This is a genomic window from Paractinoplanes deccanensis (assembly GCF_016862115.1).
GTDB classification, from domain to species: Bacteria; Actinomycetota; Actinomycetes; order Mycobacteriales; family Micromonosporaceae; genus Actinoplanes; species Actinoplanes deccanensis.
This window is the reverse complement of the sequence record NZ_BOMI01000015.1, coordinates 1-41,083: the sequence shown is the minus strand read 5'-3', so window position 1 is coordinate 41,083 and position 41,083 is coordinate 1. Positions and strand designations below refer to the sequence as shown.

At 70.6% G+C, this 41,083-nt stretch carries 35 protein-coding genes; 16 read left to right on the top strand and 19 right to left on the bottom strand.

All coding sequences use genetic code 11. The annotated features are described in order from the left end of the window. Window positions 1–129: 129 nt before the first annotated feature. Window positions 130–1,872, bottom strand: a complete 1,743-nt coding sequence (locus Ade02nite_RS05510) for a right-handed parallel beta-helix repeat-containing protein (protein ID WP_239168545.1) — start codon at window positions 1,870–1,872, stop codon at window positions 130–132. A gap of 1,291 nt (window positions 1,873–3,163) precedes the next feature. On the opposite strand from Ade02nite_RS05510, the gene Ade02nite_RS05505 reads away from it, so the two are divergent. Next, on the top strand, window positions 3,164–3,967 hold the full coding sequence (locus tag Ade02nite_RS05505; protein ID WP_239168544.1) for a hypothetical protein: 804 nt from the start codon (window positions 3,164–3,166) through the stop codon (window positions 3,965–3,967). 113 nt (window positions 3,968–4,080) lie between these two features. Next, window positions 4,081–6,117: an ATP-dependent zinc metalloprotease FtsH gene (gene ftsH / locus Ade02nite_RS05500; RefSeq protein WP_203760411.1), complete on the top strand. Its 2,037-nt coding sequence runs from the start codon at window positions 4,081–4,083 to the stop codon at window positions 6,115–6,117. Window positions 6,118–6,399: 282 nt separating this feature from the next. Here ftsH and Ade02nite_RS05495 read toward each other — a convergent pair whose 3' ends face one another. After that, window positions 6,400–7,257 (bottom strand): NAD-dependent epimerase/dehydratase family protein, encoded by an 858-nt coding sequence (locus Ade02nite_RS05495; RefSeq protein ID WP_203760410.1) that lies wholly within the window; start codon window positions 7,255–7,257, stop codon window positions 6,400–6,402. 116 nt (window positions 7,258–7,373) lie between these two features. Between Ade02nite_RS05495 and Ade02nite_RS05490 the strand changes: the two genes are divergently transcribed. Beyond that, window positions 7,374–8,270: a LysR family transcriptional regulator gene (locus Ade02nite_RS05490; RefSeq protein WP_203760409.1), complete on the top strand. Its 897-nt coding sequence runs from the start codon at window positions 7,374–7,376 to the stop codon at window positions 8,268–8,270. 33 nt (window positions 8,271–8,303) lie between these two features. Here Ade02nite_RS05490 and Ade02nite_RS05485 read toward each other — a convergent pair whose 3' ends face one another. Next, the gene (locus tag Ade02nite_RS05485) at window positions 8,304–9,545 is read right to left on the bottom strand and encodes an FAD-binding protein (protein ID WP_203760408.1); all 1,242 of its coding nucleotides are present in this window, start codon (window positions 9,543–9,545) and stop codon (window positions 8,304–8,306) included. A 100-nt stretch (window positions 9,546–9,645) separates the two neighbouring features. Here Ade02nite_RS05485 and Ade02nite_RS05480 point away from each other — a divergent pair, with 100 nt between their 5' ends. Continuing rightward, on the top strand, window positions 9,646–10,182 hold the full coding sequence (locus Ade02nite_RS05480; protein WP_203760407.1) for an STAS domain-containing protein: 537 nt from the start codon (window positions 9,646–9,648) through the stop codon (window positions 10,180–10,182). On the opposite strand, the gene Ade02nite_RS05475 is transcribed toward Ade02nite_RS05480, so the two are convergent. Next, window positions 10,096–11,052, bottom strand: coding sequence for a sigma-70 family RNA polymerase sigma factor (locus tag Ade02nite_RS05475; RefSeq protein WP_239168543.1), 957 nt, complete (start codon window positions 11,050–11,052; stop codon window positions 10,096–10,098). The genes Ade02nite_RS05480 and Ade02nite_RS05475 overlap by 87 nt on opposite strands. 99 nt (window positions 11,053–11,151) lie before the next feature. Between Ade02nite_RS05475 and Ade02nite_RS05470 the strand changes: the two genes are divergently transcribed. After that, the gene (locus tag Ade02nite_RS05470; RefSeq protein WP_203760405.1) at window positions 11,152–11,940 is read left to right on the top strand and encodes an alpha/beta fold hydrolase; all 789 of its coding nucleotides are present in this window, start codon (window positions 11,152–11,154) and stop codon (window positions 11,938–11,940) included. On the opposite strand, the gene Ade02nite_RS05465 is transcribed toward Ade02nite_RS05470, so the two are convergent. Genes Ade02nite_RS05465 through Ade02nite_RS05445 form a run of 5 tightly spaced genes read right to left on the bottom strand, consistent with a single transcriptional unit; the run spans window position 11,874 to window position 16,741 of the window. Further along, the gene (locus Ade02nite_RS05465) at window positions 11,874–12,464 is read right to left on the bottom strand and encodes a hypothetical protein (protein WP_203760404.1); all 591 of its coding nucleotides are present in this window, start codon (window positions 12,462–12,464) and stop codon (window positions 11,874–11,876) included. The genes Ade02nite_RS05470 and Ade02nite_RS05465 overlap by 67 nt on opposite strands. Beyond that, window positions 12,461–13,354 carry a carbohydrate ABC transporter permease gene (locus Ade02nite_RS05460; RefSeq protein ID WP_379035421.1) on the bottom strand — a complete coding sequence of 298 codons (894 nt, stop codon included), beginning with the start codon at window positions 13,352–13,354 and terminating at the stop codon, window positions 12,461–12,463. Before Ade02nite_RS05460 ends, Ade02nite_RS05465 begins: the two co-directional genes overlap by 4 nt. Next, entirely contained in the window at window positions 13,354–14,319 is a 966-nt protein-coding gene (locus tag Ade02nite_RS05455; RefSeq protein WP_239168542.1) for a carbohydrate ABC transporter permease, read from the bottom strand. Before Ade02nite_RS05455 ends, Ade02nite_RS05460 begins: the two co-directional genes overlap by 1 nt. A gap of 34 nt (window positions 14,320–14,353) precedes the next feature. Then, complete coding sequence (locus tag Ade02nite_RS05450; protein ID WP_203760402.1) at window positions 14,354–15,691, bottom strand: ABC transporter substrate-binding protein; 1,338 nt, start codon at window positions 15,689–15,691, stop codon at window positions 14,354–14,356. Window positions 15,692–15,706: 15 nt separating this feature from the next. After that, window positions 15,707–16,741 carry a LacI family DNA-binding transcriptional regulator gene (locus Ade02nite_RS05445; RefSeq protein ID WP_203760401.1) on the bottom strand — a complete coding sequence of 345 codons (1,035 nt, stop codon included), beginning with the start codon at window positions 16,739–16,741 and terminating at the stop codon, window positions 15,707–15,709. Between the two features lie 343 nt (window positions 16,742–17,084). Between Ade02nite_RS05445 and Ade02nite_RS05440 the strand changes: the two genes are divergently transcribed. Genes Ade02nite_RS05440 through Ade02nite_RS05420 form a run of 5 tightly spaced genes read left to right on the top strand, consistent with a single transcriptional unit; the run spans window position 17,085 to window position 23,599 of the window. Beyond that, complete coding sequence (locus Ade02nite_RS05440; protein ID WP_203760400.1) at window positions 17,085–18,383, top strand: Gfo/Idh/MocA family protein; 1,299 nt, start codon at window positions 17,085–17,087, stop codon at window positions 18,381–18,383. Further along, a complete protein-coding gene (gene uxaC, locus Ade02nite_RS05435) occupies window positions 18,380–19,795 on the top strand; it encodes a glucuronate isomerase (RefSeq protein ID WP_203760399.1) in 1,416 nt (471 codons plus the stop codon). The genes Ade02nite_RS05440 and uxaC overlap by 4 nt, the downstream gene beginning before the upstream one ends. After that, window positions 19,792–21,057 (top strand): enolase C-terminal domain-like protein, encoded by a 1,266-nt coding sequence (locus tag Ade02nite_RS05430; protein ID WP_203760398.1) that lies wholly within the window; start codon window positions 19,792–19,794, stop codon window positions 21,055–21,057. Before uxaC ends, Ade02nite_RS05430 begins: the two co-directional genes overlap by 4 nt. After that, window positions 21,048–22,490 (top strand): mannitol dehydrogenase family protein, encoded by a 1,443-nt coding sequence (locus Ade02nite_RS05425; RefSeq protein ID WP_203760397.1) that lies wholly within the window; start codon window positions 21,048–21,050, stop codon window positions 22,488–22,490. Before Ade02nite_RS05430 ends, Ade02nite_RS05425 begins: the two co-directional genes overlap by 10 nt. Then, complete coding sequence (locus Ade02nite_RS05420) at window positions 22,487–23,599, top strand: Gfo/Idh/MocA family protein (protein WP_203760396.1); 1,113 nt, start codon at window positions 22,487–22,489, stop codon at window positions 23,597–23,599. The genes Ade02nite_RS05425 and Ade02nite_RS05420 overlap by 4 nt, the downstream gene beginning before the upstream one ends. A 7-nt stretch (window positions 23,600–23,606) precedes the next feature. On the opposite strand, the gene Ade02nite_RS05415 is transcribed toward Ade02nite_RS05420, so the two are convergent. Beyond that, complete coding sequence (locus tag Ade02nite_RS05415) at window positions 23,607–25,499, bottom strand: S41 family peptidase (RefSeq protein WP_203760395.1); 1,893 nt, start codon at window positions 25,497–25,499, stop codon at window positions 23,607–23,609. 265 nt (window positions 25,500–25,764) lie between these two features. Here Ade02nite_RS05415 and Ade02nite_RS05410 point away from each other — a divergent pair, with 265 nt between their 5' ends. Together Ade02nite_RS05410 and Ade02nite_RS05405 are read left to right on the top strand one after the other, a co-directional pair. After that, window positions 25,765–26,364, top strand: coding sequence for a hypothetical protein (locus tag Ade02nite_RS05410; RefSeq protein WP_203760394.1), 600 nt, complete (start codon window positions 25,765–25,767; stop codon window positions 26,362–26,364). 16 nt (window positions 26,365–26,380) lie between these two features. Beyond that, window positions 26,381–27,367 (top strand): thymidylate synthase, encoded by a 987-nt coding sequence (locus Ade02nite_RS05405; RefSeq protein ID WP_203760393.1) that lies wholly within the window; start codon window positions 26,381–26,383, stop codon window positions 27,365–27,367. Here the strand turns inward: Ade02nite_RS05405 and Ade02nite_RS05400 are convergent. The 5 genes from Ade02nite_RS05400 to Ade02nite_RS05380 are packed head-to-tail and all read right to left on the bottom strand — an operon-like array spanning window position 27,362 to window position 31,399. Then, window positions 27,362–27,682, bottom strand: coding sequence for a hypothetical protein (locus Ade02nite_RS05400; RefSeq protein WP_203760392.1), 321 nt, complete (start codon window positions 27,680–27,682; stop codon window positions 27,362–27,364). The two genes, Ade02nite_RS05405 and Ade02nite_RS05400, sit on opposite strands and share 6 nt — an antisense overlap. A gap of 31 nt (window positions 27,683–27,713) precedes the next feature. Next, complete coding sequence (locus Ade02nite_RS05395; protein ID WP_203760391.1) at window positions 27,714–29,105, bottom strand: SIR2 family protein; 1,392 nt, start codon at window positions 29,103–29,105, stop codon at window positions 27,714–27,716. Continuing rightward, window positions 29,102–29,812: a deoxynucleoside kinase gene (locus Ade02nite_RS05390; RefSeq protein ID WP_203760390.1), complete on the bottom strand. Its 711-nt coding sequence runs from the start codon at window positions 29,810–29,812 to the stop codon at window positions 29,102–29,104. The genes Ade02nite_RS05395 and Ade02nite_RS05390 overlap by 4 nt, the downstream gene beginning before the upstream one ends. Before the next feature lie 23 nt (window positions 29,813–29,835). Next, on the bottom strand, window positions 29,836–30,363 hold the full coding sequence (locus Ade02nite_RS05385; protein ID WP_203760389.1) for a DUF84 family protein: 528 nt from the start codon (window positions 30,361–30,363) through the stop codon (window positions 29,836–29,838). Between the two features lie 46 nt (window positions 30,364–30,409). Further along, window positions 30,410–31,399: a nucleoside-diphosphate kinase gene (locus tag Ade02nite_RS05380; RefSeq protein ID WP_203760388.1), complete on the bottom strand. Its 990-nt coding sequence runs from the start codon at window positions 31,397–31,399 to the stop codon at window positions 30,410–30,412. A gap of 172 nt (window positions 31,400–31,571) precedes the next feature. Here Ade02nite_RS05380 and Ade02nite_RS05375 point away from each other — a divergent pair, with 172 nt between their 5' ends. Further along, entirely contained in the window at window positions 31,572–32,477 is a 906-nt protein-coding gene (locus Ade02nite_RS05375; RefSeq protein WP_239168541.1) for an endonuclease/exonuclease/phosphatase family protein, read from the top strand. Between the two features lie 80 nt (window positions 32,478–32,557). Here Ade02nite_RS05375 and Ade02nite_RS05370 read toward each other — a convergent pair whose 3' ends face one another. The 4 genes from Ade02nite_RS05370 to Ade02nite_RS05355 are packed head-to-tail and all read right to left on the bottom strand — an operon-like array spanning window position 32,558 to window position 36,298. Further along, window positions 32,558–33,256 carry a DUF6807 family protein gene (locus Ade02nite_RS05370; RefSeq protein ID WP_203760387.1) on the bottom strand — a complete coding sequence of 233 codons (699 nt, stop codon included), beginning with the start codon at window positions 33,254–33,256 and terminating at the stop codon, window positions 32,558–32,560. Continuing rightward, a complete protein-coding gene (locus Ade02nite_RS05365) occupies window positions 33,253–34,056 on the bottom strand; it encodes a sugar phosphate isomerase/epimerase family protein (protein WP_203760386.1) in 804 nt (267 codons plus the stop codon). Before Ade02nite_RS05365 ends, Ade02nite_RS05370 begins: the two co-directional genes overlap by 4 nt. Then, complete coding sequence (locus Ade02nite_RS05360) at window positions 34,053–35,150, bottom strand: dihydrodipicolinate synthase family protein (RefSeq protein WP_203760385.1); 1,098 nt, start codon at window positions 35,148–35,150, stop codon at window positions 34,053–34,055. The genes Ade02nite_RS05365 and Ade02nite_RS05360 overlap by 4 nt, the downstream gene beginning before the upstream one ends. Continuing rightward, on the bottom strand, window positions 35,147–36,298 hold the full coding sequence (locus tag Ade02nite_RS05355) for a Gfo/Idh/MocA family protein (protein WP_203760384.1): 1,152 nt from the start codon (window positions 36,296–36,298) through the stop codon (window positions 35,147–35,149). Before Ade02nite_RS05355 ends, Ade02nite_RS05360 begins: the two co-directional genes overlap by 4 nt. Window positions 36,299–36,478: 180 nt before the next feature. Here Ade02nite_RS05355 and Ade02nite_RS05350 point away from each other — a divergent pair, with 180 nt between their 5' ends. The 3 genes from Ade02nite_RS05350 to Ade02nite_RS05340 all read left to right on the top strand — a co-directional run. Then, window positions 36,479–37,486: a LacI family DNA-binding transcriptional regulator gene (locus Ade02nite_RS05350; protein ID WP_203760383.1), complete on the top strand. Its 1,008-nt coding sequence runs from the start codon at window positions 36,479–36,481 to the stop codon at window positions 37,484–37,486. Window positions 37,487–38,048: 562 nt separating this feature from the next. Beyond that, window positions 38,049–39,317: a pectinesterase family protein gene (locus tag Ade02nite_RS05345; protein WP_239168540.1), complete on the top strand. Its 1,269-nt coding sequence runs from the start codon at window positions 38,049–38,051 to the stop codon at window positions 39,315–39,317. A 109-nt stretch (window positions 39,318–39,426) separates the two neighbouring features. Further along, window positions 39,427–41,083, top strand: a 1,657-nt coding sequence (locus Ade02nite_RS05340; protein ID WP_203760382.1) for a pectate lyase family protein, incomplete at its 3' end; no start/stop codon positions are given.

Genomic DNA, 41,083 nt, shown 5'->3' with positions numbered 1-41,083 from the left:
CCACGTCGACCCGCCCTTCGCCGCCGGCCACGCCGCGTCGACGCCGTACCCACCTGGGGCCGCGTCCCGTGATGCGGGCCGCCGTCACCGCTGCGGGTGATCGGCGGCCCGACATCAGCGAGCGCATCGCTACGGCGTGACGACTCGGCCGCCGAGGGTCACGACCAGCTTGCCGTCGGAGGCGTACGACCAGGCCAGCGCGCCGGACAGCGCCGCGCACCGGGAGCCGTTGGTACCGCTCCAGAACTGGTTCGAGCTGTCGCTGTCACCGACGATCTTGTCGTTGGAGCCGCTGCCGGAGCGGCACGACGTGTTGCCGCGGAACACCGAGGTGCCACCGTCGAACGAGAAGTTGCGCTCCGCGTTGTCGATGCTCACGTTGTTCGCGATCGTCATCGTGCCGAGGTTCCGGTTGTACGTGAAGCCGTGTTTGCCGTTGCGGTAGGCGATGTTGCGCCGGATCACGTGGTTGACGCCGATGTCCTCGCCGCCCAGCTTGTAGCCGTTGCGGTCGCCGTTGCCGGCCTGGCTGCCGTCGGTGAGCGTCCCGTTGTCGTACGACAGCGAGTCCTCGATGGTCACCGGACCGATCGGTCCGGTGTCGGTCTTCGTGTACAGGTCCCATCCGTCGTCAATATTGTTGTGCGACACCGCATATCGGAACACGTTCCCGCCGCCGACCGTCAGCTTCGCCGCGAAGCCGTCCGCGTCCTCGCCGTCGGAGTCCGCGTTGTCGTGCGATTCGGCGCTCACCACGAGATTGTTGGCCGGCCACTGCGAGGCGGGCGTGTCCGAGGCGATCCGCGACAGTTGCAGCCCGCTGTCCCGGTTGAATCGGGTGATCGTACGCTCGAAAATGTTGTTGCTGCCCCCGACGAAAATGCCGTTGTCGCCGGCTCGCTCCACCACGATTCCGCGCACGTGCCAATAGTTGCCGTTCACGGCGAGCCCGCGGTTCGCCGGATCCTCGGCCTGCGCCGAGAAGTTCAAAATCGGCACTTCTCCGGGGTACGAGGTGAGCACCTTACGCGCCGAAGCAGTGCCGTTGTTGCCGGGCGCGATCGTGACGGTCTGCGCGAACGCGTAGGTCCCGCCGCGCAGGTAGATCGTCCCGCCGGCCCCGATCCGCGTGATGGCGCCGGCGAGCGTGGTCGGATCCGCCTGCGTGCCCGAGGCCGAGGCGCTGCCGTTCGGCGCCACGTAGAGAGCCCCGCCGGCGGGCGGCGTCGTGGGCGGCGTCGTGGGCGGTGTCGTGGTGGGTGGCGTCGTCGTGGGTGGTGTAGTTGGGGGCGGAGTCGTGGTGGGTGGCGACGATGTCGGTGTCGTGCCTCCCGCGGAGTCGACCACGACGTCGTCGAACCGGCCCGCCGCCGACTCGGTGAGCAGCCCGATGCGCCCGGCGGCGATCGACGTGTCGGTGGCGGATCCGACGCTCGCGCCGTTGACGGTCCCGCTGATCGTGCTGCCGGAGACCGCCAGCCGCAGCGTGTACCAGCTGCTCGGGGAGATCGTCTGGTTCAGCCCGGCCAGCACCTTGACCGTGCTGCCGTTCATCGCCTCCAACTGGACCCGGTTGCTCCCGGTCAGCGACAGGCGGTACATCTTCGTGGCCCCGGCGGCGCGTGCCGTCAACGCCACCACGCCGGCGCTGGACCCGAACGCTGTCGCCTTGACCCGGGCCTGCACGGAGTAGTTGGTCCAGGCGCTGTCCCCGGCGAACTCCCGCGCCCGCTCGCTGCCGGCGTCGGACTGCTGCAACACCTGCGACCCGTCGGCGACCACCGACCACGTTCCGCCGGACTTCGACCATCCGCTGGTCCCACCGGACTCGAAGTCGGCCGAGAACAGCGTGGCCGCCTGAGCGTCGGCCACCGTAACCGCTATTCCGGCCACCGTCACCGCGGCAGCCAGTCCAGCGCCGGCAAGCCGGCGCACACGAGGGGAGGTTGACATGAGCTTTTCTCCTTGGAGCGATGGACGAATCCGCGACAGCCCCAACGCGGAAATTCCCGGATGATCCCTGCAACAATTGCCCGCGTATTTGCAGCCTCCCACAACCGCAACACCCGAAATATGGCACCGCTCATCCATGCCAGTCAATGGCTTCCTTTTGCAGGTTTGTTGCAGCCCTTCCACGATTAAGCCCTCACACCGAACGTCACCCTGCTCACCGAAGACCGCCACCCGAGACGGACCCGCCCGAGTCACGCGGCACCACCTCGTCCCCGCAAAGCACCAGCGCTGTGGAACAACTCGCGCAAAACGGGCTGTGGACGACCCATGCGCGGCCCGCTGTGGACAGCGGGGGCAGGACGGCCGCTGTGGAATAATCCGCACAAAACGGGCTGTGGACACGTGTAAAGCACGACCGGCTGCGGACACGGGTAGGCACGACCCGCGGTGGACACGCCCGGGAACGACCGACTGTGGACAAGCCCGGGGACGACCGACTGTGGACACGCGTGGGGACGACCCGCGGTGGACACACGTGGGTACAACCCGCGGTGGACACACGTGGGTACAACCCGCGGTGGACACACGTGGGTACAACCCGCGGTGGACACACGTGGGGGACGACCCGCCGCGGACATGCATGGGCACAGCCACCGTGAACACGCCTTGGCACAACGCGCATGGACAGCGTCTGGCGAAACTCGCTGTGGACGCGCGGGCACGACCCACCCATCCGACAGCGGCTGCACGCTGTGGATGACGCAGCACGACATCTCCCGGACAGCGGCAACCCGGGCGATGCAGATGGCGCCGGCGTCTGATGGGCGGGCGGTCGTGACGCGCGCCGGGCCGGCAGCGGAGTGTGGCCTTGAGTGGCAGCCGACCGCGGCGGGAGGCGTGGGCCGGGCCGGGCCGGGCCGGGCTGGGCCGGGCTGGGCCGGGCTGGGCCGGGATCGGCCGGGCCGGGCCGGGATCGGCCGGGCCGGGCCGGGATCGGCCGGGCCGGGCCGGGCCGGGCTGGGATCGGCTGGGCTTCTGCTGGTGGAGAAGCCGCTGCCGCGTACCGGAAAGGGATTGTCTTAAGAAATCTTTAAGGGCTGATCCGCCCGTGGGAGCGCTCCCGTATGGACGGGGGAAGCACGTCGGTTCTCCCATGGCGGAAGGCGCAGTCCCAATGTACAGATCCCGGTTCAACAAGTCCCGTGCGAACGTGCGTCGCTGGCAGATCGGCGCGGGTGTCGTGGGGGTCGCTGTGGTCATCACGGGCGTCGGGCTCGGGGTGGCTTCGGCGGCGGAGACAGTGCCTACGGTGAACTGTCCTCAGGTGAACAATCTTCCGGCTGTTCCGGCGCAGGCCCAGGCCGAGGTGCAGCGCAATCTGGAACTGCTGAACACGCAGATCCAGGAAGCCAACAACCGCATCGCCTCGACCGTGGGACAGGGTGGGCCCAACTTCATCCAGAACGCCATTCTCGGGCCGCTGAAGGACAAGCGGTTCGCCACCATCAACCGCATCGAGACGGCCATCGGGCGCAACGCGGCCAAGCCCAACCTGAACGCCGAGGGATTGTCGGGCTGCACCCTGAACGAGGACGGCGGGACGTCGGCGCAGCAACCAGTCGAGGTGCCCGGCGCCGGCGGCGGCAACACGGGTGGCGGCGACACAGGCGGTGACACGGGTGGCGGCAACACAGGCGGTGACACGGGTGGGAACGCGGCTCTGCCGACGGTCAACTGCCCGCAGCTGACGAACCTGCCGGCCGTTCCGGCGCAGGCTCAGGCGGAAGTGCAGCGCAATCTGGAACTGCTGAACACGCAGATCCAGGAAGCCAACAACCGCATCGCCTCGACCGTGGGACAGGGCGGAGCCAACTTCATCCAGAACGCCATTCTCGGGCCCCTGGAGGACAAGCGCTTCGCCACCATCAACCGCATCGAGACCGCCATCGGGCGCAACGCGGCCAAGCCCAACCTGAACGCCGAGGGTCTGGCGCCCTGCACGCTGAACAACTGACGTGACGGCGGGCGCCCCTCGCCGGGGCGCCCCTCGCCGGGGCGCCCGCCGCCGGAAGTCACGCTCGTCACGTGAACGCATTCCCGTCATACGCCGGGGGTAGCTTCGCGAACATGCCCGCCGAAACGCCGCAGCAGAACCAGCCGCACCGCCCCCACCCGTGGAAGGTGGAGGGCGCGCCGCCCGCACCGCCGCCCGGGCCGCAGAAGCCTCAGCGGTCGTCGTGGGTGCGGTTCGGCGTCACGCTGGTCATCCTGCTGGCGCTCAACTGGATCATCTCGTCGGTGCTGCTGGCGCCACCGGAGCGCACGGCCGTGTCGTACACGTACTTCCTGTCGCAGGTGCAGGCCGACAACGTCGCCGAGATCACCTCGACGGGCGAGACGATCGAGGGCCAGTTCAAGAAGGAAGCGGCCTACACGCCGAGCGGCGAGACGAAGTCGGAGCAGGTCGAGCGGTTCACGACCGAGCGGCCGTCGTTCGCCGACGACAACCTCTTCTCGCAGCTCCAGGCCAAGAACGTCCCGGTGAACGCCAATCCGCCCGACGCACCGGCGCCGCTGTGGCAGCAGCTGCTCGTCGGGTTCGGGCCCACGCTGCTGCTGGTCGGCATCTTCGTCTGGATCGCGCGGCGGTCGGCGGGCGCGCTCTCGGGCGGCGGGCTCGGCGGGTTCGGGCGGTCCAAGGCCAAGCTCTACCAGCCCGAGTCGGGACCGCGGACGACCTTCGCCGACGTGGCCGGCATCGAGGAGGTCGAGCAGGAGGTCACCGAGATCGTCGACTTCCTCCGCGAGCCGCAGAAATACCGCAAGCTCGGCGCGCAGATCCCGCACGGCGTGCTGCTCTCCGGGCCGCCCGGCACGGGTAAGACGCTGCTGGCGCGGGCGGTGGCCGGCGAGGCGCGGGTGCCGTTCTTCTCGATCTCGGCGTCCGAGTTCATCGAGGCGATCGTCGGCATCGGCGCGAGCCGGGTCCGCGACCTTTTCGACCAGGCCAAAAAGGTGGCCCCGTCGATCATCTTCATCGACGAGCTCGACGCGATCGGCCGGGCCCGCGGCGGCTCCCAGTCGCTCGGCGGCAACGACGAGCGCGAGCAGACGCTCAACCAGATCCTCACCGAGATGGACGGCTTCACCGGCGCCGAGGGCGTGGTGGTGCTGGCGGCCACCAACCGGCCGGAGATCCTCGACCCCGCGCTGCTGCGCCCGGGCCGCTTCGACCGGCGGGTCACCGTGAGCCCGCCCGACCTGGCCGGCCGCCGCAAGATCCTCGAGGTGCACACCCGCGGCGTGCCGCTGGCGCCCGGCGTCGACCTTCAGGGGCTGGCGTCCTCCACGCCCGGCTTCGTGGGCGCCGACCTCAAGAACCTCGTGAACGAGGCGGCCCTGCTCGCCGCCCGCCGCAAGCACGACCAGGTGGCGAACGCCGACTTCACCGACGCCCTCGAAAAGATCACCCTGGGCACGGTGCGCGGCCTCATGCTGACCCCCGAGGAGAAGACCCGCACGGCCTTCCACGAGTCGGGCCACGCGCTGCTCGGCATGCTCACCCCGGGCGCCGACCCGGTCCGCAAGATCTCGATCATCCCGCGCGGCCAGGCCCTCGGGGTCACCTTCCAGAGCCCCAACACCGATCGGTACGGATATTCGGCCGAATATCTGAAGGGCCGCATCATCGGTGCCCTGGGCGGCCGCGCGGCCGAGGAGGTCGTCTTCGGCGACATGACCACCGGGGCCGAGAGTGACCTCGACCAGGTCAGCAACATCGCCCGGCAGATGGTCGGCCGGTGGGGCATGTCGGACGCCATCGGCCCGGTCACCGTCCTGCCGCCGCCCGGCCAAGAGTCGCCCTTCGGCCTCGACGGCATCGCGCCGGCCACCAAGGAGCTGATCGACGCCGAGGTCCGCCGGATCGTCGAGGAGTGCCACGCCGAGGCGCTGACGGTCCTGCGGGCACACCGCGACCAGCTCGACCGCCTGGCCCACCGCCTCCTCGAGACCGAGACCCTGGACGAGGCCGACGCCTACGCGGCCGCCGGCGTCGACCGTGACACCGCGCCCGGCGCCGTGGCCCGGGGCGAGGCTCCCGGCACCACGCCGGCTCCCGGCCTGCCGGTCACGGTGTCGGCCGACACGGCCTCCACCGACTGACTCCCCCGACTGCCCACCCGGCTGAAGCGGCCGGCGCCTGGTGGGGGCGCCGGCCGCTTCGCTCTGTTCAGCGGTAAAGAGAAGCCGGGCCGGCGAAGGGGTGAAGAGAAGCCAGGCCGGCGAAGGGGTGAAGAGAAGCCAGGCCGGCGAAGGGGTGAAGGCAAGCCGGGCCGGCGAAGGGGTGAAGGCAAGCCGGGCCGGTGGAGAGGTGAAGGCAAGCCGGGCCGGTGGAGGGATGAACGGAGCGCGCCCGGCTCGGGGCCGGGCGCGGAGGTGGGGCTGTCAGCCGTCGTACGAGCCGGCGGCGATGTCGTCGAGGATGGTGGGCCGCGACGGCTTCCACGAGAGGGCGCCGCGGGCCTTGTCACCCGTTGCCTGCTGGTCGAGGAGCAGGGCCTCGCCGAAGGCGCCGAGGCGTTCCACGACGGCCTCCGGCCTCTCGGGTGCCGGCGTCCCGATGCCGAGGCGGCGGGCCGCGGCCTCGCCGATCTCGGCGACCGTCGGGTTGTGGCCGTTCACGCCGAGGAACGTGGAGCCGGGCTCGGCGTGGTCGAGCGCGGCCACGTACAGCTCGGCCAGGTCGTCGACGTGGATCGTCGCCCAGTGTTGCGTGCCGGGCCCCACGAAGGTGCCCTCGCGGGCCGCCGCCACCGCCACGTTCGGGATGCCGCCGCCGTGGCCGTAGACGACGGCCGGCTCGATCAGGATCGCCCGGATGCCGGGCGCCCGGAGCACGCGGGTGTCGACCGCCTCGCGCCACGACACGAGGGCCGGCGCGTCCCGAGGGGTGTCCTCGTCGACGAGGCCCGAGCCGTGGACCCAGATGCCGCCCGTACGGATGAAGGTCTTGCCCGAACGCAGGCCGGCGAGGACCGCCTCGGCGAAAGCCGTCTCCGTGTCCCTGCTGTCCGCGCCGCCCGGGGAGGCCACAGTGATGACGGCGTCGGCCTCCGCGGCGAGCCGGCTCACCAGGGCCCGGTCCGCGATGTCACCCACGACGGTGGTGGCGCCTTTCGCCCGTACGGCGGAAGCCTTGTCCTCGGTGCGCACCAGAGCCGTGACCGAGTGGCCCGCCGAGATCAGGGCGGGAAGGAGCGCCGAGCCGATGTAGCCGGTCGCGCCGGCCAGGAAGACGTTCATGAGCTGCTGACTCCTCGTACGTGATGTTGTCTGCACAAAGATCTACCCGCGCCGGGTATCAGCCGCCAACGAATACTTCTGATCCCACTCATCGCCCTCGGCGATAAGCTGGGTCGGTGGAACAGCGCCAGCTCCAGTTCTTCGTCGCGGTCGCGGAGGAGCTCAGCTTCACCAAGGCCGCCCGCCGCACCCACGCCGTGCAGTCGACCGTGTCGGCGAGCGTCCGCGCCCTCGAACGCGACCTGGGCGCTCCCCTCTTCGAGCGCAGCACCACCAAGGTGACGCTCACCGAGGCCGGCCGGGCCCTGCTGCCCGAGGCCCGGCGCGCGCTCGACTCGCTCGATCAGGCGCGCGCGGCCGTCGAAGGGGTGCGCGACAGCGTCACCGGCAGCCTGCGCGTCGGCACCCTCAGCGGCCTCACCGTGGTCGACCTGCGGTCCCTGGTGCGCGACTTCCGCGAGCGCTACCCGCGGGTGCAGCTCAGCCTCGGCGTCGACGCGGCCGGCACGGACGGGCTGCTGGAGAGCCTGCGCACCGGCGCGCTGGACGTCGCCTTCGTGGGCGTGCAGAGCCCGATCCCCGGCATCCGGATCGAGCCGATCACCACGTTCCAGCCGCGGCTGCTCGTGCCGGCCCACCATCCGCTCGCCGGCCGCGAGCGGGTCACCCGCGCCGAGGTGGCCGGTGAGCCCTTCATCGACCTGCCCACCGGTTTCTGCAACCGCACGCGTACGGACAACGACTTCCGCGGCGCCGGCATCGCCCGCCAGATCGCCGTCGAGGTCAGCGACCTGAGCACCGTCCCCGGCTACGTCGAGTCGGGCATCGGCGTCGCGCTCGTGCCGCCGCTGGTCACCGAGGTTGACGCCGGCGTCGTGCCGGTCGAGCTCAACCCGCCGGCCGCCACGTGGACGCTCGCGGTGGCCACGGCCGTGTCACTCGCGCCGACCAGGGCGACGAGGGCCTTCCTCGACCTGGTCGGCGCCCACGTGGTGCAGCGCGAGCGCTATTAGGCGCCGAGCAGCGCGGCCGGCCCGGCAGCGTGGTCAGGCGCCGAGCAGCGCGTCCACCCACGAGTTGCGGAAGGTGCCGTTCGGGTCGAGGCGCCGCGCCAGGCGCTCGAAGTCGGCGAAGCGCGGGTACTGAGCGCGGATGACCGCCGGGTCGGTGGTGAAGACCTTGCCCCAGTGGGTGCGGGGATCCAGCGGGGCCAGCGCCGCCTCGAGCGCGGACACCACGGGCAGGACCGCTTCGGTGTCGGCGATCCAGGTGAAGTGCAGGGCCACGCTGTCGCGCTCGTAGTTGGGGCTCAGCCACAGGTCGTCGGCGGCGATCGTGCGCACCTCGCAGACCTGGAGCACGGGCGCCACCTGCTCGCGGATCGCGGCGACCGCGTCCAGCGCGGCGAGGCCGTCGGCCCGGGCCACGTGGTACTCGGACTGGAGCTCCGAGCCGTTGCTGGGCGTGAACTCCGGCTTGAAGTGCGGCAGCCGGGTGTACCAGGGGCCGGGCACGCCGCCCTGCTCGGTGCTGTTCGTGGCGGGCATGCCGGGCACCGGGTGGCGCTTCTCGGGGGCCGGCGTGGCGCCGAACCAGGCGCCCTCCATCGGGTCGAGCCGCTTGAGCCAGACGTGGTTGACGTCGGCGCTGGTCCAGTCGGTGAACAGGCTGACGCTGTAGCCGTTGCCCATGACCTCGTCGAAGTGCCGGCCGAGCTCGGCGCGCGTCAGGTTGTCGTAGACGTACTGCCGCAGCTCGAACGAGGGCACGACGTCGAGCGTGAGCGCGGTGACGACGCCGAGCGCGCCGAGGCCGACGACCGCGCCCTGGAAGTCGGCGTCGCCGCGGCGGAAGGTGGCCGGCTTGCCGGAGCCGTCGATCAGCTCGACCGACGAGATCGCGGCGGCCAGGTTCTTGTTGCGCTCGCCGGAGCCGTGGGTGGCGGTCATGATCGCGCCGGCCACGGAGATGTGCGGCAGCGACGCCATGTTGCCGAGGGCGAGGCCGTTGTCGTACAGGAAGGCGGCGAGCTCGCCGTAGCGGACGCCGCCGTCGACGCGCACGGACCGGCGGTCGGGGCTGATCTCGAGGACGCGGGGCAGACCGGCGAGCGAGACCAGGGTGCCGTCGGTGTCGGCCATCCGGTTGAAGGAGTGGCCGCTGCCGAGGACCCGGATCGGGCCGCCGGCCGCGACGATCTCGGCCACCTCGTCGACGGACGTGGGCCGCAGCACCCGCCGCGCGCCGAAGACGATGTTGCCGGCCCAGTTGGTTACACGCTCGCTCATCAGCCAAGCGTAAAAGCTCGGCCGTCGAGTTTAAAGATCATCTTTTCGGATCCGTACGCGCTGACGATGAGTTTCGGGCGCATGACCGGTCGTACCTGGTATGACGACCATCGCTCTGCCGAACGGCCCTACAAAGGCGGATATTTCGTTTTTGTCCGCGCTCGTGGGTGCCGGGGAGGGCGATGTGGTCCTCGACCTGAGCGCCGTCACCCAGCCGACCATGATCGCGATCGAGGCGCTGGCCCGGCTCGCCCTCGCCGCCCGGCACCACGGCCGCCGCCTGACGATCCACGGCGCGCGCCCCGAGCTGCGGGAGCTCGCGACCCTGGTCGGCCTGGAGACCTTCCTCGAGCCGAGCACCCCCGCGGCCGGCGATACCGATCAGACAGCCCTCGCAGAGGCGCCGCTCCAGGCGACCCGGAAGGCCGGAGAAGGGACAGTCAACGCAAGGCCGGGCCGAACGACCGAACGACGGGCAGGCACCGGAGCGACGGACCGCAAGGCCGAAGAAGCGACGTCGCTCAAGCCGCGCCGGGCGGGTGGAGCGGGGTCACTCCAGGTGGGGCGGGAGCCCGAAGAACGGGAACAGCCGCTGCGTGTCGAGGAAGTTGGTCATCCGGGCGATGCGGCCGTCTGAGATCTCCAGGACGGTGATCGCCCACGGGTCGTGGCCCGGTCCGGTCAGCGACGGCCGGTATTGGCCGAACGCCGGCATGCCGTTGGCCACCAGCGGGACGAGGCGCGAGCCCTCGCACCCCGAGCCCGTGCCGCGCATCCACGCCGTGATGTCGTCGGCGCCCCGCAGCCACAGCGGCAGCGGCGGCATGTTCAGCGTCGCGTCCTCGTGCAGCAGCGACGTGAGCGCCGTCAGGTCGTACGCCTCGAAGGCCCGCACGTAGCGCGCCAGCAACGACTTCTGGTCCTCGTCGAGCGGCTGGTAGACGTCGAAGCTCTCCTGCGCCGCCATCGTGGCCCGGGCCCGCTGGAGCGCGCTGTTGACGCTCGCGACCGAGGTGTCGAGCAGGTCGGCCACCTCCTGCGCCGACCAGGCGAGCACCTCGCGCAGGATCAGCACCGCGCGCTGCTTGGCCGGCAGGTGTTGCAGCGCGGCCACGAAGGCCAGCCGGATCGACTCGCGCTCGGCCACGACGTGGGCCGGGTCGACCACCTTGTCGTCGGGGACCGGGCCGACCCAGATCTCCTCGGGGCGCGGCTCCCCCGCGTCGGCCGCGCGCCCGGAGCCGGCCGGGCCCAGGTCCATCGGGCGGACCCGGCGCTGGGCGCTGCCGAGCATGGTCAGGCAGACGTTGGTGGCGATCCGGTAGAGCCAGGACCGCAGCGCCGCGCGGCCCTCGAAGTTGTCGTAGCCGCGCCAGGCGCGCACCAGAGTGTCCTGCACGGCGTCCTCGGCCTCGAAGCCGGAGCCGAGCATGCGGTAGCAGTAGCCGGTCAGCTCGGGCCGGAACGCCTCGAGCTGAGCCTCGATGGGGGTAGCCACATCGCTCACCCAGAAGAACTTAGCCGAAATTCTCCCGCCGATGAGCGATGAGTTCCGGCGGGCGGCCCGGTCTGACCCGGCACACACCACGAACGAAGGAGCGCCACCATGTACGCCGAGGTCAACGGTCTCCACCTCTACTACGAGATCCATGGCGAGGGCACGCCGCTGATCCTGCTGCACGGCGGTCTCGGCTCGGGCGAGATGTTCGCGGCGACCCTGCCGGCCTTCGCCGACCACCACCGGGTGATCCTGCCCGACCTCCAGGGTCACGGCCGGACCGCCGACATCGACCGGCCCCTGGACGTGCGGACGATGGCCGACGACATCGCGGCGCTCATCGACCACCTCGGCCTCCAGAACCCGGACGTGGTGGGCTTCTCGCTCGGCGGCGGCGTCGCCCTCCAGCTCGCGATCCGCCACCCGGGCAAGGTCGGCCGCGTGGTCGCCGGGTCGGCCGGGATCCGGCGCAGCGCCACCTATCCGGAGATTTTGGAGCAGCAGGGCCAGGTCGGCGCCGCGGCCGCCGAGTTCATGAAGGACACCCCGATGTACGAGCTGTACCAGCGCGTGGCGCCGCGGCCCGAGGACTTCCCGCGCCTGCTCGACAAGATCGGCGAGGCGATGGCGCAGGACTTCGACTTCACCGAGGAGGTCAAGAAGATCAGCGTGCCGACGCAGATCGTCGCCGCGGACGCCGACATGTGCCCGCCGAGCCACTTCGTCGAGGTGTTCGGGCTGCTCGACGGCGGCCACCGCGACGGCGGCTGGATGGGCGAGGGCCGGCCGAAGGGCGGGCACGCGCTCGCCATCCTGCCGGGCCTGACCCACTACAACGTCGTCGACTCCCCGCTGTTCGCCGCGGCCGCGCTGGACTTCGTCGACAAGAAGGACTGAGTCGACAAGAAGGACTGAACGGCGAACAGCGCGTAGCCCACCAGCACGGGCACCAGCACCGGATGCACCAGCATCGCCAGCACGGCGACGATCACCACGATCCCGCCGATCGGGGCGAGCACCGCCGGCCGGGCCGCGACCGCGGCCCGCGCCAGGCGGAACGACCCGAGCGCCGCCACCAGAGCCGCGAAGCCGGCGAACCCGGCGGCGACGGCCGCCACCGCGACGATCGCGATGCGGCCGCCCGGCGCGGCACCCCGCGACAGCGCCGCCACGTCGACCGCGATCAGCCAGGCCACCGCCAGCAGCACCGGACCGGCGAGCAGGCCGCGGGCGAGACGGGCCCGGAACAGCGCCCAGCACTCCGCGAGGGTCAGCCACCGCCCGTACGAGATGTGGTGCTGGATCGTGGCCCCGGCGACGAGGAACGCCGCGCCCAGCGTGAACACGGGCAACGAGGCCAGCGACACGATGACGCCGAGCAGGGCGAGGTCGGCGGCCACCCGCCAGGAGTCGTGCTTCATCCCTTGAGCCCGCTCGTGTTGATGCCCTCGACCAGCAGCCGCTGGAAGGCCACGAAGAACAGGAAGACCGGCACCAGCGAGAGCAGCGACATCGCGAACATCGGGCCGACCGAGCTCTCGCTGGTCGAGTCGATGAACAGCGTCAGCGCCACCGGTGCCGTGTAGTCCTTGAGCTCGGACAGATAGACCAGCTGCCGGAAGAAGTCGTTCCAGGTCCAGATGAACGAGAAGATCGCCGTGGTCACCAGCGCCGGGCGCGACAACGGCAGGATCACGTGCCGGAAGATCGAGTACGCCGACGCGCCGTCGATCACCGCGGCCTCGTCCAGCTCCCGCGGGATGCCGCGCATGAACTGGACCATGAGGAAGACGAAGAACGCCTCGGTGGCCAGGAAGTGCGGCACCAGCAGCGGCAGGTACGGCCAGTCGCCGCCGACCCAGCCGAGCGTCCGGAACAGGATGTACTGCGGGATGATCAGCACGTGTCCCGGCAGCAGGAGCGTGCCGATCATGATGGCGAACCAGACGCCGCGCAGCCGGAACCTCAGCCGCCCGAAGGCGTACGCGGCGAGCAGGCAGCTCAGCGTGTTGCCGAGGACCGTCAGCACGGCCACCATCGCGCTGTTGACGAAGAAGCGCCCGAACGCCACGTCGAACTTGTTCCAGCCTTCGCTGAAGTTGGACGGCGTGAACTCGCGCGGGATCAGCCCGATGTTGTTGACGATCTCCTCGGGCGACTTGAACGACGTGCCGACCATCCAGACGAGCGGGTAGAGCACGACCGCGAGGATGAGGACCAGCGCGGTGATCCGGACGGCCTGGCCGGAGCCGCGCCGGGCGGCCTTGGCCGTGGTGGTCTTGCCCGGGGCCGGCAGGACGGTAGAGCTCATCACCGCTCCTCGTTGTCGGAGTAGTGGACCCAGAACTTGCCGGTGTTGAAGAGCACCACGGTGATCAGGCCGACCACGAGCAGGAAGACCCAGGCCATCGCCGAGGCGTAGCCCATGTTCAGCTCGACGAAGCCCTTGTTGTAGAGGTGCAGCGTGTACATCAGCGTCGAGTCGACCGGGCCGCCGGTGCCGCCGCTGAGTACGAACGCCGACGTGAAGCCCTGGAAGCCGTGGATCGTCTCGAGCACCAGGTTGAAGAAGATGACCGGCGACAGCATGGGCAGCGTGATGTGCGTGAACTGCCGCCACGCCCCGGCGCCGTCGACCGCCGCGGCCTCGTACAGCTCGGCGGGCACCTGTTTGAGACCGGCCAGGAAGATCACCATCGGCGCGCCGAACTGCCAGATCGCCAGCAGCATCAGCGTCTCGAGCGCCCACTGCGGATCGTTGACCCAGGGCGCCCCCTCGATGCCGAAGAAGCCGAGGAACGAGTTGACGGCGCCCTCGCGGTTGAACATGCTGCGCCAGACGATCGCCACCGCGACGCTGCCGCCGAGCAGCGACGGCAGGTAGAACATGCCGCGGAAGAACGCGATGCCCTTGAACGCGCGGTTGAGCAGCAGGGCCACGCCGAGCGCGGCGGCGAGCTTGAGCGGCACGGCGACCAGCGCGAAGGTGACGGTGACCCGCACGGCGTGCCAGTACGACGGGTCGGCGGTGAACATCTCGCGGTAGTTGTCGAGCCCGATCCACTCGGCCTCGCCGACGTCGATCAGCGGGCTGTAGTCGGTGAAGCTGAGGTAGAGCGAGAGCACCATCGGGATCGCGGTGATGCCCATCAGCCCGAGCAGCCACGGGGAGAGGAAAACGTATCCGGCCACGTCCTCCCGGCGCCGGCGCCCCCGGCCGCCCCGCCGCGTGGCGGCGGGGGGCGGGGGCACCGGCTCGGTCGGGCGGACCGGCATCTGAGCCATGGTCACGGTGTTGACAGCCCTATCTTCAGCTCTGGCCGATGGCCGCCTTGGCGGCGGTGACGAAGGCCGCGGCGCCCTGCTCGGGCGTCTGACGGCCGTACTGGACCTCCTCGGCGATGCGGACCAGCTCGGTCTTGACCTTGCTGTGGCCGGACGGCGGCACGCCGGGCGAGGTGGGGCCGAACAACTTGCTCAGCTCGTCCTGCACCGCGATGGTCTGCTTCATGGCGGGGTCGGTCACCGTCTCGGCGACCGTCTTGCGCACCTCGAGGTTGGGCGGCAGGCCCCGGTCGGTGCCGAGGATCTTGCCGGCCTCGGGGTCGTTCGCCAGGAAGTTGAGCACGTCGATCACGGTGTCCTTGTGCTCGGTGCCGCGGAACGCCGAGAAGTACATCGAGCCGCGGGCCCACTGGGCGCTGGTGTCACCCGGGTACGCGATGACGCCCAGCTCGCTCTCGGTGTTCTTCTTGAGCTCGGGCATCTGGTTGACCCAGACCCACGAGGTGCCGGCCTTGCCGGTGACCACGAGCTGCTTGCTGATGTCGGTGGCGTTGCCCTCGTGGATCACGTCCGGGGTGGGCGTGGCGCCGGCCTCGCGGGCACCCTTCCAGAGCTGGAACCACTTGGTGATGTCGGCCTCGTCGAAGGCGAGCGTCTTGCCGTTGTAGAGGTCCTTGCCGTTCTGCCGCAGGTAGACCCAGAGGGCCTGGTAGACGGCGCTCGGGTCCTGGGTGCCCGGCACCTTGGCGGTCTTGGAGACGGTCGCCGCCCAGGAGATGAAGTCCTCCCAGCTCATGCCGGTCTTGGGCTCGGGCAGCTTGTGCTTGGCGAGCAGGGTCTTGTCGTACACGAGCCCCTGGGTGTTCTCGCCCATCGACAGGCCGGCGAGCTTGCCGTCGACGGTGCCGTAGTCGATCAGGCCCTTGGAGATCTTGGTGATGTCGAGCTTGCCCTCGTCGGCGTACGGCTTGAGGTCGAGGGTGACGTTGCGCTCCGCGTACTCGGAGAGGTAGTTGTCGTCCATCTGGAAGATGTCCGGCGCGTTGCCGCCCGCGGTCAGCGTGGCGAGCTTGTCGAAGTAGCCCTGGTTGGCCTGCCAGGTCTTCTTGAACGTCACGTTCGGGTGCTTGGCCGTGTAGAGGTCGAGCGCCTTCTCGGTGAGCTCGGCGCGCTTCTCGGCGCCCCACCAGAAGATGGAGAGCTCGACCTTGTCGCCGGACGAGCCGCCTTCGTCGTCGCCGCCACAGGCCGCCGCGCCGACGAGCAGCGGAAGGGTGAGGGCGGCGGCGAGCAGGCGGCGTCGGGTCCGGTGCCGCGAAGAGGTACGTTGAGCGGGCGTGACGCCCCTCGTGATGGGCTCCATGACGCTGACTCCTTTTTAGGAGGCGACACCTCCGGGGGCGATCACGTCGCCCGGGTCCGCAGGGCTGTGCGGACCCGGGCCCGGCCCCGTCGAGTCGCGGATGACCAGTTCGGTCTGCAGATGGACGTGAGCGGTGGTGCGGCGGTCGTCGCCATGCGCGAGCAGCATGTCGACGGCTGCCCGACCGGCGGCGGCGGTGGGAGTCGCCACCGTGGTCAGCTTCGGGCGGGTGAGCCGGCTGAGCATGATGTCGTCGATCCCGACGACGCTGACGTCCTGGGGCACGCGTGCCCCGGCGGCCAGCAGACCCTCGATGAGACCGATCGCCATGAGGTCGTTGTAGGCGAACACCGCGGTGGCGCCGGCGCGCAGCACGTCCTCGGCGACCGTGAGACCGCCGACCTCCGTCGGCGGGTTCGGTCCGATGATGGTGAGCTCGGCGGACCCGGCGCGGGCCGTGGCGCTCGCCGAGCGGCGGATCTCGCGGCTGGTCCACGAGCCGCGCGGCCCGGCGACCAGGGCGATGCGCCGATGGCCGAGCGCGATCAGGTGCTCGACGGCGCGCCTCGCGCCGCCGGCCACGTCCATCGCGACGGCCGGGATGCCGGTGATCTGCCGGTTGACGACGACCAACGGCACCTCGCGGCTGAGCTGCTCGATCAGCGCGTTGCTCATCCGCGGGCTGCACAGCAGCACGCCGTCGACCTGCTTGGCCAGCGCGCGCACCACCTCCTCCTCGAGCGCCGGGTCCTCGTTGGTGTCGGCGACGAAGATGTGGTGGTCGTGCTTGCGGGCCTGGCTCTCGGCCGCCTTGATCAGCGGCGGGAAGAACGGGTTGGCTATGTCGGCGACGATCAGGCCGATGTTGTACGTCCGGCCGGTGATCAGCGCACGGGCGGCCCGGTTGGGCCGGTAGCCGAGTTGCTCGGCGCAGGCCAGCACCCGGCTGCGGGTGTTCGGGTTGACCAGGTGGGGCGCCGAGAAGGTGCGTGACACCGTGGAGATGTGCACGCCGGACGCCTTCGCGACGTCGCGAATGGTCACCGACACGACGCACCCCTCCACTTCCGGCTTCGCTTCGCTCCGCAGGCGATCGCCTTGTAACCGGTGAGATGTCAGTCGGTTATCCGCCACCCGCAAACCCCACGGGCGTCGGATAACCGAATGCCATCTCACCGGCGGCGATCGCTGTGGTCCCGGTCACTGGTTGACAGACATTAATGCAAGCGGTTGCACACATGTCAATGGCGTTCTGTTGCAGGGAGATGACAAACGGACGCGCGGAAGGCGCTCTTATGAGGTCTTTAACGGGCGAAACGGACGAGGATCGTTGACGCCAAGGAATCGATCTGTCTAACTTCCCTGCAAACCTTTGCTGCGGGGAGGACCCCGAATGAGACGCTTCGCCCTCGTCGGCGCCGGCTCGCGCGCCGAGATGTTCCTCAAGGCGATCACCGCGGAGGAGAACGCCGAACTCGTCGCGCTCGCCGACGTGAACCAGTCGCGCATGGACGCGCACAACCGCTGGCTCGCCACGCCCGTGCCCACCTACCGGGCCGAGGAGCTCGCCGCGATGCTCGCCAAGGAGCGCGTCGACGAGCTCATCGTGACCAGCGTCGACAGCACGCACGCCGGGCACATCGTCACCGCGCTGGAGGCGGGGTGCGACGTCATCACCGAGAAGCCGATGACCGTCGACGCGCCGTCCTGCCGCCGGATCCTCGACGCGGTCCGGAGCACGGGCCGCAAGGTGCGGGTCGCCTTCAACTACCGCTTCAACCCGGTGCACGAGATGGTCCGCGGCCTGCTCGCCCGGGGCGAGATCGGCGAGATCGGCTCCGTGCACTTCGAATGGCTGCTCGACGTGCGGCACGGCGCCGACTACTTCCGCCGCTGGCACCGCGACAAGGCCAACTCCGGCGGGCTGCTGGTGCACAAGTCCGGCCACCACTTCGACCTGGTGAACTGGTGGCTCGGCGCGCGGCCCGAGCAGGTGTACGCGCAGGGCCGGCTCTTCTTCTACGGCGATCAGGGCCGCCGCCACGGATACGCCCGCGACTACGACCGGGCGCACGGCAGCCCCGCCGCGGCCGGCGACCCGTTCGCGCTCGACCTGGCCGGCAACGACAAGCTCAAGGCGCTCTACCTCGACGCCGAGGCCGACGACGGCTACCTGCGCGACCGCAACGTCTTCGCGCCGGGCATCACCATCGAGGACGACCTCGCCGTGCTGGTCCGCTACGACACCGGCGCGACGATGACCTACCACCTGACGGCGTACGCACCCTGGGAGGGCTACCGCCTGATGGTCAACGGCAGCAAGGGACGGCTCGAGCTCGAGGTGGTCGAGAGCGACCACGTCAGCCCGGAGGCGGCCGGCGAGGTGAAGCAGGGCGCGTCGCCCGAGTCCGGATCGGTGACGCTCACCGTCCGGCCGTTCTGGGCTCCGCCGTACGAGGTGGAGCTGCAACCGCACAGCCGGGAGGGGCACGGCGGCGCGGACGCCCGGATGACCGCCGTGCTGCTCGGCGGCCGCACCGACCCGATGCACCGCTCCGCCACCGCCCGGGACGGCGCGCTGGCGCTGCTCACCGGTCTGGCCGCCAACCGAAGCCTCGAGCAGTCGGCGCCCGTGCGCGTGGCCGGCCTGCTCGGAGAGGCCGAGCTGCTTGAGAAGGACGTGACAGCGTGACCGACCCCGTGTTCGCCACCGACCCCGCCCAGGCCGGCATCGCCCGCGACCTGTACGCCGTCGCGCGCGACCTGCCGCTGCTGTGCCCGCACGGCCACGTCGACCCCGCCCTGCTGGCGAACGACGAGCCGTTTCCCGACCCGGCCCGGCTGCTGATCGTGCCCGACCACTACGTCACCCGCATGCTGCTGAGCCAGGGCATCCCGCCGGACCGGCTGGGCGTGCCCCGCCGCGACGGCGGCCCGGTGGAGACCGACGGGCGGGCGATCTGGCGGCTGCTCGCCGAGAACTGGCACCTGTTCCGCGGCACCCCGTCGCGGCTGTGGCTGGAGCGCACGTTCCGCACGGTCTTCGGCGTCGGCACCCGGCTGAGCCGCGAGACCGCCGACGACGTGTACGACGCGATCGCCGCCCGCCTCGCCGAGCCCGGCTTCCGGCCCCGGGCCCTGTTCGAGCGCTTCGGCATCGAGGTGCTCGCGACCACCGAGTTCCCCACCGACGACCTGAGCCGGCACGCGAAGCTCGCCGCCGACGGGTGGGGCGGGCCGGGCGGCCGGGTCATCAGCACGTTCCGGCCGGACAACGTGGTCGACGTCGAGCGCGAGGACTGGGCCGAGGCGGTGGCCCGGATGGGCGAGCTGGCCGGGGAGGACACCGGCACGTACGCGGGCTATCTGTCGGCCCTGCGCCGGCGGCGCGAGGCCTTCATCGCCGTCGGCACCACCTCGTCGGACCACGGGCACCCGACGGCGCGCACCGTGGCGCTCTCCCCCGCCGACGCGGCCGCCCTCTACGACCGGGCGCTGCACGGCGAGGCCACGGCCGCCGACGCCGAGGCCTTCCGCGGGCACATGCTGCTGGAGTTCGCGCGCATGTCGCTCGACGACGGCCTGGTGATGCAGCTGCACCCGGGCGCCGTGCGCGACCACAACCGGCGACTGTTCGCCGCGCACGGGCGCGACGTCGGCGGTGACATCCCGCAGGCCACCTCGTACGTCGACGCGCTGCGGCCGCTGCTCGACGCGTACGGCATGGAACCGCGCCTCACCGTCGTGCTGTACACCTTGGACGAGACGGCGTTCAGCCGGGAGCTGGCCCCGCTGGCGGGCGGCTATCCGGCGCTCTTCCTGGGCGCGCCCTGGTGGTTCCTCGACACGCCGGACGCGATGCGGCGCTTCCGCGAGGCCGTCACCGACTCGGCCGGCTTCTACAACACGGCCGGCTTCGTGGACGACACGCGTGCCTTCTGCTCGATCCCGGTGCGGCACGACATCGCGCGCCGGGTGGACGCCGCCTACCTCGCCTCGCTGGTCGTGCAGGACCGGCTGCCGCTCGACGAGGCCGCCGCGACGATGGCCGACCTCGCGTACCACCTGCCCAAGCGCATCTTCCGCCTGGGCGGCGGATCATGATCGAAGAGGTGCGGGTGCACGACGTCCGCTTCCCCACCGCGGCCGCCGGCGACGGCTCCGACTCCATCAACAGGGGCGACTACTCGGCCACCTACGTCGAGTTGATCACTGATGGGCCCTTCACGGGCACCGGATTCACCTTCACCAACGGGCGGGGCAACGAGATAACCGCGGCGTGCGTACGGGCGCTCGCGCCGGCCGTTCTCGACATGAGCTCCGATCCACTGGACTTCCTGCGGTCGCTCACGGCCGACGTCCAGCTGCGCTGGATCGGGCCTGAGAAGGGCGCCCTGCACATGGCGACCGGCGCGCTCGTCAACGCGGTCTGGGACCTGCGCGCCAAGACCGAGGGCAAGCCGATGTGGCAGCTGCTCGCCGAGATGCCCACCGAGGACCTGGTCGCCTGCGTCGACTTCCGGCACATCGACGACGCGCTCACCCCGTCCGAGGCGGCGGCGATCCTCGACAAGGGCCGCGACGGCATGGCCGACCGGCTGGCGCTGCTGCGTGCGGAGGGCTTCCCCTCCTACACCACCAGCGTCGGCTGGCTCGGCTATCCCGACGACAAGGTGCGCGAGCTGACCCGCGCCGCGTACGCCGAAGGCTGGCGCGCCATGAAGATGAAGGTGGGCGGCCCGATCGAGGACGACGTGCGCCGCGCCCGGATCATCCGCGAGGAGATCGGGCCGGACGCGCTGCTGATGATGGACGCCAACCAGATCTGGGGCGTCGACGAGGCCATCGCGAACATGGCACGGCTGGCCGACTTCGACCCGTACTGGATCGAGGAACCGACCCACCCCGACGACGTGCTCGGCCACGCCCGCATCCAGCGCGCCGTCGCGCCGATCCGGGTGGCCACCGGCGAGGTGGCGGCCAACCGGGTCATCTTCAAGCAGCTGCTCCAGGCCGAGGCGATCGGCGTCATGCAGGTCGACGCCTGCCGGGTCGCCGGCGTCCCCGAGGTGCTGGCCGAACTGCTGCTGGCCGCGAAGTTCGGCGTGCCGGTCTGCCCGCACGCCGGCGGGGTCGGCCTCTGCGAGCTGGTGCAGCACCTTGCGATCTTCGACTATCTGCGGGTGGGCACCTCCCTGGAAGGACGCATGATCGAGTACGTGGACCACCTGCACGAGCACTTCGCCGATCCGGTACGCACCCGGGACGGCCACTACCTGCTGCCGTCGGCGCCCGGATACAGCTCCGACCTGTTGCCCTCGTCGATCGCCGAGTTCTCCTTTCCGGGTGGCCCCGCATGGAACTGACCAGAGCATCGCTGCCCGCCGCCAAGCGGCCTCGCGTCGACCGGCCCGCCGCCGGCATCGTCCACCTGGGACTGGGCGCGTTCTTCCGCGCGCATCAAGCCGTCTTCACCGAGGACGCGATCGCCGAGGGCGGCGGCGACTGGGGCATCGTCGGCGTCGCGCCGCGCTCCCGTGCCGTCGTCGACGCGCTGACCGCGCAGGACCTGCTCTACAGCGTCACCACGCTCGGCCCCGAGGGCACCAGCACCCGGGTGATCGGCGCGCTCGCCGGCGCCTGCCGGGCCGCGGCCGACCCGGGCGCGGTGGTGGCCCTGCTCGCCGACCCGGCGATCCGGGTGGTCACGCTGACCGTCACCGAGAAGGCGTACCGGCTCGACCCGGCCACCGGGCGGCTGCTGCTCGACGACGACCTGCGCGCCGACCTCGAGACCGACCGGCCGCCGCGCACCGTGCCGGGCCTGCTCATCCGGGGGCTGGCCGCCCGCGAGCGCGCCGGCGCCGGGCCGATCGCGCTGGTGAGCTGCGACAACCTGCCCTCCAACGGCCACCGGCTGCGCGGGCTCGTGCACCACCTGGCCGCCGCGACGGCGACCGCCGACTGGGTCGGCGCCAACGTCACCTTCCCCGGCACCATGGTCGACCGCATCGTCCCGGCGAGCACGCCGGAGACGCTCGCGCTGGCGGAGCGCGCTCTGGGCGTGCGCGATGAGGCCGCCGTCTGCGGGGAGCCCTATCTCCAATGGGTGATCGAGGACGACTTCCCCGGCGGGCGCCCCGCGTGGGACCTCGCGGGCGCGGTGATGACCGACGACGCGCGGCCCTGGGAACGCCTGAAACTGCGCGCCCTCAACGGCGTCCACTCGGCAATCGCCTACCTCGGCGCGCTGGCCGGCCGCGAGACCATCGCCGAGGCGCTGCGGATTCCCGGCATGCTCCCGGCGATGCGGCACCTCGTCGCCGACGACATCGCGCCGTGCCTGTCCCCGCCGCCCGGGGTCGACACCCTGGCGTACGGCGACGAGGTCCTCACCCGCTTCGAGAACCCGGCCATGGGGCACCGGACCATCCAGGTGGCGATGGACGGCTCGCAGAAGCTGCCGCAGCGGGTGCTGCACACCATCGACGACTGCCGCGCGGCCGGGGTCACGCCCCACTGGGCGGCGCTGGTGGTCGCCGCCTGGATGCGTTTCGTGCAGGGCACGGCCGACGACGGCAGCGCGCTGCCGCTCGACGACCCGCTCGCCGACCGGATCCGGGCCCGGCTGGCCGCGGCCCCGTCGACGCCCGAGGGTGTGGTGGACGCGATGCTGGGCCTCGACACGGTCTTCTCCGCCGACCTCGCCGCCGACGCCGGCCTGCGGGCCGAGATCGTCACGTGGCTGACGGCCCTGACCAAACACGGCGTCGAGGACACCCTCGCGGGTGTGCGATGACCGCGCGCGTCGCGCTGATCGGTGCCAACGGCCACGGCCAGTGGCACCGCCGCGCCATCCGCGAGTCGGGCCGCGCCCGCCTGGTGGGCCTGGCCGACGTGCGGCCGGTCGACTCGCCGGAGGCGCCGGTCTTCACCGACCACCGCGCGCTGCTCGCCGAGACCCGGCCCGAGGTGGTGGTGATCTGCACGCCGCCGCACACCCACCTGCCGATCGCCCTGGACGCGCTGTCGTACGGCTGCGATCTGCTCCTGGAGAAGCCGCCGGTGACCTCGCTCGCCGCGCACGGCACGCTCACCGCGGCCCTGACGGCGTCCGGTCGCGCCTGCCAGGTCGGCTTCCAGGCGCTCGGATCCACGGCATGGGCACGCTTCCGCGACGCGCTGCCCACGCTCGGCCGGCTCACCGGCATCGGCGCGGTGGCGTCGTGGCGGCGCGACGACGTCTACTACGCCCGCGCCCCCTGGGCCGGCCGCCGCAGCGTCGACGGCCGTCCCGTGGTCGACGGCGCCCTGGTCAACCCGCTCGCCCACGCCGTCGTCCAGGCCCTGGCGACGGGCACGGCCGCCGGCGCGGGCCGGCCCCGGCAGCTGGCCGTGGAGCGCTACCGGGTCCGCGACATCGAGGTCGACGACACGGCGTTCGCCCGCATCACCTTCGACAGCGGCCTGCACCTGCTCGTCGCCGTCACGCTGGCCGGCGAGGACTTCGTGGCCGGCGAGATCGAGGCCCGCGGCGCGGAAGGCCGCGCCCTGCTCGAATATCCGACCGACCGCCTCGCCCTGGCCGGCGAGACCACCCTGACCGAGGTGCCGGGCCGCACCGACCTGCTGACCAACCTGCTCGACCACCGCGCCGACGGCACCCCGCTGCTGGTGCCGCTGGCGGCGACCGCCGACTTCACCACGGTGCTGGAGGCGCTCACGGTGCCCGAGGTCCCCCTCCCCCACCTGCTCAACGGCGACACGGTGACCGTCGACGGCGGCCACCGCACCATCACCGGCATCAACGACGTCCTGCGCCGGGCCGCCGCCACCCTGGCCCTGCCGTCGGAGATGGGCGTGGCCTGGTCGGTCCCGCCCTACCGCCGCCGCCTGCCCGTCACCTGAGGCGCCCTCAGTCGCCCAAGGTCTTTCTCAGGGTGAGGCCGGCGGGCTTGCGGGTGAAGGTGCGCACGGCGGCCACCTTGCCCCGGTCGAAGCCGACGATGCGGACCTCGCGGCCGCCCGTGGCGCCGGGAATCTCCAGGGGGCCCTCGTCGTGACCCAGGTCAGTGGTGCAGCGGGGACGGCCGTCGACGATGACGTCGGCGCGGTCGATGCCCTGGACGGTGAAGGCCGCGGTCAGCCGGCCGCCGGTCTCGGCCAGCTCGACGTCGAAACGGCGGGTGGGCAGCTCGCCGAGGAGCTTGACGGCCTCGGCGAACAGGTCGGCGTCGTCCTCCAGCAGGTCGCGCCGGGTGGTGCTGTGGTGTTTGCGGGGCACGACGCCGTAGTCCTCCAGCGGGGTGCCGGCGTTGGGTCCCACCCGCAGGAAGCGGCGGATCACCAGCGAGAGGCTCGCGCCGCGCGGAAGCTCGCGGTAGGGCGAGTCGGCGGCGTTGGGCAGCCGCGCGATCAGGTCGGCGTGGTGCCAGATGTTGCCGCCGCCCGCGCCGGTGTTGTTGTCGGTGCCGAGGACCAGGCCGATGTCGTTGTCCTGGAAGCCGGCCGCGAAGATGTCCGCCGCCGAGTAGCAGCGGGCATCGGTGAGCAGCACGATCGGCCCGAAATAGGACTGCGGCACGAACGTGAGATCGTCGGGCGAGGTGAGCGGGACGCCGGCCGAATAGAGCGCGCCCGAGTCGAGCGCCTGGTCCATCGACTTGGTCCAGTCCTTCAGCTGGTCGTTCTGCCGGACGATGCGCAGGTTGAGCGGGGTCGCCGCGAACTGGCACGGCTCCGGCTCGACCGGGCGGGCGACGAGCGCCTGAAGGCACATCTCCGAGGCGTAGACCGCGCCACCGCCGTTGCCGCGGATGTCGAGCAGCAGGCCGTCCTGGGGCAGCTCGCCGAGCAGGCGGATGAACTCGCGGACGAAGCCGAGCACGCCGCTGCCGGTGGGCATGAAGGTGCGGATGCGCAGATGCCCGACGACGCGATCGCCGACGGGCACCGGCCGGGCCTCGAACACCGTCGGCATCTCGGAGGGGATCAACCGGGTGGCCTGCCCGTCGTTCAGCACGTCGGGCGCGAAGAGGGCGGCGCGCAGCCAGGCCAGCTGGGCGCCCTCGGCGTCGACGGCGAGCGGCGTCTCGACGGAGGCGGCCGAACCGCCGGTGGTGGTCTCGATCGGCACGACGCTCCAGACGAGCTGGGTCTCGCCCACCTTGCCGTGCCGGTCGAGGTAGCGCAGGTGGATCCAGTCCTCGTCCGGCGGCGGCCCGAACGCGAGCGACCGCACGGTGAACATGCTGACGGCGCGGGCGTGCCGGGCCTCCGGGTTGGCGCCCGGCAGGCACTCGGCGAACCGGTCGATGGCCCGGCCGATCGGCACCCCGTTCCAGTGGGTGATCTCGACGCCGAAGCCGAACGACTCGTCGCCGATCTCGGCCGGCCCGTCCTGGAGCCGGCCCACCAGGTAGTGGGGCTTGCCGCCCTCGACGAACTCCTTGAGCAGGAACGGCAGGTACGCGCTGACGCCGTTGAACGGCTCCGGCAGCGTGTAACGCGTGTGCAGGTCGCGCAGCGAGTTGAAGATGGCCACGAGCTCCTCGTGCAGCCGCAGCTCGCGGTCGGGGACGTTGTCCTGCCGGGCGAGGCGCTGGTCGAGCAGCCGCAGCCGCTGCAACGGGTTGATGCCGTAGCGGGCCACCTTGAAGCCGAGCAGCGCGTAGTTCTGCTCCAGGATGAGCAGGGCCTGCCGTACGATCAGCCGCCGCTCGTCGAGCGTGAGCCGGCCGACCTCGTGGGTCGCGAGAAACTCGGGAAGCGACACCGTCGCCGGAAGATTGCTCTCCGCCTGCGTCATCGCCCCAGCGTAGGACCGCTCGGGCCGCCAGGATCCTGTCCGATCAACGACCCTCCCCACGGAGGACCCGGCGGCGGCCGGAGTGTCCCCTGTCCCGCCCTCGGCCCGCGACGGCAGCTCGGCGACCGGCAGCCCCCGCGAGAATGGGTAGGTGGTCAGGGACCTTGCGACCACGTATGTTCGGGTTCCACGATGGCGCTGGCTCCGGGGAGGCGCAGTGACCACAGGCAAGTGGAGCCTATCCGTTGAATTGCAGCAGATCGCGATGGTGGGAAGCCTGCGGGAGGCGACCATCGTCCTGGGGATCGTTCCCGCAGCTGCCGGCCAGTTCCGCATCGCCGAGTCGGAGTGGTACGACGCCGGACCCGACGTCCAGGCGCTCGACTTCGACGTCTTCTGCGATGGTTCACCGGCCGGCATCTACGTCGTGAAGGCGAGCACATCCGCGGCCGACCGGCCCGCGCATGTCGTCGACGAATGGAACATGCGGCGGGACGCCGTTTCCCTGGCCGGAGTCGAGGTGCCCCGCCTGATCGGTGTCGGCCGCGGTTTGCTGATCGAGGAACGGATCCCGTACTCGTTCCCCGAGGCGCTGTCGGTCGCCGGACGGCGATCGGAGCTCATCAGAGCTTTCGGCACGGCCGTGCGGCGCCTGGTTCATTTCGGCTTCCGGCCTCTGAGTTGTGCGAGCTGGAGATCCCGGGGCACCGACGTCGTGGTCGCCGACTTCGCGAACGAGCTCGGCGCTCCCGCGATACGGCACGACTCTCCCGAGTCGTACATCGAGACCCTCCTCGTGAGCCACCTCGACCTGATCGCATCCGACGAGGAACGGGGCCTGCTCTTCGCCTCGGCCGAGATCTGAAGCCGGTCGGTGGGGCATGGCGACCTTCTCTGACCTCGCACAGGCGATGACCGCCGTCGCCGGGGACCTGCTCGAGGCCGACCGGGTCGCTGGAGTGAGCGACGCGCGGTCGGTCGGCTCGTCGTACGGGACCGCGGTCCGCCCCTTCCGCGAGATCCTGGCCTACACGTTCTCCCTCGAGGATCCCCGCCGGGTTCTCATCGATCGGCCCGCGCGCCCGATCCATGTGCCCTACCTGCTGGCGAACATCCTGTGGACGGTGGCGGGCAGCGACGCCGTGGACGAGATCGGGTACTGGAACCCGCGGGCGATGAACTTCAGCGACGACGGGGCCTGCATCCGGAGCGCGCCCGGTCCGCGCCTCTTCGGAGCCGTCGAGCAATTCGCCATGGCCAGGCGCCGGCTGACGAGCGATCCCAGCACCCGACGGGCGATCATGCTCCTCGTCGACCCGGCCGACCTGACCGCCGACACGAAGGACATCCCCTGCATCGCGTCGCTCCAGTTCTTCCTTCGAGGAGGCCGGCTCAGCGCGATCGGCACCATGCGCTCCCAGTCAGCGATCATGGTCATGCCGTACGACATCCCGCTGCTCACCTCGCTGCAGTGCCTGATGGCCCGCGAATTGGGCGTCGAGGTCGGGACGTATACGCATCACTGCAATTCCCTCCATTTCTATGAGGAGGAATTAGCCGTGACCGAGAGCGTGGCGGCCGGGGATCTGACGAACGTGACGATGCCCGCCATCTGCTCCCTTCCCGGTCTGCGCCAACTGGCTTCGCGCATGACCGAGATGCGGGCCGTGCCGATCGCCACGATCCGGTCCTGGGCCCACGAGGCCGAGCGGGACAGATCCCACTCCTTCTCCAGCGTTGTCCAGCGGATCCTGCTCGGTCATGTCCTCGACACGGCCGGCGACCGCGAGCTCGCCGCGGTATTGCTTGCGGGCGCGGGAGCCGTCGGCGGCCTCAGCGGGCCGGCCACACGAGCGGGACGGTCATAGGTCGGCGAAGATCGACGCCGGCGCGAACCGTGAAGCATTGTCCCGATAGCGCGACCGCAGCGCCGCCCCCACATTCTGATCGGTGAGGTTGGCGAGCTGGGCGGCGTGGAGCACGAGGTCGGCCACGATGGGCCCGATCACGGCCGCCAGCGCGTGCACGTCCACATCGCCGTCATGGTGGTTCTTGTGATCCATCGGCTCCACCATGGCGGCCAGCTTCCCGACGGTCTTCGACAGATGCAGATGGATGTGATTCATCTTGCTGAAGTCGGGATCGTTGATGTCCCACATATCCTGGTCGTACTGCACCTGCAAGGCCTGAAGATGACTCAGGGCGATCTCTATCTCAGCGAGTCGTTCTTTCACCTCTGCCGTACCGCCCGCCCCAGGGGAAAGTGAAGTCGCCATCAACTACCTCCTCATAGAAATCAACGGAATCCGCACAGCTGGGATCAACGACCAAAGCGGCGCGACGGACCTCGTAGCCGAAACCCTCGAGTATCTTGGCGATGCCGGGCTGGGTGCGGCCTCCCACGACCCGGTCGTCGAAGATCAGGGCCCGTGACCCCGACGGGAAGTGGCGAATCAGATTGGGGAGATAGACGTCCCACTTGGTCGAGGTGAAATGGACCCAGCCGCTGGCATCGGCGACGTCCTCGAACGCGATGTTGCGATCACTGCGGTTCGGCTTCCGGGGAAAGCACACCGCGCTCAGCAGCGGCGGCTCGTCACCCCAGTTCGCCAGGCAGTAGGCGGGTGCGAAGTTACCCGGGCCGGACGTCGCGACGATGAAATCGGGAACGAAACTTCGAGTGATCCGCCGCTGGAGCCGCATCAACTTGGCCGAGATGGCGTCCCATCCGAAGTCGATGGTGGCCGCCCGATTGCCGTTCACGCGTGCTTCGGTGACCATGTCGGCGATGTAGAGCGGCAGGTCCGCGAAGTCGTCACCGTAGGGGATCGCATTGATTCCCAGCGGCTCGCACCGGGCGCGCGTGGCCGCCAGCTCCTGATTGCGGACCAGGATGACCGGGGCGACCCCGGTGGACCTGAGCGCGGTGGTCAGCCACGTCGTCAGGGCCGTGAAATTGGGATCGGAGATGCCCTGCCCGAATCCGACGAACGCGACCGACTTGACGGTCAGCATCGCGCGGAGGAACGCCTGCGATGCCGGGTCTCCGATGACACCGGCATAGCTGTCATATCCGAAGACCACACTCTCGGGATGACGCCAATGCCCGTGCAGATGGACGACGTACCTACCCGGTTCCAGCATCTCGGCCTGCATGTCCGCGAACTGGCTCCAGGTGACTGCCTCGCGTTTCGTGCCGAGTTCGAGCAGGCTGTCGTAGTTCGTGGTCATCAGCGGAGCACCCGACGACAGCAGAGCGTCGACGAGCGTCGGATTGTCGATCCTCAGCCTGCCGACGGTGTCGGAAAGCCATTTCGAGTAGTGGCGCCCGGGCATGCGCTTGAGGAAGGTCTCCACCTCCTGCGCCACCGCGATCATCTGGCTCGGGTCGGGCCCTTTGAGGGATCTGAGCCTGGTCCGTGCCCACGTCTTCGGCAGGGACGTGTCGAGGTCGGCGCACCGCTGAATCCCGGCTTCGACAAGGCCGGTCCACGAGGCCTCCGGGACCCCGTTCGTGGCGTGCATCGATGCGCCGGCGCCGACGATGAACACCATGTTGCCATGCTGAATGGCGCTGACCAGCTCCGAGCGGAGATAGCTGCTCACCGCTGCGTTCCTCCCTCCGGCCGGTCGCGCGCCTCGGACAAGGCACGGTCGATCATGCGGCTGACCTCCTCAGCCTGCACCGGGTCCAGCACGTCCACATCCGATGACAGAACGAGTAACGAGCTGCGCGTCCATCCGTTCATCATCTCCTCGAACGAGTCCCGCACTGCGGCCAGAAACTCGACACTGGCGTCCGCTTCTCCCGGGCGGCCTCGCTCGCGTACCCGGCGCACCATCTGCTCGTCGGAGATCTGGCGGAACACGAGCAGGTCCGGCGTCACGTACACCGAGGAGAGCGCTTCTCCGAGCCGTTCGAGCAGCTCGCTTTCCCGTGCGGTCAGCCCGCCCGTCTTCTGGTAAGCCCGCAGGTAGGCGCCGGTGTGCTCGAAAGGCGTACGGTCTTCCATGATCGGCAAGCCGGGAGGCAGATGGTTGTCGAGGTGCGCTCGCAGAGAGACATGGCGTTCCGCCGACGCGACCATGAAGTGGACCTGACTGTGGAAGCCCCAGCGGGGGAAGTCGGCGTAGGCGGACTGGAAAAAGGCGTTGCTGGTGTGCACACGCTCGTCCTCGTAGCGAGTCCAGTGCAGTCGATCGTGCAGAACCGTGGAGAGCGTCGTGGCGCCGGCCGCGATGGCGCCCGTGATCGCGACGTATCCGCCACGCGTGATTGATGAGGTGTCGACTGGTCTCCTTGCGTCCCGCATCCGCAACTCCTCAGGTGCCGCCTCTAGTCCCAGAGCTCCTTACGGATGAAGACCGCGAGGCCGGCCACCACCGCGTCTCGATAAGTGTTGGCCCGGTCCAGAACGCCGTCCGTCATGACGCCGAAGAAGCCACCCCGCTGTTTGAGGTTCCGTTCGGCGAAGATCTCGTCACACGCCGCGCCGAGCTCCAGCCCCGCGTCCATGAGCGTGAGGATCGGCGGCGGTACCGGCATCCGTATCGTCGTCCCGGAGCCTTCGCGGCCCTCGCGGTCGACAATCACCGCCCAGCCGGAGTCGTACCACCTGTCCGCGACCTGGTGCAGGCCGCCCTCCAAGCCGATGCCGAAGTCGGCGTCACCGGCGTTCAACGCGTTTCGGGCTCTATTGCGTGCGCCGCAGAGAGCCTCGGTATCGGACCGCGGCTGATCCGGCACGCCGGAAGGGACGGAATGCAGGGAGAATTGCCACTGCTCATCCGGCCAGACGCTGCCGAATGCGGAGCGGACGGCATCGGCCTTGGTGGGGTTCTTCGACCCGATGGCTACGCGCATGATCTGTTCTCCTGGGTGCGACTGAAGGAACGCCGAAGCGTGCTGGTCAACGATCGGCGTGCAGGTCGCCCAGGATTTCGACAGCATCGTCCGGCTCGACGTCCTCGGTGGCGTCGAACAGCTGCTGGACGATCGCGCGGTCGAGCGACTCATAGACGACGAGGTCTCTGGTCGCCGCGCGGCCGGAGGTCGCCAGCCGGCTTCCGAAGTCGGTGTCCGCGGCCGGCACGCCGAAGAACCGCGACAGTTCGATCATGGCCTCCAGCGGACCGGCGGAGCCGTGGACACCGTTGCGGGAGATCGTGACGGCACCGATGGACAGCGCCTCCCGTTCGCCGTGCAGGAGGCCACGGATGGAGCTTTCGCTCGCCTTCGCCGGATCGGTCGCGCCGACGACATCGGCCCGGAAAGCACTCCAGGCGGGCTCGGCCCACCTGACCTCGAGTGCCACAACTCGCGCCTCGGGTTGCGTGTAATGCTCCAACTGCTCGGGATGGAACCCGTTGAGAACGATGACGGCACCCTCGTCGGTCGTGGCCTTGGTCGCGTATGTACCAGGAGCGAGCTTGACGGGCGCTCGGCCGTCGATCAGCTCGGCCAGCCGCCGCGCGGAAACGCTCGTCGAGCTCAGAAGCTGGTGTCCGCCCAGAACGGGCACCCCCGCCCGCATGTCGTCACCGAACGCCCTGTCCAGCGCCGCCGAGGCGGTCGCCGACAGGGCTTCGGCTCCCCGCTGGGAAACGTAGTTGATCACCCCGTAGTGACGGGGAATGACGCGGGCCAGCCTGCGCGGGCCCAGCACCGCGGCGCCGTGGATCGACAATCCGTCGCGCTCGAGAACGTCGACGACGACCCGCAATGCGGCGGAGCGGCTCGGTTCGCTGTAGAGCAGTTCCGGCTTCAAGAAAACGAGAGCCTGTTTCTGTTTCTCCGCTGTGCCGGGCGACTCGGGTGCCGACAATTCCGCCACCACCGCGAAGTCCAGTTTCCCACGGTCGATGCAAGCCAGGCCGTCGAGGATGTGGCTGACCGTCATGAACCCTTCTCTCCGTATCGTCGGGATCGGGAGCGAATCTTGGGCGACAGTGCTCGTCCATGGTAGCCAGGGCGGCTCCCGCGATCGACGTGAGACACACGGAGGTGGACCGGCGGCCGCCGTCCGCCCCAGAAGGTGATCGAGGGTTGCGGCGGCCTGCGAAGATCGCCCGGTGCGGGGGTTCGTGGTGGCTGGGCTGGCGGTGCTGCTCGCCGGGGTGTTGGCGCTGCATCGGTTCGTGCCGGGGCTGGGGATGCGGCTGGGCAGTGCGGTCGAGACGTTCCTGCCGTGGCTGGGCCTGGCGATTCCGGTGCTGGCCGGGCTCGCGTGGTGGCGGCCCCGGGTGGCGCTGCCCGCGGTGGCGTTGCCGCTGGCCGCCTGGCTCGCGCTCTTCTGGGGTTATGTGGTGCCGTCGCGGGACCGGTCGCACGACCTGGTGGCGGTGCAGCACAACGTGAGCGACGAGAACGCCGACCCGGGCGGCACGGCGCGGGCGCTCATGGCCGCCGGGCCGGATCTCATCGGCCTCGAGGAGGTCACGGCTCCGGCGGTCACCACCTATGAGGCCGTGTTCGCGGCCGCCTATCCGTATCACAGCGTGCAGGGCACGGTCGGCCTGTGGTCGCGCTATCCGCTCGCCGAGGCGGGGCCGGTCGACCTGCGGCCGGCGGATTTCGGTGCCGACTGGAACCGGGGGCTGCGGGCGGTGGCGCGCACCCCGCGGGGCGACCTGGCCGTCTATGTGGCGCATCTGCCGTCCGTCCGGATGGGGCTGGGTGGCTTCGATTCGGTTCACCGTGACGAGGGCGCCGTCAAGCTCGGCGCGGCGCTCGCGGCGGAGCCACTGCCGCGGGTCGTGGTGCTGGGCGACCTCAACGGCACGGTGCACGACCGCGGCCTCGGCCCGGTGCTGGAGCACGTGTCGACCGCGCGCGACTTCGCGTTCAGCTGGCCGGCCCGGCTGCCGGTGGCCCGCATCGACCAGATCCTGGCGCGCGAGCTGACCGTCACCGGCGTCCGTGCCCTGCCGCGGACCGGAAGCGACCACCTCCCGATCGCCGCCGAGATCGGGGCCTAGCCTGCATTCCCAGCCCTCGCGCCGGGCCACGGCTGCCGCGGTCGTTGTCCTCGCTGCGGGAGTGCGCCTCGAAGACGATGTCAGTGGACATCCGTTATCAATACACGGATGTCGCGGCGGAGGGTGTCGCCGGGCGGGATCACCAGTGGGTCGGTGTAGGCCAGGGCGGCGCACACGCCGATGTACTCCTCGGTGCGGACGAACCAGCGGTCGTCGCCCGCCAAACCGCTGAAGACCAGTCGGTACGAGTCGTCGACCGTCAGCGTCAGCGCCGGGTCGTCGCTGCCGTTCCCGGCCGACGACACCGCCCTGCCCGGCGGGCAGCGCCAGAAGAAGCCGCCGTATCCGGCTCCCCCGGTGCGTCCGTTGGTTGCCGGGCTGCCGAGACTGACAGCTTGCGTTCGCGGGGCCGTCAACGCGTACGAGAAAGACAGCTCCCACCCCTCGGAAGCGGGAGTCGCGGCAATCCGCCGGTGCTCGGTCAGCAGCGTGCGGCCGTTGCCGTCCTGCCAGACGAGCTCGTGCGGGGAGAGGTGGCGGATGCGGCCGTGGTCCTCGCGCCAGACGTAGCCCTCGCCGCGGACGAACGTGCGGCCGCCCCAGAGGTTCCAGCCGTTGACGTCGGCGACGGTGAGGGAGGCGCCGAGGTGCCACGGATGGTCGAAGCAGAGCGCGTCGGTGACGACGGTGCCGCCGAGGGTGCGCACGGGATGGAGGTACGGGCGGGGGCCGAGCCGGATGTCGAGCTCCGGCTCGCAGACGTAGTCGTACAGCGTCACGAGACGGCCGCCCGATAGCCCTCGTACGCCTCGGCGAGCACCTCGGCGCCGGGACGCGACCAGACGTCCTCGTGGAAGACCTCGACCTCGACCCACCCCTGGTATCCGGCCTCGGCCACAGCGCGGGCGAAGCGCCGCATGTCGACCGAGCCGGTGCCGGGCAGCCCGCGGCCGAGCAGCACGCCCTCCGGCAGCGGGGTGATCCAGTCGGCGAGCTGGAAGGCGGCGATCCGGCCCTCCCGGCCGGCGGCGGCGATGCCCTCCCACACCTTGTCGTCCCACCAGAGGTGGTACGTGTCGACGACGACACCGACGGCGGAGGCGGGATAGGGCGCGGCGAGCCGGAGCGCCTGATCCAATGTGGACACGACACACCGATCGGAGCAGAACATCGGGTGCAGCGCCTCGATGGCCAGCCGCACACCGGCCGCCTTGGCGTCCGGCACGAGCGCGCCGATCGCGTCGCCGACATGCCGCCGGGCGCCGTCGAGGTCACGGCTGGCGCCGGGCAGGCCGCCGCTGACGAGGACGAGCGTGTCGGTGCCGAGCGCGGCCGCCTCGTCGATGGCGCGCCGGTTCTCGTCGTACCAGCCGGCCTCGTGGAAGAAACCGCTGCGGCACAGCGACGACACGGTGAGCCCGGAGTCGCGCATCAGCCGGGCCGCCTTGTCGACGCCGTACGCCTGCACCTCCTCACGCCACAGGCCGACCGCGCGCACCCCGGCGGCCACGCAGCCCGCGGCGAGCTCGTCGAGCGGCCAGCGCTTGGTGGTGGCCTGGTTGAGCGAGAAGCCCCTCATCGCCCCATCCCCACGGTCGTGAGCCACGCCTCGGCACGGTGGGTGGCGAGGTCGGCGTCGGGCAGGATGCCGGCCTCGTCGGCGAGCCGCATCAGCGCCAGCAGGTGCCGCGGCGAACGGCCGGACTGGGCGCCACCGACCATGGTGAAGTGATCCTGGTGGCCGGCCAGCCAGTTGAGGAAGACGATGCCGGTCTTGTAGTGGTAGGTGGGCGCCGCGAAGAGGTGCCGGGCGAGCGGCACGGTCGGACCCAAGATTTCCTCGTACGCGTTGACGTCGCCCTCGTCGAGCGCGCGGAACGCGGCGGCGGCGGGCGGGGCGATGACGGCCAGCACCCCGAGCAGCGCCTCGGAATGCCCCTGGTCGTCGCCGAGGATGAGGGACGGGTAGTTGAAGTCGTCGCCCGTGTACATCCGCACGCCCTCGGGCAGCCGGCGGCGCAGCGCGACCTCGTAGTCCGCGTCGAGCAGCGAGATCTTGATGCCCTCGATCCGGTCGCGGTGCGCGTCGATGATGTCCAGGACGGTGTCGTCGCCGCCCCAATATCCGGCCAGCAGCGGGTCGAACGCCTCGCCGAGCCAGTGCAGCAGCACCGGTCCGTCCGAAGAGGACAGCAGCTCGCCGTAGACCTGGCGGTAGTCGTCGGCGTCGCGGGCGGCCGCGGCGAGATGGCGCGAGCACATGATGACGGGCGTGGCGCCGGCCTCGCGGACGTCGCTCAGCTGTTCGAGGTACGCCTTGGTGATCTCGTCGAGCGTGGCCGGGCCCGCGGGCAGCTGGTCGGTGCCCACGCCGGCGACGATCGCACCCCCGGCGGTACGGGCTTCCGCGGCGCTGCGGCGGATCAGCTCACGCGTCGCCGCGTAGTCGAGGCCCGCGCCCCGCTGGGCGGTGTCCATGGCCTCCGCGACGCCGAAACCGTACTCCCACAGGTGATGCCGGAAGCGCAGCGTCGTGTCCCAGTCGAGCGCGGCCGGCGCCCCGGGGATGTTCTCCTTGCCGGGATCGGCCGTCACGGGTGCGGCAGCGTACGCGATCCGGGACCGGAAGCCCTTCTTCCGGCGGAACTCCTGGCCGTGGCCGCTGAAGATCATCGGCCCAGCTCCGGGATCTCCAGGCGCCGGCCCTCGCGCGACGACTGGAGGCCGAGCTCGGCGACCTGCACGCCGCGTGCGCCGGCCCACAGATCTCCCGTGTACGGGGCGTCCTCGGCGACGTACCGCAGGAACTGCTCCCACTGCGCCCGGAACCCGTTGGCGAAGACCTCGTTGTCGGGCACCTCCTGCCACTGCTCGCGGAACCGTTGCGCCGTCGGCACATCGGGGTCCCACACCGGCTTGGGGGTGGCGGCCCGGGGCTGGACGCGGCAATGGTGCAGCCCGGCGACGGCGCTGCCGTGGGTGCCGTCGACCTGGAACTCCACCAGTTCGTCGCGATTCACCCGTACGGCCCAGGAGCTGTTGATCTGAGCGATGATGCCGCCGTCGAGCTCGAAGAGCCCGTAGACCGCGTCGTCGGCGGTGGCGTCGTAGGGAGCGCCGGACTCGTCCCAGCGGCGGCCGATGTGGGTGACCGAGCGGGCCGTGACGGCGCGCACCGGCCCGAAGATCTGCTCGAGCACGTAGTGCCAGTGCGGGAACATGTCGAGCGTGATGCCGCCGCCGTCCGCGGAGCGGTAGTTCCACGAGGGGCGCTGCGCGGCCTGCCAGTCGCCCTCGAAGACCCAGTAACCGAACTCGCCTCGCACGGAGAGCACGCGCCCGAAGAAGCCGCCCTGCACCAGCCGCGCGAGCTTGCGCAGGCCGGGCAGGAAGAGCTTGTCCTGCACGACACCGTGCTTGACCCCGGCGGCGTCGGCGAACCGGGCCAGCTCGACGGCCTCGCCGAGGCTCTCGGCGACCGGCTTCTCGGTGTAGATGTGCTTGCCGGCCTCGATGGCCTGGCGCAGCGACTTGACCCGGGCACTGGTCACCTGGGCGTCGAAGTAGACGTCGACGTCGGGCCGGGCGAGCGCGCCCGGCACGTCGGTGGTCCACTGGGTGAGCCCGTGCCGCTCGGCGAGAGCGCGAAGCTTGGCCTCGCTGCGGCCGGCGAGGATCGGCTCGGGCCAGAGCACCGTGCCGTCGCGCAGCGGCAGCCCTCCGTCCTCGCGGATCGCGAGGATCGAACGGATCAGGTGCTGCCGCAGGCCCATCCGGCCGGTGACGCCGTTCATGACGATGCCGATGGTGGTTCGATCCATGCTGTTGCCTCCGGGGCCTTGAAAAGTCCTGAGGTAAGCGCTTTCCTGGAACCGTACTCGGCGTGCTGCGGAACGGGCAAGAGCGCGGGGCGGTATCCTCCGGGCAACTGCCGGGCCGCGCTTCGTTCCACGTGCGTCGATCTGCGGTGTCGGCGTGTGTTGTTTGTCGTGGGGAGGCGTATGGCGACCTTGGCGGATGTCGCGCGCCATGCCGGGGTGTCGACCGCGACCGCGTCCCGCATCATCAACGGCAGCCCCAAGCCGGTCACCGAGGAGCTGCGCGCCCGCGTCCTCGCCGCCGTCGCCGAGTTGCGCTACGTGCCGAACGCGCACGCCCAGATGCTGGCCCGGTCCCACCGCAACGCCGTCGGCGTGATCGTCCACGACGTCTCCGACCCGTACTTCGCCGAGATCACCCGCGGCCTCCAGCGGGTGGCCACCGCCAACGGCCGGCTGGTCATCATCTGCAACAGCTTCCGTGACCCCGCCCGCGAGATGGAGTACATCGACCTGCTGCACGCCCACCAGGTCGCCGCCATCGTCATCGCCGGCTCGGGCTATCTGGACTCGACGGCGGCATCCGAGCTCGACGACCGCATGCGAGCCTTCGAGGCCACCGGCGGCCGCATCGCGGTGATCGGCCGCCATCAGCATCCCGGCGACGCGGTCCTCCCCGACAACGAGGAAGGCGGCTTCCTGGCGGGCGCCCACCTGTTCGAGCTGGGCCACCGGACGGTAGCGGTGATCGCCGGCCCGTCCTCCCTGACGACGACGGTCGACCGCCTGGCCGGCCTGCAACGCGCGGCCGACCAGTTCGGCGGCACCCTCCAGGTGTCACACGCCGACTTCACCCGCGACGGCGGCGAGGCGGCAACCACCGAGATCCTGGCCGGCGACCCCGAGGTGACCGCGATCGCCGCCCTCAACGACTCGATGGCCGTGGGCGCCCTGGCCGCCATGCGCACAGCGGGCCGCCGCCTGAGCATCATCGGCTTCGACGACATGCCCATCGCCCGCGACGTGACCCCGGCCCTGACCTCGGTGCGCCTTCCCCTCACCGAACTGGGCGAACGAGCCATGACCATGGCCTTGGACGGCGCCGCCACCGATGAGCCCCGAGTGGAGCACGTCCCCGCGGAGCTGATCCTCCGCGAGAGCACATGGCCCCTCGCCCAGCCGGGCGGCTGACCCCTCCCAGCGCCATCCACACACCACCGGCCATCCACAGGTCGCACCTATCCACAGCCGACGGCCTTCCACAGCCGGCGGCCCTCCACAGCCGACGGCCCTCCACAGCCGACGGCCCTCCACAGCCGGCGGCCCTCCACAGCCGGCGGCCCTCCACAGCCGGCGGCCTACCCACACGCCGGCGCCGCCCACTGCAACGCGGTCCACAGCCCGAGATATCCAGGGCACGCGCCTTGTCCACGACTCGCACGCCATCCAGGACGCCCATTAACCACCGCACCTGCACCCACCACCTTGGCGTCCACGGCACCCGCGATGGACCGCCCGGACATGTCCCGGCGCCCGGGCCACCCACAACCCGTCGCCCACAACCCGTCGCCCACAACCCGTCGCTCGCAACGCGCGAGCGTCCACAGCCCGAAATGTTCTTTAACCGTTGTCCACAGCGCTGGCGGGGGTTGTTGCAGATCATGGCTCTCATCTGGGTGGTAGCGGGAACGTGATTGCCGGCGTTTGCAGGATTGGTGCAATTCATTGACGTTTGCCGATGTCATTGCCTAGCGTGCGCCAGGAAAGGCCTTACCTCAGGCTAACCGGAAGGTGTCGCATGCGTAGACGAACGTTCCTTCGGCTCTCGGCTGGGGCGATCACCGTGAGCTCGGCGGGTGTCGCCCTCTCGGCGAATGGGGCGCTGGCCGCTTCAGCGACCGGCGCGGGCGGCTCCGCGGCCGGTGGGCTCGCCTCGTCGGGGCTCGGTTCTTCGGGGCTTGCGGCGTCGGGGCTCGCCTCGTCGGGGGTTGCGGCGTCGGGGGTTGCGGCGTCGGCTGGTGGGCTTGCGGCGGGCGACGACGGCGGGCTCTCCGACATGGGGGCGGGTCAGCGGTTCATTGTTGCGGGCGATGGGTCGGGGGACTTTTCCACAATCCAAGAGGCTGTGGATGCGGCGAGCGACGAGGAGGTGCTCATCGGCGTACGGCCTGGGACCTATCTTGGGCAGGTCGTGGTGCCGCAGAGCAAACCGGGGATCAAGCTGGTCGGGCTGGGGCGTCGGCCGGCGGACGTGGTGATCGCGGACGATCGGGCGAACGGGACGCCGAAGCCGGGTGGGGGCACCTGGGGGACGACGGGCAGCGCGTCGGTGACGGTTGACGGGGCCGGGTTCGAGGCGCGGAATCTGACGTTCGCCAACCTTTTCGACGAGGCGGGGCACCCGGAGATCACCAATCGGCAGGCGGTCGCGGTGTTGACGCGGGCGGATCGGGTGGTGTTTCGGGATGTGCGATTCCTCGGCAACCAGGACACGCTCTATGTGAACAGTGCCGACGCGGCGACGGTGGCTCGTGCGTACTTCCGGGACTGCTACGTGGAGGGCGACGTCGACTTCATCTTCGGGCGGGCGACGGCGGTGTTCGAGCGGTGCCGCGTTCACTCGCTCGATCGGGCCTCGACGCCGGCCGGATATGTCACCGCGCCGAGCACGTCGATCGGCAATCCGCACGGGCTGCTCTTCGCGCGGTGCCGGCTCACGTCGGACGCGCCCGAAGGGTCCGTTTTTCTCGGGCGGCCCTGGCATCCGAGCAACGACCCGTCGGCGATCGGTCAGACCGTCATCCGGGAATCGTTCCTCGCGGCGCACATCGGCGCCACGGCGTGGAGCGACTTCGGGACGTGGCCGTGGCGGGAGGCCCGATTCGCCGAATACCGCAACTACGGGCCCGGGGCGATCGAGTCACCCGACCGGCCGCAGCTTTCCCGGGCGGAGGCGGCCGAGTACACGCCGGCGGCCTTCCTGCGGGGCGCCGACGGCTGGGCGCCGGATCTATGCAAATAACCTGCGTTGCTGCATCCATTGACGGCCATCACCGCCTGTGAAAGCGTCGCGGGCAAGCGCTTTCCTGCACTTTGCATGCGGTTCCACCGACCGCTTCCCAGGAGTTGCCATGCCCAGATTCGCGGCCGTCGCCGGCCTCGCCTTTCTCGTGACACTGACCGCCGCACCCACTCCGGCCGGCGCCACACCCGCGCCGGACGAGGCCGCCCCGGCGCCGATCGGAGCCGCCTCCGCCCAGGCCCACGCTGGGGCGGCGCTGCCGGCATCGACGTCCGCTCACACCGCGGCGCTGCCCGCATCCACATCCGCTCACACCTCGGCGCTCCCGGTATCCGCGTCCGCTTACACCTCGGCGCTCCCGGCACCCGCGTCCGCCCACACCTTGGCGCTGGCCGCATCCACCTCCGCCCACACCTCGGCGACGCTCGCGGCATTGGCGGTCTCCCCCGCCTCGGTGGCGCTTGCAGCATCCGCGCAATTGCACACAGCCTTCGCGCAGGCCCACGCCGCACGCGCTGCTGCGGCTCCGGTGATTCCTCCGGCGGCGCTCAAGCTTGCGCGCGAGACCCTGCCGGCGAATGACGGCTGGGGGTCCGCGGGCGCCGGGACCACCGGCGGGTCGGCCGCCGATGACGCGCACGTGGCGGTTGTGCGTACCCGGGCCGAGCTCATCGCGGCGCTCGGCGGTGACGCCGCGGCGAACGGGCAGAACGCGACGCCGAAGATCGTGCTCGTGAGCGGGCGGATCGACCTGCGCGAGGGCAAGAGCTGCGACGACTTCGCCGATCCCGCGTACGACCTGGACGCCTTCCTCGCCGCCTACGACCCGGCCGTCTGGGGGCGCGCGACCAGGCCGTCGGGGCCGCTCGAAGATGCCCGTGTGCAGTCGACGCGCAATCAGTCCGCCCAGATCCGGATCAACGTCGGCAGCAACACCACGATCGTCGGGATCAACGGTGGCCGGCTCGACCACGGCAGCCTGGTGCTCACCAACGTCAGCAACGTGATCATCCGGAATCTCGAGGTGACCGATGCCGCCGACTGCTTCCCCGCGTGGGACCCGACCGACGGCTCCGCCGGCAACTGGAACTCGCTCTACGACCTGGTCTCGCTGAGCGGCGCGACCAATGTGTGGCTCGACCACAACACGTTCAGCGACGGCAACAACCACGACAGCGACCAGCCGTTGTATTTCAACCGCCCTTACCAGGTACATGACGGCGCGACCGACTTCATCCGGGGCTCGGACCTGATCACGGTCTCCTGGAACGACTACTACGACCACGACAAGACAATGTTGATCGGCTCGACCGACACGCCCGGCGTCGACGTGGGCAAGCTGCGCGTCACCGTGCACCACAACCGCTTCGGCAACGTCATCCAGCGCGCGCCACGGGTACGGTTCGGCCAGGTCGACGTCTACAACAATCTCTACGTCGCCACCGACGAGGAGTACGGCTACTCGCTGGGCGTGGGCGTCGAGTCGAGCATCTACGCCGAGAACAACTACTTCCGGCTGAGCGCGGATGTGCCCGCGTCCGACGTGATCGCGTACTGGAGGGGCACCCGCATCACCACGGTCGGCAACCTCGTCCAGGTGTCCGGACGCGCGCCGCAGCCGGTCGACCTCGTCGGTGCGTACAACGCGGCGTACGAACCCGATCTGAGCCCTGACGCCGGCTGGACCCCCACCCTGCGCACCCGCCTCGACCCCGCCCAGGCCGTCCCGGCGATCGTCGCGGCCGGGGCCGGCGCCCGCCGCCTCC

Excerpts from the sequence above, each read along its gene's own strand:
- ftsH (WP_203760411.1), top strand. The coding sequence starts at position 4,081 with ATGCCCGCCGAAACGCCGCAGCAGAACCAGCCGCACCGCCCCCACCCG.
- Ade02nite_RS05495 (WP_203760410.1), bottom strand. The coding sequence starts at position 7,257 with ATGAACGTCTTCCTGGCCGGCGCGACCGGCTACATCGGCTCGGCGCTC.
- Ade02nite_RS05485 (WP_203760408.1), bottom strand. The coding sequence starts at position 9,545 with ATGAGCGAGCGTGTAACCAACTGGGCCGGCAACATCGTCTTCGGCGCG.
- Ade02nite_RS05480 (WP_203760407.1), top strand. The coding sequence starts at position 9,646 with ATGACGACCATCGCTCTGCCGAACGGCCCTACAAAGGCGGATATTTCG.
- Ade02nite_RS05470 (WP_203760405.1), top strand. The coding sequence starts at position 11,152 with ATGTACGCCGAGGTCAACGGTCTCCACCTCTACTACGAGATCCATGGC.
- Ade02nite_RS05465 (WP_203760404.1), bottom strand. The coding sequence starts at position 12,464 with ATGAAGCACGACTCCTGGCGGGTGGCCGCCGACCTCGCCCTGCTCGGC.
- Ade02nite_RS05460 (WP_379035421.1), bottom strand. The coding sequence starts at position 13,354 with ATGAGCTCTACCGTCCTGCCGGCCCCGGGCAAGACCACCACGGCCAAG.
- Ade02nite_RS05455 (WP_239168542.1), bottom strand. The coding sequence starts at position 14,319 with ATGCCGGTCCGCCCGACCGAGCCGGTGCCCCCGCCCCCCGCCGCCACG.
- Ade02nite_RS05450 (WP_203760402.1), bottom strand. The coding sequence starts at position 15,691 with ATGGAGCCCATCACGAGGGGCGTCACGCCCGCTCAACGTACCTCTTCG.
- Ade02nite_RS05440 (WP_203760400.1), top strand. The coding sequence starts at position 17,085 with ATGAGACGCTTCGCCCTCGTCGGCGCCGGCTCGCGCGCCGAGATGTTC.
- Ade02nite_RS05430 (WP_203760398.1), top strand. The coding sequence starts at position 19,792 with ATGATCGAAGAGGTGCGGGTGCACGACGTCCGCTTCCCCACCGCGGCC.
- Ade02nite_RS05425 (WP_203760397.1), top strand. The coding sequence starts at position 21,048 with ATGGAACTGACCAGAGCATCGCTGCCCGCCGCCAAGCGGCCTCGCGTC.
- Ade02nite_RS05420 (WP_203760396.1), top strand. The coding sequence starts at position 22,487 with ATGACCGCGCGCGTCGCGCTGATCGGTGCCAACGGCCACGGCCAGTGG.
- Ade02nite_RS05415 (WP_203760395.1), bottom strand. The coding sequence starts at position 25,499 with ATGACGCAGGCGGAGAGCAATCTTCCGGCGACGGTGTCGCTTCCCGAG.
- Ade02nite_RS05410 (WP_203760394.1), top strand. The coding sequence starts at position 25,765 with ATGGTGGGAAGCCTGCGGGAGGCGACCATCGTCCTGGGGATCGTTCCC.
- Ade02nite_RS05405 (WP_203760393.1), top strand. The coding sequence starts at position 26,381 with ATGGCGACCTTCTCTGACCTCGCACAGGCGATGACCGCCGTCGCCGGG.
- Ade02nite_RS05390 (WP_203760390.1), bottom strand. The coding sequence starts at position 29,812 with ATGCGGGACGCAAGGAGACCAGTCGACACCTCATCAATCACGCGTGGC.
- Ade02nite_RS05385 (WP_203760389.1), bottom strand. The coding sequence starts at position 30,363 with ATGCGCGTAGCCATCGGGTCGAAGAACCCCACCAAGGCCGATGCCGTC.
- Ade02nite_RS05380 (WP_203760388.1), bottom strand. The coding sequence starts at position 31,399 with ATGACGGTCAGCCACATCCTCGACGGCCTGGCTTGCATCGACCGTGGG.
- Ade02nite_RS05365 (WP_203760386.1), bottom strand. The coding sequence starts at position 34,056 with ATGAGGGGCTTCTCGCTCAACCAGGCCACCACCAAGCGCTGGCCGCTC.
- Ade02nite_RS05360 (WP_203760385.1), bottom strand. The coding sequence starts at position 35,150 with ATGATCTTCAGCGGCCACGGCCAGGAGTTCCGCCGGAAGAAGGGCTTC.
- Ade02nite_RS05355 (WP_203760384.1), bottom strand. The coding sequence starts at position 36,298 with ATGGATCGAACCACCATCGGCATCGTCATGAACGGCGTCACCGGCCGG.
- Ade02nite_RS05350 (WP_203760383.1), top strand. The coding sequence starts at position 36,479 with ATGGCGACCTTGGCGGATGTCGCGCGCCATGCCGGGGTGTCGACCGCG.